Below are 57671 nucleotides of genomic sequence, written 5' to 3'. Positions count from 1 at the left end.
GGAACCTTAGCTGCTTTAATTTGAATCTCTTCACCGGTCTGAGGGTTACGACCAGTACGTGCAGCACGTTCTTTAACTGCAAATGTTCCAAACCCCACTAGAGTTACTTGATCACCTTTTGCTAAAGCTTCAGTAACCGCTTGTAACGTTGCGTCTAGAGCATTACCTGCTGCCGCTTTGGACAGATCAGCAGACGCTGCAATTGCATCAATCAATTCAGATTTATTCACGTTTTACCCCTTCAGTATTTTCGTGGTTCCTTAAAGTTTTATAGACTTCTTTTCAATAGAAGAACTAATGACCAGCAGTTATACAAGCCAATCCTACCCTCTGTCAACTCAGAGGTTTCACCTAATGATGACTCACAGCTTCTTGTTCATCAACAATTTTTTCTTTAGATGACGTAGTTTTTATCTTTTTTGGTGAAGGAATGTACTCTAAAGCAATATCCAGCACTTCATCGATCCATTTTACAGGGTGAATAGACAAGTCTGCTTTAATATTATCTGGAATTTCTTTCAGATCACGTTCGTTCTCATGAGGAATAATGACTGTTTTGATACCTCCTCTATGTGCCGCTAGAAGCTTTTCTTTAAGCCCACCAATTGCCAGTACCTCACCACGCAAAGTAATTTCCCCTGTCATCGCAACAGAGGCCTTCACAGGAACTTTAGCAAGTACCGATACCATAGCGGTACACATAGCAATACCTGCACTGGGGCCATCTTTAGGCGTTGCACCTTCAGGAACGTGCATATGCAGATCAATTTTTTCATGGAAGTCTTCATCAATACCTAATCCGATTGCTCGACTTCTCACTACTGTTAATGCCGCTTTAATCGATTCTTGCATTACATCGCCAAGAGAGCCGGTCTTAACATGACGACCTTTACCTGTTAATGCAGCAGATTCAATTGTCAATAACTCACCACCAACAGAAGTCCAAGCCAATCCAGTAACTTGACCAATTTGGTTCTTCTCTTCCGCTTTTCCATAAGAAAAACGTTTTACACCAGAGAAGTACTCCAAGTTACTTTCTGTTACAGATACCGCTTCTTTATTTTTAGCTAAAGACTGTTGTTTTACCACTCTACGACAGACTTTGCTCAACTCTCTCTCTAAACCGCGAACACCTGCTTCACGAGTGTAGTAACGAATCAAACCCATTAATGCATCATCAGTTACATCAATTTCGCTTTCTTTCATACCCGAAAGTTTAATTTGCTTTGGTAATAAATAACGACGGGCAATGTTCAGCTTTTCATCTTCGGTGTAGCCAGGAATTCGAATCACTTCCATACGATCCAACAGAGGCCCAGGGATATTCATACTATTCGAAGTACAAATAAACATAACATCAGATAAATCGTAATCGACTTCCAAGTAGTGGTCATTAAATGTATGGTTTTGCTCGGGATCAAGCACTTCTAGCAACGCTGATGCAGGGTCCCCACGCTGATCCATTCCCATTTTGTCAATTTCATCTAATAGAAAAAGAGGGTTTTTCACTTTAACTTTAGACATTTTTTGCAATAATTTACCTGGCATTGATCCGATGTACGTTCTACGATGGCCGCGAATTTCGGATTCATCACGGACGCCACCCAAAGCCATACGAATGTACTTACGATTGACCGCTTTGGCTATCGATTGCCCTAGAGAGGTTTTACCTACTCCCGGAGGTCCTACAAGACAAAGTACAGGTCCTTTCACTTTCTTGACCCTTTGTTGAACAGCCAAAAATTCCAAAATTCTTTCTTTCACATCACTTAGACCGTAGTGATCTTGATTTAAAACTTTCTCTGCATACGTCAAATCATTACGCACTTTACTGCGCTGTTTCCAAGGAAGAGACAACAACCAATCAATATAACCACGGACAACGGTTGCTTCTGCAGACATGGGCGACATCATTCGTAATTTTTTTAACTCACCTTCCGCTTTTTCGATAGCTTCAGTAGACATTCCACTTTCAGTTATTTTGTCTTGAAGAACATCTAATTCATTACCACTTTCATCCATATCACCCAGTTCTTTTTGAATAGCTTTCATTTGCTCATTCAAATAATACTCACGCTGGCTTTTTTCCATTTGCTTTTTAACACGGCTGCGAATGCTTTTTTCAAGATGAGCAATGTCTAACTCCCCCTCCATTAAAGCAATCAAGAACTCACCGCGCTCTATAAGAGATCTCATCTCTAATATGCTTTGTTTATCTTCAAGTTTCAACGTCATGTGACCGGCAATAGTATCGATCAATACACCTAGATCCTCGATAACTTTAACTGACGTTACAACTTCAGATGGAATCTTTTTACTTCCAGCAACGTATTCATCTAATTGCTTTAAGAGAGCAGAACGAATCGCTAAATAGGAGCCATCATCCGTATCGCTTAAATCAACTTCTGTTACTTTAGCCTGAACATAGTTATCAAGATCGACTAATTCATTTACACGAGCACGCACACCACCCTCAACCAACACTTTTACGGTGCCATCAGGTAGACGGAGAAGCTGCATCACCTTCGCTGTTGTTCCAATAGGGTATAAATCTTCTACTTGAGGGTTATCTTTAGACGCATCTTGTTGCGCCACTAAAAAGACATATTTATCATTATCCATAGCCGCTTCGAGAGCGGCTATGGATTTTGCACGTCCAACAAAAAGAGGCAAAACCATATTAGGATAAATCACCACATCTCTCAGTGGCAACATAGGAAGGGTTATTTGTTCAGACATAAATTTTTCCAATAAGAGCGTAAAACAAACGCTAACAATAAAAGTAATTCCATATAAGAAGACATAAGGGCTATAGATGGAAAAACAAGCGCAACTTATAGAGTATTATCAAAATGTTGCATTGATCCTAGTATAGACAAAATTAAAAATATAGATTTACCGACAATAAAAAAGGCCAACCTGATAACAGAGTATCAGATTGACCTTAATTAAGAACAAAAATTATTACTGATTCGCTACATCATCTTCTTTTTCAAGAACCATCAGTGGCGCACCATCACCACGAATAGACTGAGCGTCCATCACAACTTTCGTAATATCTGTTCTCGATGGTAAGTCATACATGCAATCTAACAAAGCTGATTCCAGAATACTTCTCAAACCACGAGCACCAGTTTTACGCTCCAAAGCCAATTTAGCGGCCTCTTTAAGCGACTCAATGGTAAACTCCAACTCAACACCTTCTAGCTCAAATAAATGCTGATATTGTTTAGTTAATGCATTTTTCGGTTCGCTTAAAATAGTAATTAAGGCATCTTCATCTAATTCAGACAAAGTCGCAACGACAGGAAGTCGGCCAACAAATTCAGGAATTAAACCAAACTTAACCAAATCCTCTGTTTCGACTTGATGCACCGACTGAGAAAAAGTCTTATCTTCTTCTTTACTTTTAACAACAGCAGAGAAACCAATACTGCCTTTTTCTGTTCGATCGCTAATAACACGATCCAATCCCGCAAAAGCACCACCACAAATAAACAAGATGTTAGATGTGTCTACTTGTAAAAACTCTTGTTGCGGATGTTTACGCCCCCCCTGTGGAGGAACAGAAGCAACCGTACCCTCAATCAGTTTCAATAACGCCTGCTGTACACCTTCACCAGAAACATCTCGGGTAATGGATGGATTATCAGACTTACGTGAAATCTTATCAATCTCATCAATATACACTATGCCACGCTGAGCCTTTTCAACATCATAATCACATTTCTGCAACAACTTCTGAATAATGTTTTCAACATCTTCACCGACATAGCCCGCTTCAGTTAACGTGGTGGCATCAGCAATAGTAAAAGGCACATCAAGCACTCTTGCAAGGGTTTGCGCAAGTAACGTTTTACCACTGCCTGTTGGACCTATTAGCAAAATATTACTTTTTCCTAATTCAATGGCGTCTTGTGTAGTCTGATGGCGAAGACGCTTATAGTGGTTATAAACCGCTACCGCCAATACTTTTTTCGCTCTTTCTTGACCAATAACATACTCATCTAGCGCAGATTTAAGCTTAGATGGTGTAGGCAATTCATCAGTATCACTCTCTTCGCCACTGGTAATCTCAGATAACTCTTGTGTAATGATGTTACTGCATAGATCAACACACTCATTACAGATATAAACCGACGGACCAGCGATTAATTTCTTAACTTCATCTTGGCTCTTGCCACAAAAAGAGCAATATAGGAGTCGATCCGAATGCTCTCCTTTACTAAATTTATCATCCGACATTAATTTTTCACCTGTCTTATATTTCTCGTTTTAACAATATATCGTCAATTAAGCCGTATTCTTTAGCCGCTTCAGGATCCATAAAGTTATCACGGTCTGTATCGTTCGCTACTTCATCAATTGGCTTACCCGTATGAAACGAAATAATTTCATTTAATTTATTTTTAATTTTAATAATTTCACGAGTATGTATTTCAATATCAGAGGCCTGCCCTTGATAGCCTCCCAATGGTTGGTGAATCATTACTCGTGAATTAGGCAAGCAGTAACGCTTACCTGCTGCTCCAGCCGTCAATAATAAAGCCCCCATACTTGCCGCCTGACCAATACACATAGTACTAACATCAGGTTTAATAAACTGCATCGTATCGTAAATTGACATTCCAGCCGTTACAGAACCACCCGGTGAGTTAATGTATAGGTGGATATCTTTGTCTGGATTTTCTGATTCTAAAAATAACAATTGAGCAACCACTAAATTCGCCATGTGATCTTCCACTTGGCCAACTAGAAAAATTACTCTCTCTTTTAGTAGGCGAGAATAAATATCAAAAGATCTTTCACCACGAGCCGTTTGCTCAATAACCATTGGAACAAGCCCAGCGCTAGTAATTGCAACTGGCCCAGTAGTTGGATTTGTTAAATTCATGTTAATTCCTTAAGACAAAAAAGCCGACACAGTATCTACTATGTCGGCCTTAAATAGAAATATAAGAGTAAACTTATGCTTCTGCGCTTTCTTCTACTTTAGTAGCAGCTTCGGCTTTTGGCTTGATAGCATCTTCATATCCTAAAGTTATTTCAGTAACTTTAGCTGACTCAAGCAGTTTATCAACAACTTGCTCTTCAAGTACAGCAGATTGAATTTGAGCTAGGCGTTCTTTGTCTTTTAAATAGAAGTCAACAACCTGTTGAGGCTCTTGATAAGCCTGCGCCATTTCTTCTAAGAACGATTGAACACGATCATTTTCAACTGTAATTTCGTTTTGCTTAATCACTTCAGATATCAAAAGACCAAGCTGAGCACGTTTAGTTGCCTCATCTTGAAACAACTCAGCAGGTAACTGAGAAGAGTCAAAGCCTTGACCACCGAATTGTTGAGCTGCTTGCTCACGCAATCCGTCAACTTCTTGTGAAACAAGAGCAGAAGGAACATCAATAGGATTGTTTGCTAATAAACCATCAAACAAAGCATTTTTCAACTTGGCCTTAACTGCCTGATTTAACTCACGCTCCATGTTTTTGGTTACTTCAGCGCGCAGGGCATCAACAGTGGATTCAGCAAGACCGAATTTTTCAACAAACGCATCGTCTAATTCAGGAATAGATTGCTCAGCGATCTCAGAAGTCGTAATTACAAATTTCGCTTCTTTGCCTTTAAGTGCTTCTGCTTGGTAATCATCAGGGAAAGTAACCATTACATCACGTGATTCGCCTGCTTTCATTCCAATAATTCCCGATTCAAAACCAGGAATCATTGTGTTGGAGCCAAGAACCAATTTATGGTCTTTCGCTTCACCACCGTCAAATGCTTCGTCATCAATGTAACCAACAAAATCTACAGTAGCCTGATCACCATCGGCTGCCTCACGCTCAACAGCAACCCAATCAGCATTTTGCTTACGCAATGTTTCAAGCATTGTGTCAACATCTGAAGGTGTCACCTCAGAGATAACTCGCTCAACTGAAATATTCGCTGCATCAGCAAGTTCAACAACTGGATAAACCTCAACTTTAGCAACAAACTCTAAATCTGAGCCTTCACTCATATCTTTAGGTTCAATTGATGGCATTCCTGCAGGTTGTAAATTTTCTTTCTGAACCGCCTCTACATAAGCATCACGCATAACCTGCTCTATTGCTTCAAGACGAATACCTTGACCGTAACGTTTTTTAACAACATTAAGAGGCACTTTACCTGGGCGAAAGCCATCAATACGAACCGTTTTAGCCGTTTTAGCGACTTCAGAACTTACTTTATCATCAATACGAGCAGCAGGAACTGTAATGGTAATTACGCGCTCAATTGCAGATGTTGCTTCTACAGAAACTTGCATAAAACTTCCTTTCAGGAATTTGCCTTAATAATGTTGATTTAAAAACATGCAGCAATGTTGTGCATTCACTCTTTAAAGAATCAACAAGACTTTGAATTAAATAATTAAAGTAATAAGAGAATGGCGCGCCTGAAGGGATTCGAACCCCTGACCGTCCGCTTAGAAGGCGGATGCTCTATCCAACTGAGCTACAGGCGCTTAACTCATTACTGATACGTGGTGCGCTATTATATGGAAGGAAAATCATTCGTCAACATAATGATTTAAAAAAGCCCAGAATTCTGGGCTAAAATGACTTTTTATTACAAAGGAACCGAAAAGGGGTCAAAAAACAATCAACCACCATTTGTCAGTCAAAAAAATCACAAAAGGAACAAGCGAATCCTAACAAAACCCCCTACCCCCATCAAGCAATTAGCACCAAAATAAAACATATTTTAACTTAGCGCCCAAAAATACAACATTTTACTTCTCAGCAAAGTTACAACTTACAAGGAGGCAAAGTTCGGGTATCATTTAATATATTCGTTCCAATCAGAATACAGGATCTATTTTGAGCATTAAATTTGCACTAAATTTTGCAAAAAATCACTTTGCCATTGTTTATCAATGCTATCAAGAAAGTAACTCCAACCTGAGAGCAGCTCAATTAACTTTAGCGAGCTTACTGGCAGCCGTCCCTATCATTACTATTATCCTAGGAATTTTAGGGTTCACGCCGGCATTACAAGAAATGCAGACAATCTTGTTACAACTTATAGAGACCCATCTAGCGCCTGGAACCAGCGATGACGTTCTTCCTTATCTAATAAGATTTTCTGAGCAAGCAAGAAGCCTTCCCCTAGCAGGGCTTGTGATGTTGATTTTAACCGCTTTATTACTACTAAATAGCTTTGAAGTAGCCGTTCAAGAGGTGTGGAAGATTTCCACTTTACGAAATATCCGAGAAAGACTACTAACCTATTGGGCCATTTTAACACTCGGGCCTATTTTACTTGCAGCTTCTCTTAGCCTTTACGGAGCACTGCTCACATTTAGATGGCAAGGTATTGCTATTGGTGAGTTTACAACACATCTAGTTGAATTCAGCAGTTTTATATTTTATTTTATCATGCTGTTCACCTTAAATTATTTATCTCCAAACGCTCCCGTTAAAGCAAAACTTGCAGCAGTTTCAGCCATCTTCGCCACCATTGCGCTATTTCTACTGAATACACTATTTTCATCTTTCGCTCAATTATTTGCCAACTATCAGATTGTTTATGGCGCTTTTGCCGCGTTACCGACATTAATTGTGTGGTTACAACTGAGTTGGCATATAATTCTTATTTCAACCTGTTTGTGCGCAAGCCTTCATCATAGCCCAAAAACAATTCAAGACAGTTAAATCTCAACACACTGGAAATATAAAATGAACACGAAAATTAATGAGTTAAATACTCTCCTTTCAGAAGCTGACTGTTTAGTCAATACGAAACAAATTCATGCCGTGTTAGACTCCATGGCTCAAAAAATCACAAAAGATCTTAGCAACAAAATCCCTTTAGTCATTTGTGTCATGAACGGCGGCTTAATTCCAGCCGCCGCCCTTATAGAGCGCCTCCATTTCCCTCTAGAGCTTGACTACATACACGCTACTCGCTACGGCATGGAAACAGAAGGCGACGCACTAAAATGGCTTAGCTACCCACAATCAAGCTTAAAAGACAGAGAAATACTTGTCATTGATGACATTTTTGACCAGGGCCACACTCTACTTGCCATCAAAGATTGGTTTAATGACCAAGGTGCCAAAAATGTATACACAGCAACCATAATCAATAAAGTTCATGATCGTAAAATTGAAAGCATGCTCCCTGACTATATTGGGATAGACGTTGAAGACAGATTTTTATTTGGTTATGGAATGGATTACCAAGGGTTCTTCCGCAATCTTCCAGGTATTTATGCCGTGAAAGGGAGCTAATTAGCTCTTTTAGAATCAAAAAAAGCGCCTATTCGACGCTTTTTTGATTCTAAAAGTATGACTAGAACACTCTATTATACCCGTTTAGCGCAGCAACTCGATAGGCCTCCGCCATTGTTGGATAATTGAAGGTTGTGTTGAGAAAATACTTAACTGTATTCAACTCTCCAGGCTGCTTCATAATTGCTTGACCGATATGGACAATTTCAGAGGCTTGGTCACCAAAACAATGAATCCCTAGCAATTCCAACGTCTCTCGATGAAATAACAACTTCAACATACCAACGGGCTCACCTGTAATTTGCGCCCGCGCTGTATGTTTAAAGAACGCTCTACCGACCTCATACGGCACTTTTTCAGCGGTTAATTCAGCCTCTGTTTTCCCTACCGAGCTAATTTCAGGGATAGTATAGATACCCGTCGGTACTTCATGAATAAAATGACCACCATCCAATCCATACATATTTGCTGCAACAGCCCTACCTTGATCATAAGCGGCACTGGCCAAACTTGGCCAACCAATAACATCCCCAGCAGCATAGACATTCTCAACTGAAGTTTGATAAGTCTCTTGCACCGCCAATTGACCACGACTGTTTGCTTCCAAACCAATTGCATCCAGATTTAAACTGTCTGTATTTCCTGAACGGCCATTGCAGAATAAGAACGCATCTGCTCTAAGTTTTTTACCTGAATTCATATGAACCACAACACCACGTTCCGTAGTCTCGACTTTCTCATACGATTCATTGTGCCTAATCAATACACCACTATCACGCAAGTGGTAACTCAATGCATCCGTGATTTCATCATCCAAGAAGCTTAAAAGCTTTTTACCTGGATTAATTAATTCAACTCGAACACCCAGACCACAAAAAATAGACGCATATTCGCTACCGATAACACCCGCACCATAAATGATCAAAGACCGAGGTGTATGACCTAAACTCAAAATGGTATCTGAGCAATAAACACGAGGATGGGTAAAATCAATATCAACCGGGCGATAAGGCCTAGAGCCAGTAGCGATAACAAATTTATCCGCCACTAATAATTCAGGGCCTTTTTCATATGTATTGACTTCAACAGTATTGGCATCTTTAAACTTACCCTTACCAAAGTAGATATCTATACGGTTGCGAGCATAATATTCAGTCCGCCCCATCACTTGCTTATCAATGACTTTATTCGCATGAGTTAACACTTTCGGGAAAGAAAACCAACGAGGCTCACCGATGTCTCGGAACATAGGGTTTGTATTGAAAGCAATAATCTCTTTTACCGCATGCCTCAACGCTTTAGATGGAATTGTTCCCAAATGAGTGCAACTTCCTCCAACGCGTTCATTAGCCTCAATCACTGCTACTTTTTTACCCGCTTTGGCTGCATTCATGGCAGCGCCTTCTCCAGCAGGTCCTGTACCTAATACTACGACATCATAATGTCTCGTCGTCATAATCCCCCCTCGAATGTGAGTTATAATTATTAATTATTTAGATGCGTCATAAAACTGATCATCCGCTTTTACGATCTCTGCGGTCACTTTATTTTCTTCGTCACACTTCCCTTTGTCACCACCGCAAATATCGCAAGCAACTTCCATTCCCAAAGCACTCATACCACCACATGACCCTGATATAGGCTTTCTCCCCATCAACACACCAACGGCCATAGCCGCTACTAACAACAACATCAGACCAAATGCTAAAACCATTGTTAACATAACAAACTCCTATCTTTTAAATTACAAAATCTATTGGATGCGATTTTTCAGATAAGGCTCAAAAGCGGTCGACACGCGCTCTTCATACCCAAAATCTTGCTTTACCAGCAAGTAAGCTGCAATACCATTTTTTTCAGCAAACGCCATACCTTTATCAGGCCCTAAAACAGTAATCGCCGTCGCTAAACCATCCGCCATAACGGCCGTTTTATCAATAATACTAACAGAAACCAACTTATGGGTTATAGGTCGACCCGTTGCAGGATCAATGATATGCGAATAACGCACCCCTCTTTTTTCAAAATAATTGCGGTAATCACCCGAAGTAGCAATGGCAACGTCTGTCACTTCTATTACAGCTTGAACAACATTATGGCCACCAGCAGGGCTTTCAATTGCAATCTTCCAAGCTTCTCCATTCTCTTTTTTGCCTTTAGAGCGAATTTCGCCACCCACTTCTATTAAATAGCTTTGAATTCCATTCTCTTCAAGTTTATTTGCAATAGCATCCACCCCAAATCCTTTTGCAATTGAGGACAGGTCAACATAAATATCATTTTCTTTAGATAGCTTATTACCATTTAAACTTAAATATTGATAACCCACCTTACCCTTTACTGCATCTATTTCAGCATCCGATGGTGGTTCATCTCTGCCTTTCTTAGGGCCAAAGCCCCAAAGATTAGCCAAAGGGCCGATCGTTACATCATAGGAACCATCCGTCATTGAGCTAATTAATAACGCTTTATCAACAACATGTGCAAAATCCCTCGAAATTTCTTTAGTTGAGCCACTTGGCATTTTATTAAACAAAGACAATTCTGACGAAGGGTCATAAGCAGACATAAGCTGGTTTATATAAAGCAATACATTATCCACATCACCTTTTAGTGATTGTGCATTACTATCACTGTCTACTGTATAGAATTTTACCGTATAGGTAGTCCCCATAGTTGGACCAGAAAAACTTACCAACTCAGGTGAAAAAGAAAGCCCTTTAACTAGAATTAAAACGACAATAAAAGGAGCTAATATAAAAAGTATTTTTTTCCGCATATCTTTTCTTACATAAAAATAAAACCCCACAAAAGTGGGGTTTTATTTAGATAAACGATCTAGCCACCAAAATCATCAAGTAGAATATTTTCATCTTCTACACCAAGATCTTGAAGCATTTTAACAACAGCTTGGTTCATCATTGGAGGCCCACACATATAGAACTCACAATCTTCTGGAGCTGGGTGATCTTTTAGGTAGTTTTCATACAGGACGTTATGAATAAATCCTGTATAGCCTTCCCAATTATCTTCAGGTTGTGGATCAGAAAGGGCAAGATGCCACTTAAAGTTTTCATTTTCTGACTGCAGTAAATCGTACTCATCATCATAAAATGACTCACGTAAACTACGGGCACCATACCAAAAACTCATTTTTCGAGTTGATTTCAAGCGCTTCAACTGATCGAAAATATGAGATCGCATGGGTGCCATACCAGCACCACCACCAATGAACACCATTTCAGCATCAGTATCTTTGGCAAAGAATTCACCAAATGGACCGTATACTTTAATTGTGTCACCAGGTTTTAAACTAAAAACATACGATGACATTTGACCCGGAGGCACATCATCTTTACCTGGAGGTGGTGAAGCAATACGAATATTAAACTTCACAAGTCCACGCTCTTCAGGATAGTTCGCCATAGAATAAGCTCGAATAATCGGCTCAGACACAACAGAAGTAAACTTCCAAAGATTGAATTTATCCCAATCACCACGATACTCTTCTTCGATATCAAAATCTTTATAGTGAACAGTATGAGCCGGCGCCTCAAGCTGAACATAACCACCAGCACGGAAGTTAACATTCTCACCTTCAGGAAGTTTTAAAGTAAGCTCTTTAATAAAAGTTGCTAAATTTGGATTAGACTCAACAATACAATCCCAAGCCTTAACACCAAATACTTCTTCAGGAACTTCTACATGCATATCTTGCTTAACAGCAACCTGACAAGATAGACGGTAGCCTTCTTTTTCTTCACGACGGTTAAAGTGCGACTCTTCAGTAGATAGCATAGAACCACCGCCACTACTAACAATACACTTACACTGGGCACATGTACCACCGCCACCACAAGCAGAAGAAAGGAATACACCACTTTCTGCCAATGTTTGCAACAACTTACCACCCGCTGCAACTTTTATTTCTTTTTCGCCATTGATATGTATAGTGACATCACCTGTGCTCACTAGTTTTGCTCTCGCTGCCAATATAACAGCCACTAAAGCAAGTACGATCACAGTGAACATCACTACACCTAGAATAATTTCTAAGTCAAGCATGTTTAATAAATCCTATTCATGGTTATTCTTGATATGTTGCTTACAACTGAACGCCAGAGAAAGACATAAAACCTAAACTCATTAAACCTACAGTAATAAAGGTAATACCTAAACCACGAAGGCCAGCAGGCACATCAGAATACTTTAGTTTTTCACGAATACCTGCAAGCGCAGCAATAGCAAGCGCCCAACCGATACCAGCACCAACACCATAAACCACACTTTCACCAAAGTTATAATCACGCTCTACCATGAACAAAGACGCACCCATAATGGCACAATTCACGGTAATCAATGGTAGAAATACGCCTAAAGCGTTATAAAGCGCCGGCATGTATTTATCCAAAGTCATCTCGAGGATTTGGACCACCGCTGCAATGACCCCTATATAACTTAATAGACCAAGGAAACTTAAATCAACACCAGGCATTCCCGCCCAATCTAATGATCCATCAGCCAATAAATTTTTATATATTAGGTTATTTAATGGTACTGTAATGGCCAAAACAACCACTACTGCGATACCTAAACCAATTGCAGTCTCAACTTTCTTAGACAAAGCTAAGAAAGTACACATACCTAAGAAGAACGCCAACGCCATGTTTTCAACAAACACAGCCTTGATGAACAAACTAATTAAATGTTCCATTAATGAGCCTCCTGCACACGAGAATTCGCTGCAATTTTAAATTCAGGCGCTTCAACTTGATCTGTTTTCCATGCTCTAAGAGCCCAAATAACAAGACCAATAACAAAGAAAGCACTCGGTGGAAGCAGCATTAAGCCGTTTGGCTGATACCAACCACCATTCTGAACAGTCTGGAAAATTTCCACACCAAACAACTTACCAGCCCCGAAAAGCTCACGGAAGAAACCAACGATCAACAACATTACACTGTAACCAAGACCGTTACCGATACCATCAATGAAACTCATTCCCGGAGGATTCTTCATTGCATACGCTTCAGCACGACCCATTACGATACAGTTTGTAATGATCAAACCAACAAATACAGACAGTTGCTTACTAATTTCAAAAGCAAAAGCTTTCAAGACCTGATCAACAACAATAACAAGAGAAGCAATAACAATCATCTGAACAATGATTCGAATGCTGCTTGGAATATGATTACGGATAATCGCAATGAAAAAATTAGAGAATGCTGTTACCAAGGTTAAAGCAATGGCCATAACCAAACTCACACTCATACTACTCGTTACGGCTAATGCAGAACAAATACCCAAAATTTGTAACGCAATTGGGTTGTTATTCATTATAGGTGCAAAGAGCACCTTTCTTACTTCAGACATAATTACTATCCCTCGCCTTTAAGATTTGACAAGAAAGGACCAAAGCCTTGTTCACCCAACCAATAATGAACAAGATTGGTTACACCATTACTCGTTAGAGTAGCACCAGATAAGCCGTCAATCTTATGCGTTGCTAAAGGATCAGCAGAGTCTACAGAACCCTTAACCAAGCCTAATACTGCTTCGCCAGACTCATTGTAGACAGTTTTACCTTTCCACAGTGCTTTCCAATTTGGGTTATCAACTTCACCACCTAATCCAGGCGTTTCACCTTGGTCATAAAAGCCAAAACCAATGACCGTATTAAAGTCATTTTTCAATGCCATAAAGCCATACATAGTTGACCATAAGCCATACCCCTTAACTGGTAAGATAATACGTTCAATATCATCGCCAGATTTCACTATATATACGGCACTGTATTTAGCTCGTCGCTTAATACTGGCAATATCATCTTCCGCGGCCAAAGCAATGGACAAAGTTGGATCTTTAGCTGCAACATTTTGCTCATAAGTCGCAAGATCAATTCCAGAGGTTGAAAGCTCTTCTTCAGTAGCAAATTTACCTGTAGAGATATTGACCAAACGCATTTCAATAGATTTGAAGATCTCATCTACCGTTTTGTTTGGATCCAACATATCAGCTGCTGATAAAATATTTTGCTTTCGATCTAGGTCTTTGTTGGCTTTTTGAATAGGCTTCAAACCAACTGCGGCTGCCGCAACAAATACGGAACAAACCAGACACAAAGAGAGAGCAACGACTATCGTCTTTTTAATACTATCGTTACTAGACATTGCGAGCCTTCCTCCGCTTGATATTTGCTTGCACAACAAAGTGGTCAATGAAAGGTGAGAACAGGTTAGCAAACAGAATAGCCAACATCATGCCTTCTGGATACGCTGGATTCACAACACGAATCAAGACAACCATAACCCCAATCAAAACGCCATAGAACCACTTGCCTTTATTTGTCATGGATGCAGACACAGGATCTGTCGCCATGTACATCATACCAAAAGCAAAACCACCTAAAACAAGATGCCAATACCAAGGTGTCGAGAACATTGGGTTCGTGTCGGAGCCTATTAGATTGAATAGAGCCGATACTGCAAACATCCCCAAAAACACACCTGCAACAATTCGCCAAGCAGCGATTCGCATTATGAGCAATGCACCACCACCAATTAATATGGCAAACGTAGATGTTTCACCCATTGATCCTTGCACAAAGCCAAAAAATGCATCAGACCAAGCAACCGCCAAACCATCAACACCACTTGCCGCTAATTGGCTAAGCGCTGTCGCTCCAGAGAAGCCATCTACCGCAGTCCAAACCGCATCACCTGACATAGAAGCAGGATATGCAAAGAATAGGAAAGCACGACCGGCTAGAGCTGGGTTCAAGAAGTTTTTCCCAGTTCCGCCAAAGACCTCTTTAGCAAGAACAACGCCAAATGTAATACCTAAAGCCACTTGCCATAAAGGCACAGTTGCAGGTAAAGACAAAGCAAACAAAATGGAGGTCACAAAGAAACCTTCGTTTACTTCATGCTTACGAACTGCGGCAAAAAGAACTTCCCAGAATCCACCAACAATAAAAGTAACAAGATATACAGGTAGGAAATGCAATGCCCCATATATCATATTGTCCCAGAGACTTGCTGCATCATAACCGCTTAACGCACCAATGATGGAGTGCCTCCATGTATCTGGGCTTGCAATACCCATTGCATCCATAGCTGTATTTGCTTGGAAACCAATGTTATACATACCAAAAAACATAGCAGGGAACGTACACATCCACACCAAAATCATGATTCGCTTCATATCAACGGCATCACGAACATGTGAACTGGATTTTGTAACAGAACTTGGGCGATAAAAAATAGTATCTACTGCTTCGTATAAAGCATACCAATTTTCATATTTGCCGCCTGTATGGAAATGAGGTTCCATATCGTCGAGAACTTTTCTAAGCCCCATATCTTACCCCTCTCTTTCAATCAGAGTTAAACAATCCCGAAGGATCGGGCCATATTCAAACTTACCGGAACAACTGTAAGTACACAAAGACAAATCTTCTTCATCCAATTCTAAAATGCCTAACAATTGAGCTTGCTCGGTATCGTTTACCACTAATGAACGCAACAATTGAGTTGGTAGAATATCCATAGGAATTAAACGCTCGAAGTGACCTAATGGTAACATCGTACGGTCAGATCCATTTGTCGTTGTGCTCATCGCAAAACTTGTTTTACCTAATAGTTTGGACATAAAAACATTCAGTACAGAATGTTTTTCATGACCCGCACGCAGATAATGCATGACCTGGCGGTCACGGTCTTCTAGCAAGACAGTTACTTGCTGATGAAAACGACCTAAGTAGGCATAAGGTCCCATTGCTTTACGACCAGATAACACAGAACCAGAAACAATACGATTTTCACCAGACTTCAATTGACCAGCAGTCAATTCGTCAAGATTGGCACCTACTTGAGTACGCAATAATCGAGGTGATTCAACTTGTGGACCAGCTAATGCAACAACACGTTCCGAATTCAATTCACCCGTTGTAAACAATTGACCTATTGCAACAACATCCTGATAATTGACTGTCCATACTGTCTTCTTGTCACTAACAGGATCAAGGAAGTGGATATGCGTACCAGCTAAACCTGAAGGGTGAGGTCCGTCAAACTCTTGAACACTTACATCAGAGGTTGTCGGTATTTTCGCACCAGGCGCTTTACAAACGTAAACCTTACCTTTTGTTAATTTTGTTAATACAGCAAGACCATCTGCAAAATGCTCTGTTTTCCCATCTAAAACAACTTCAACAGAGGCGGACAAAGGGTTGGAGTCCATTGCTGTAACAAAAATTGAGTTTGGTTCACTATCAAGAGCTGGTACTTTAGAAAAAGGACGAGTTCTAAATGCAGTCCATAAACCTGAATTATTTAAGTTATCAACAACTTGCTGACGTTTAAGTGTTTTTAACTCAGAGCCAGAACAAGAAAAGAACTGTTCAGCTTCTTGTCCTTCAACATCAATTACTACAGATTGAAGTACACGCTTTTCACCACGATTAATGGACGAAATAATACCTGAAGAGGGTGCTGTATATTTTACACCTTCTGTTTTTTTATCTGTAAAAAGTAACTGACCTTTTTTAACCCTGTCACCAACCTGAACCATCATAGTTGGTTTCATACCATGATAATCCGGCCCGATCACAGCCACTGAGCGTGCGACTGCAGATTCGTCGATAACCTGATTGGGGGCGCCACTGATTGGCAAATCAAGGCCTTTCGTAATTTTAAACATATGTTCTGCCCAACGAATATTGAACACAAAAGCACTTTCTGTTGCATTTTCAGTATTTCAAAAAAACTTTACAACACAAATTACAATTTTCTGTAATTTTCAAACACAAAGCCGCTTCACCAAAAAACTCTAGCATTATAAAGATCATTACCTTGATTGACCACAACCTTAGAGCGTTTTTATCCATAGGATGGCTATTTCATGACAAAGTAACGTGAAAGAAACTTTCAAACGGCTTACATTAGCGGAAAAATACATTTTGGAAGCAAAACAAAAAGTTATCATGATTTTTCGCTATAAGAAGCAAATAAGTCCGATCAAATGGGTCTATTAGAAGGATTTAATAAAAACCACCGAATTATCATTTCTAATGATTGATAACCCTTTTGATTATCGACACAATACCCTTGCACTAAAACTACGGCAGCTTAATATTTGTTTAATGCAATAACAAAGATCACCAATCGATTTGTTATTCAGAAACGAAAACTAGAATTTCTAGCATAAGTATTTGCATGAACGACAATCACGTTAGGAAAACACGACAACCAATGACTTTACTTTCAACTGTTACGCTTAATAAAAAACCCGGTTTCCGAAACACTATAAACGGCGTTTCAGGTAGCACTCTAACCTTACAGTTGTTAGACATTGCGAAGCAGCAAAACGGCCCAATTGTTTTCCTTGCCCATTCGATAGCGGAACTAAACGAAGTCGAAGATGAACTGTCCTTCCTAAACGGCGACCAGATTCCGGTTTTGCGTTTCTCCGATTGGGAAACGCTTGCATATGATGCCTTTTCACCACATCAAGACATCATCTCCAAAAGGCTTGAAACACTTGCTCAATTAAGAGATTTAAAAAGCGCCATTATTTTAACCACGGTATCGGCCTCTGTCGTCCGCTTATGCCCACAATCACACATTGACTCTCAACGTTTCAAACTAAAGCAAGGCCAAGTGCTGCCTCTTAAAACCCTATCCGATCAACTGATTAGCGGTGGCTACACAAATGTGCAAAGCGTTCGGGAGCATGGGGAATTTTCTGTTCGTGGAGCATTAATGGATGTCTACCCTATGGGAGCCGATCAACCCATACGAATTGATTGGTTTGATAACGAAATCGATACACTTCGCTGGTTTGACCCTGAAACACAGTTAAGTTCAGGAACACTCAACTCGATTCAACTATTACCAGCGAGAGAGTTCCCTATCACCAAAGAAGGCATTCAACTGTTTAGACAGAACTGGAGAGAGCGTTTTCCAAGCACCCCCCTTAATTCGCCTTTTTATCAAGACATAAGCAATGGCATTGTACCAACAGGCATTGAATATTATTTACCTTTGTTTTTTAAACATACCCAAAGTTTTTTTGACTATTTACCAGAACAGACCTTATTTGCTCAAACAGGATCATTAAACGATCACTTTAATGCAGTAAAAGCCGAATACATCAGTCGACATGAATCTCTTGGCTATGACATAGAAAGACCCATTCTCCCACCAAATGAAATCAACTTACGAGAAGAAGAATTTTTCGCAGAGCTAAACCGATTCTCTCATATTATATTGACCAACGAAGGAGAAAACCCCTCCTTTGAAACACAGCCAACGGTCATCATAGATTCCAAAGCCGAGCATCCACTGAAGAATCTACATTCTTTCATTCAAACCTGTAAACATCGAATATTAATTGTGGCTGAGTCTGCTGGCCGCAGAGAAGCACTTATTGAGCTTTTTAAAAAATATAAAATCCAACCAAAAATCATTGATTCTTGGCACCATTTTTTAGAGACAGACACACTGTTCGGCATTACAACAGGCCGAATAAGCCGAGGGTTTCAAATAAGTAACACCCTTACATTGATCGCTGAAAATGAAATTATGGGAGAACGAGTCTCTCAGTATAGAAGGCGCAAACACAGCGACATCAATGAAGATGCGATCATTCGTAATTTAACTGAACTTCGAATTGACGCCCCTGTTGTTCATATTGATCACGGTGTTGGTCGCTACTTAGGCCTCACCAATCTTGAAATTGACGGACAAGAAACTGAATTACTTACTTTAGGCTACGCCAATAACGCCAAGCTTTACGTTCCTGTCGCTTCATTACAGTTAATTTCTCGCTATACAGGCAGCGATGAAGACAGTGCACCTCTTCACAAACTGGGCACAGAAAAATGGAGCATAGCCAAACAAAAAGCCGCTGAAAAAGCGCGCGATACTGCCGCTGAATTATTAGAAATCTACGCAAAAAGAGAAGCTCGAGTGGGCCATTCGTTCGGCAAACCAGATGATCAATACGAACTGTTTGCCGCAGGCTTTCCTTTTGAAGAAACGCCTGATCAGCAATTGGCAATTGACGCTGTTATTAATGACATGAAAAGCATCAAGCCCATGGACAGGCTGGTTTGTGGTGACGTCGGCTTTGGGAAAACAGAAGTTGCCATGAGAGCGGCATTTCTCGCCGTCCAAGGTGGAAAACAAGTCAGCGTATTGGTTCCCACAACCTTACTCGCCCAACAGCATTATGAAAACTTTTGTGATCGATTTGCAGATTGGCCGATTGAAATCGCCCTTCTATCTCGATTTCGTAGTGGAAAACAAACAACGGAAGCACTAAAACTTTTAGAGGAAGGAAAAGCGGACATTGTCATCGGCACACACAAGCTACTACAGAATGACATAAAATACTCTGACCTTGGATTGGTTATCATTGATGAAGAACATCGCTTTGGTGTCAAACAAAAAGATCTATTTAAAGCACTAAGAGCAGAAGTAGACATTCTTACTTTGACTGCGACACCGATTCCACGAACATTAAATATGTCACTCTCTGGCATTAGAGATTTATCCATCATCGCAACACCGCCAGCAAAACGACTGTCTGTAAAAACCTTTGTTAATGAGAGAGACAATCACAAAATAAAAGAAGCCATTATTCGAGAATTGCACCGTGGTGGACAAGTTTATTTTCTTCACAATGACGTTCAAACCATTCAAAAAACCGCAGAAGAGCTGAACGAACTCATCCCAGAAGCAAGAATCATTGTTGGCCATGGTCAAATGCGAGAACGCGAACTGGAACAAGTCATGTCCGACTTTTATCACAAAAGAGCCAATATTCTCGTTTGCACCACTATCATAGAAACAGGCATTGATATTCCTAATGCAAATACCATCATCATTGAACGGGCCGATAAGTTTGGCTTGGCTCAGCTGCATCAACTTAGAGGTCGAGTTGGCCGTTCCCATCAGCAAGCTTACGCTTACCTTTTAACGCCACACGATCGAAAGATCACTTCAGATGCTGAAAAACGCTTGGAAGCCATACAAATAGCCGACACACTTGGCGCAGGCTTTACACTGGCCACTCACGATCTAGAAATTCGAGGGACGGGTGAACTATTAGGCGATGGGCAAAGTGGACACATTGAACATGTAGGCTTCTCATTATTCATGGAAATGCTGGATCGTGCGGTTAAGTCCCTTAAAAAAGGCGAAGCGCCTGATATAGACATCACCTCACCACAGAAAATCGACATCAATCTAAGAGTTCCTGCATTGATACCAAGCGACTTCCTAGATGACGTTCATAGTCGTTTAATACTTTATAAGCGCATTGCCAATGCAAAAACAGAAACCGAATTGAGAGAGCTTCAAGTTGAGATGATTGATCGATTTGGATTATTGCCTGATGCAACTAAAAACCTATTTAGACAAACCAGCCTTAAACTAAAAGCAGAGCAACTTGGCATTACCAAAATTGAAGCCAATGGTACAGAAGGCAAAATGCATTTCAGTCCGTCAACGCCAGTAAACCCAATGACATTAATTAAACTCATTCAAACTCGGCCAGATTCTTATAAACTGATTGGCTCAGATACATTAAAATACATTGCAGATATGACAACAACCGATTCTAGATTTCAAGAAACACTTAAAACATTGGAGCTATTACATTGAAAGCGCATTTGATTTTTATACTGGGGATCATTTTATCGCCATGTACCGTATTAGCCGATACTGTAACAGACAGCGAAAAAAGCACCGCAAGGGCCTATCGAGCTCGTGTAATGACCTTTATCTGGCCAGCAGAAAAAACTGTAGAACAAGTCAAATACGAGCCCCTTTTAAGCCTAAAGGCCACCCCAAAATTCTCTTTAGATGAAAGCTCAATTTCAGACAGCACTCAATCACAGGGCGCCAACATTGAGAAAATAAACAACCCGTTTGATACATTTCAAAAAAAACTTAAACGAGGCGTAAATGTCTTAACAAATGATTCATGGACACTGATATTTGCCAATCAGGGAAGCAAGTTGCATCACGACTTTCACAGCAAACCCAATAATTTGGGGTATGCCGAACTCACAGGCTCCATTCAAGTAAAGCTTGGCCGCTATCTAGAATCAAATATCACGCTAAACCATTATTTATTTAATGCAGAGCCTCAATCAAAAGCAACGCACAACGTATTACCAGACACAATAATCAGCATTGAAAACAGCTCAAAACTATCGCCAGAGACCTCAATAGAGAAATCAGACACAAATAATGCTCAAGATGATACAAGCAGTCATCAATATCTGCCAAGCGCCCAATTGATACTCAATCAGAGTAACAAAACAGCCAGTAAAAAACTCAACTATCTAGATCACCCAATCGTTGGCACATTAATTTACTTTGAACCAATGGATTTAGAAGAAGCCATTCAGCAACAAGCACTCGAAAACCTAATGTCCAATATTGAACAAATTAGCAATACCAACACGCAATAGATAAAACATTCACCGCAACAAATAAAACACATACAATAAAAAAGAACCAATACAAAAACTTTGTATTGGTTCTTTTTTAAACACATTAATCTCGTATTTCTAACCTTTATTAAAAGACGCTAGACTCCTCGATACTGAGAAAGCGAAGAGAACCATTTAGTTACCTTCATCTCTACCGCACTCAAAACAGACAAACCTAAACGCTCTGCCATTTTCTTCGGCACACTGTATTTCACTGAGAACACATCAGCATCGGAATACTGATTGACTAAATAGCTATCACTCGTTGAAATCTGATCAATCAATTGATTATCTAGCGCTTTAATTCCATACCAAACATCGCCCGTTGCAATTTTCTCAATGTCTACAACCGCTCTTTGTGACGAAACAAACTCTTTAAATAATACATGAGTCTCTTCAAGGCCTTGTTTGAATTTTTCACGACCCTCATCGGTATTCTGCCCCAACATAGTCAAGGTTCTTTTGTATTTACCCGCTGTATGCAACTCCACATCCACCAAACTTTTATCAAGCAAGCGATGGATATTAGGAACCTGAGCTACCACACCAATAGAGCCTAATACAGCAAATGGTGCAGCAACAATTTTATCGGCAACACACGCCATCATATAGCCACCGCTTGCCGCCACTTTATCAACACACACCGTTAACTGCACATTGGCCTCTTTTATACGCTGCAATTGTGACGATGCCAAACCATAGGCGTGCACCATGCCCCCAGCACTTTCTAAACGAACAACCACCTCATCTTTATCTGTAGCCACACTCAAAATAGCCGTAATTTCTTCGCGCATCGTATCCAGCGCAGAAGCTTTAATATCGCCATCAAAATCTAAAACAAACACTTTCTTACGAACACTCTCTTCCGATTTGTTCGATTTTTCTGCCTCTTTCACCGATTTCTTTTTCGCTTTAGACAGTTGCTTTAATGCCTTTTTATCCAATAGCTCAGCATTAAGAGCATCCTTCATTTTATCGTATTGATCATTTAGCTTATTAATAGAAAGGCCACCCTCTTTAGGCTTACTTTTGCTGCTGGCTACACCAACTATAAACAACCCAAAAATGATCGCCACTGTAACCAGCTTTAATAAAAAACCTGCGTATTCTGTAAAAAATTCCAATTTACTTTCCTTTCCAATACTGTGGGGTAACTGTGTTAATGAGGCAAAATTTACAAAAAACAATCCTCGATACAAATATAAAATTATGGTGTAACACGCTGTATTATCTTATGATTCCTCCATTTTTACTTTAGGTCTAATACTTTTTAATTTAAACATCGGAGAAAAGAATGCAAGATACACTCGCTAAGGCATTTAGCAAGAATTTTTTAGGTTCCTCCCCATTATGGTATAAGCAAGTCATTATTGCCTTTTTGGTATTGAATCCTTTATTACTGGTTGTTGTTGGCCCGTTTGTGACCGGTTGGCTACTCATCATCGAATTTATTTTCACCCTGGCTATGGCGCTAAAATGCTATCCTCTACAGCCAGGTGGGTTATTGGCCATTGAAGCCGTTATTTTAGGGCTAACTAATACCCAAGGTGTTTACAACGAAGTCGTTCATAATATAGAAGTTATTTTGCTGCTCATGTTTATGGTAGCAGGCATCTACTTTATGAAAAACATGCTGTTGTTCATATTCAACAAACTGCTGGTGAAAGTACGATCAAAAACAGCCATATCTTTGATATTTAGCTTCTCTGCTGCTTTTTTATCCGCCTTTCTAGATGCATTGACAGTGACGGCGGTTTTAATCAGTGTGGCCGTTGGTTTTTATTCGGTTTACCATAAAGTGGCCTCGGACCAATCCTCAAATAAAAGCCATGATCCAGGCAGTGATGCAAAGATACTCCCTATCAATGCCAATGATTTACATGAATTCAGATCATTTTTACGCAGTTTATTAATGCATGGAGCTGTCGGCACTGCACTCGGCGGTGTATCAACATTGGTAGGTGAACCTCAAAACCTATTAATTGCAAAAGTAGCTGGATGGGATTTCATTGAGTTCTTCTTAAAAGTAGCACCTGTTTCTATGCCTGTGCTGGTTTGTGGTTTGCTAACCGTCGTTGTTCTAGAAAAAACCAAATGGTTTGACTATGGCGCGCACTTACCAGAAAATGTTCGTCAGATTCTGAAGAACTTTGAACAAGAAGAAAGCAAACGAAGCACAAGCACCCATAAGGCCCAGCTTATTATCCAAGGCATTGTTGCTGCCATCCTTGTTTTTTCTTTAGCATTTCACATTGCAGAAGTCGGCTTAGTAGGCTTGATGATCATCGTTCTCTTGACCGCATTCAACGGGATAACCGAAGAACACCGAATTGGTCATGCCTTTGAAGAAGCACTGCCATTTACCGCTTTGCTGGTTGTCTTCTTCACTGTTGTTTCTGTTATTCATGAACAACATCTATTCCAGCCATTTATTGATATTGTGCTGAACATGCCAACAAACATACAACCAATCATGTTCTTTATCGCGAATGGCTTATTATCTGCTATCAGTGATAATGTCTTTGTTGCCACCGTGTACATCGGTGAAGTGAAGAGTGCATTAGATGAAGGTACCATCACTCGCGAGCAGTTTGATCTATTAGCCGTTGCCATTAACACCGGAACAAACCTACCAAGCGTGGCAACGCCCAACGGTCAAGCGGCTTTCTTGTTCTTGCTTACATCAGCAATTGCACCGCTATTGCGTTTATCTTACGGAAAAATGGTTTGGATGGCGCTTCCTTACACAATCGTATTAAGCCTTGTCGGTGGGTTATGCGTGGTATTCTTACTTTAATAGAAAAATAAATAGACAATAAAAAAGCTCCTCTGTAGCACTATCAAGGAATGGTAATTCATTCTAAGGGCTACAGAGAGGCTTTTTATTAACTGGATAGAAGAACATCTTTTAATGCAGTAGTACGTTGCTGCATTAAGTTACACTATTGTACTTTATTCACTAAGACTTCACTGACTTGCACCTTATTGACGCCACAACACTCGACCAGACCCTCTTTCTATCAAGTCTAAACGCTCATCATGTAATTCAAGCTCACTGTCATTAGCGCGAATCACCTTCAGCATAGAGCGATCTGAATCAAGGCGACGAATCGTCCACGCGGAAGAATCGGCTCCGTCTTTGTTATTAAAATCATCGTTAGAAAGCCCTAGTGATGTTTGCCCACCCGTCATTAGCAAGTAGACGTCCGCCAGAATCTCGGAATCTAGCAACGCGCCATGCAATTCTCGATGAGAGTTATCTATACCATAACGACGACATAATGCATCCAGATTGTTTTTTTGTCCCGGATGTTTTTTACGAGCAAATTGCAAGGTATCAAAAACCGTACAAACATCATTTGTTTTAGGCATACCTCCTAACAAGGAGAATTCATGATCCATAAAACCAACATCAAACGGAGCATTATGAATGATTAATTCTGCACCTTTAATAAATTCTAAAAAATCCTGAGCGACGTCTCTAAAAACAGGCTTGTCAGATAAGAATTCGTTACTAATACCATGAACATTAAATGCTTCGATCTCAACTTCTCGCTCAGGGTTAACATAAACATGAAAGTGACGATTCGTTAATTTACGGTCAATCATCTCGACGCAACCGATTTCAATAATACGATGCCCTTGCTTAGGGTCAATCCCGGTTGTTTCGGTATCCAAAATAACCAACCTGTCAGCCATGTCTTATAAACCTCTTTTTGTACAAAAACATTTTAATTTAAATTCTATCACGGCACTTATAAGCATGAAGTCAAGCAATAGAATCGCTTGACTTCATTTTTTACAGGGCTATTACAGGCCGTAGTTAGCATCAACCAGCTCACCCATAGTCACATTTGATACTACGCTTTCAGAATTCAGCCACGCTTCCATCGCAGCCAAATCGTCATCTGTTGCCGATCCATAACGTAATTCAGAACAAATAAAGCCTGTAAGAGATGTTAAATCGCCACCACTGCCCATGCACAATTTTCTTTCTTCAAGCACATCTAAGAAACGCTCAAAAAATGCATCGAACTCAGCATCAGTATTTATATTTAATTCGCACGAATACTCAAAACCCTTTATCGCAAATTCACCTAAATAAAGCTTCTTTCTAAGTCTTCTACTTCTTTTATCTTTCATTTTTATTCCTTTGGCGGATTACGCCGATATTTACAGAGTAATGGATTGGGCAATTGAAACACACGCAAGAGAAATCCTATACAGTTACTGATTATAATCATCAACTCAGTAGTATAATTGAGCGAAAAAGCCAATAGCTGATATAAAAAACGATTGACTGCATACCTGTAATGACGACGTCATATTTGCATGATTAAGTGAGCTTACTAAATGATCTTATTTCTTCACCGCTGTTATTTTATCGATACCAGCATTGGCAAGTTGGTCAGCTATTTCATTGCCTTCAATACCAGCATGGCCCTTTACCCATTTCCACGTCACATCATGACGCAGACTTTGTTCATCAAGTTTTTGCCACAAATCTTGATTTTTCACTGGTTTTTTTGATGCCGTTTTCCAGCCTCTTTTTTTCCAGCCTTCAAGCCATTCCGAAATGCCTTTTTGAACATAAGATGAGTCGGTATAAAGTGTTACGTCACACCTTTCCTTTAAAGCTGCTAACCCCTCGATGGCCCCCATTAACTCCATCCGGTTATTGGTTGTTTCTGGCTCTCCACCACATAGCTTCTTTTCATGCTCACCAAAGGTTAACCATGCTCCCCACCCACCGGGACCCGGGTTGCCTTTACAAGCACCATCTGTATATATGACAACTTTTTTCAATCTTGCATCTCTTTTACAATAGGTTTAGTAATAGAAGGCACTCGAACGCGTGCTCGCTTCCAACGAGGTTTAATCGCAATGTGGCGACGAACTTGTTTAGTCGCCGTAATAATATACACACCACCAACAGGCAACCGTGTAAGCTCTAACGCTTTACCAATACGGCCCATTTTTTGATGCCAGGATGCTTTCCTGAACGGAGGCCTAAAACAGATATACTCAATCGACGTTAGCGTTAAACCCGCTACTTTTAGCCAATCTTCCAAACGTTTTGGCGCAATGAATCGACTACACCAAGGTGCATTTAACCGCTTGGACGCTAATTTTCTTACCCCCCATGTGCTCCATGGATTAAAACCAACAATCACAACCTTCCCACTTGGCAACAGGGTTCTTGCGACTTCACGAACGTCATCATGAGGAGCATCAGAAAGATCAAGAGAATGGTGCATAATATGCACATCAACACTGTCTGAATCGATTGGTAATTCATTTGAAAGACTAATCAATGTATTTTCTGACGCACCCAGCTCAACCGCAGGCGCAAGTAAAATGTGATTCCTGACATGAGATTTAGTTACTTTGAGTGCCAACAACGGGCTTTGAATTAAAGAAAAATAACCAACACAACCATCAATATGTCGTTCGATCACGGTCAACTCATCTTCCAAGACACGCTGACCTAGATCGGATTCATACCAATCTTGGAATAATTGCCTTACTTGCTTATCCGCCATACAATCAACTCAATTTTTCTATTTTAATGGAAATGTCTGTAAACATTCCAATCGTTTATTCCAACTCTTTTTATTACTGTGAGCATTTATGACCATTCTACCCCTACCCGCGTTTAATGATAATTATATCTGGGCAATTTTACATAAAAGTAATAATGAAATGTGGGTTGTTGACCCTGGTGATGCAAAAGTAGTAATGGACTTTTTGCAGCAAAATAACAAGAAGCTGATCGGCATTTTAATTACCCATCATCATTTTGATCATACTGGTGGCGTTAAAGAATTAAAAGAATACGCTAAATGCCCTGTTTATGGACCGCACCATTTAACTGAATTGGTAACACACCCAGTATCCAATACTGATCCTATTTCAATTTTCGATCGTTCATTTGAAACAATTGAGACACCTGCTCACACGCTCGATCACCTTTGTTACTTCTCTAATACCCACTCAGATCCCATGCTATTTTCTGGTGATACGTTATTTCGTGGTGGTTGTGGGCGATTAATGGAAGGCAGTGCAGCCCAAATGCTGACAGCAATGAACCGTTTAAAAGCCTTACCTGATGATACAAAAGTGTACTGCACCCATGAATACACACTCAGCAACTATCGTTTTGCACTCAGTTTAGAGCCTGATAATCAAGTACTTATCGAAGCCGACACTCACTGCCAGAATTTAAGAAAACAAAACACCCCAACATTACCAAGCACTCTCAGGCTAGAAAAAGCCTGTAATCCTTTTATGAGAACAGATAACCGTTCGCTTTTAGCCCGCGCAGCTCAACAAATAAACGAACCAATTAGCACAGATAATAGCCAACAATTTGCCCAGGTTAGAAGAGCAAAAGATGCTTTTAGTTGACCTATGGACTCAGCTCTATAAAATGTCTCTACTTTTTTATCAGAATAAAGGTTCCAATGCGTAAATACACTCTTCTACTCATCACTGCCAGTTTGATCCTCACAGGTTGTCAGTCCTTAACTCAAAATCAAACCAGCTCTCAAGAAGAGCCAGATAGCACAACGACTCTAAAAGTAGCACAAGCGGAGCCTGTTCAAAAAACGGTGGTCGAAGCGGTTAAAACACCTTCTCTCAAAATCGAGAAAGCAGAAGAAAACGCTATTATTGTTGAAGAAAATCTCTGGAATCGAGTGCGTTCTGGTTACGCGTTAAACCTTGAATACGATAAACCTCGTTTGTTCAGCCAAGTGAAGTGGTACAGCTCTCACAAGTCCTATCTAGACAGAGTGTCTAAAAGAGGCGAACGCTATCTTTACCATATTGTTGAAAAACTAGAGCAAGCCAACATTCCATTAGAGATCACCTTTTTACCCATTGTGGAAAGCGGCTTTGATCCATTTGGCTACAGCCATGGCAGAGCATCAGGGCCTTGGCAGTTTATCCCTTCAACAGGATTGGCTTATGGTTTAACTCAAGATTGGTGGTATGATGGCCGTCGTGACATTGTCAGCTCTACGGATGCAGCAATCGCCTATCTTACTAAACTAAACCGTATGTTTGATGGCAATTGGCTACATGCATTAGCAGCGTACAACTCTGGTGAAGGCACGGTTATGAGAGCCATCAGAAAGAATAAAAAGGCAGGAAAACCGACTGATTTTTGGTCTTTAGACTTACCAAAAGAAACCCGCGCTTATGTTCCAAAATTAATTGCACTGGCAAAGATTTTCAAAAACCCTGAAGAATATAAATACACACCTTACTTCATTGAAAACAAACCGTATTTTGACATTGTGAATATCGGTAGCCAAATTGACCTTGCTGAAGCAGCAAAAATGGCCAATACCAGCATTGATGAAATTTACCTATTAAACCCGGGGTTCAACCAATGGGCAACATCCCCTAATGGCCCACATAGGCTGTTAATTCCAGTTGAAAAATCGCAAGAATTTAAAACGGCACTCGCGACCATTCCAGAAAACCAAAGAGTCACGTGGGTTCGGTACACCATTAATGCAGGTGATAACCTTTTATTAATTGCTAAGAAGCACAACACCACGGTCAATGTGCTAAAAGATGTCAATAAAATGTCATCCACTCTTATTCGAGTGGGCCAACAATTAATGATACCTGTTGCAGGTAGTAAAATTGAGAAATACACACTCAGCTCTCATCAACGCCTAGCTCAAAAACAAACCACGTCACCAAAACGTAATCAGTTAAAAACCAATCACACAATAAAATCTGGTGACACTTTATGGGACATTGCAAAAAAGTACAAAACCAATACAAAAACACTGGCCCGCTGGAATAACATGGGATTGGCTGACCCTCTAAGACCTGGAAAGAAATTGGTTATTTGGCAACAAACTACCGTAAAAAACAATTACAGCAGCAGCCCATCTCGCCCAAGCATTGTGAAACGCGTTGTTTATACCCTGCGTGGCGGAGATTCATTGGGGGAAGTCGCCCAGAAATTTAATGTCAGCGTAGCCAACATAAAAAAATGGAATCCAAAAGTTGGCAGTAAAAAATACGTGCAACCGGGTGACAAAGTTACTTTACTGGTTAACGTAGTTAGCGGTTAGTTCTTTACAATCTGATCAAAAAAAGGGCCATTGCTTCTGCACTGACCCTTTTTTATTTGTAATTTTACTTGTAATAGCAATTACCTAAAACGCAATTCGCCAAAACACAACACATTAAAACGTAACATCTGCCTTCTAAAGCAATTTAATGACTCTTTACTCGTATCGACATAGGTACGCAGTTTGTTCGCTCACAATAACATTAAAGCGTAAGTTCGCTTCTACAATAAAGGTTTCACCCTTTAAGAAAACCTGCCAATCGGTTGCATTCGGTAGACAAACTTTCAAAGCACCTGTAACCACTGTCATATATTCGCGCTGTGATGTGCTAAAAGTATACTCTCCTACAGCCATTACACCTACAGTGGACGTCCCTTCACTATTATCTAATGCAATGGACTTAACTTGGTCATCAAAATAACTGTTTACCGAGAGTGTAGACATACTAACCTCTTGATTGATCTTAAAAGAAACGAATATACGACTTTTTAAGAAAGGGACGCAATAGTCTTTGTTATGTTTCTGCCTGAGAAGACTTAATTTCTTTCGTCAACCAAGCTTTAAAGGCTAACATTGCCGGAGTCATTGAGCGGCGCTTCTGATGCACCAAATAGAAAGATCGGTCAGTAATCAATTGCTGATCAAAAAGAATCTCTAAGTTCCCTGATTCAACATCACTTTGCACTAACTCAGGGTCTACAAGCGCAATGCCTAAGCCCTGTATCGCTGCGCCAGCTGTCAGCGACCCGGTAGAAAACATCAAACCTCGACGGAATAACTTTGGATCCAAGCCGTGTTGCTTTATCCAACCACGCCACTCTTCTTTTCGTTTGATCACATGCAATAAAGGATAAAAACGCATGTCTTCAGGACAATTAATCGGCATGTCTTTTTTGATGAGAGTGGGATTGCAAACAGGCACAAGGGCAACAGACTTTAAGAAATGCGATTCCACATCGTCCCATTCTCCAAGGCCAAAATACACCGCTATATCAATGTCCGCCACATCGAAATTAATTAAGCCAGACGTAGTACTTATTTCTAATTCAATTTCAGGGTGCTGAGAATAAAAATCGCCTAACCTCGGCATTAACCAACGGTTCAGGAAAATAGGTGTCACTGCTAAGTGCAAAGAGCCTTCATTTTGTTTACTCAACATATCGTTGGTAGCCACTTCAATGAGCTCAAAGACACGCTTAATCGGCTGGATATATTCTTCGCCTGCTTCGGTTAAAATGACCTTTCTTTTAGTGCGATGAAACAGTTCGATCCCAAGGAACGATTCTAAGCTTTTTATCTGATGGCTAATTGCAGAAGGCGTAACAAACAACTCTTGAGCCGCTTTGTTAAAGCTGCCGTGCCGTGCTGCCGATTCAAATGATTTGAGTGCATTTAGTGGTGGTAAACGATTAATATCCTTATCTCCATATAGATAAGTAAAACTATAAATTGCCTAGAATATACAACCCTGTCAAGGGTAATGTCTTCGGTCACCTAATATCGTTTATACTAAAAAACCAAACGGCTGATTTGATTTAGCCTAGTTTACGCTTCAGGATCATCATCTACAGGCAATCTACGTTTACTTTTTGGTATGCGAAAAGGTTCAAAGCCCGCTTGCTCAGATAGATTAAAACGTCTTTTAGACCCAGAGGATTTTTGCATCTTTTTTGTCGCTTTGTGAGCCTCTTTTGGCGCTTGTTTTTTCGAAGCTGTCCCCACCTTCTTCGGAGCTAATCCTCTAAAGGAAGATTCTAACGATGGAACAACAGCAAAGACAAATTGACGCTGCAAAAACAATTCAAGATCTTTAAAATTGTACCAGTCTTTTGGCCCAACCAAAGAGATCGCATCGCCTTTAAAACCCGCACGCCCAGTCCGTCCTGTACGGTGAACGTATTCCTCTGCTTGCTTTGGTATATCGAAGTTAATCACGTGAGAAATATTGGCAATGTCCAGCCCACGAGAACCCACATCAGTACTGACCAACACTTTAAAATGACCACGGGAAAAGCTGTCCATCACTTTGTTGCGAGCCGCTTGAGATAAATCACCGTTTAACGCTTGAGTAGTGTGACCCAGCTCATGAATTATGGCAGATAAGCGAGCAGTGTCCGCTTTTGTCGCAGTAAACACAATGGCTTGTTTAATATTTTCTTGCGTTAAAAAGTACGTCAACAACGCCTCTTTATGATCAAGATGATCACATAGGTAAAAGGTTTGAGTGATGTCTTTATGCTCATCAATCCCCGAACCAATCGCCACACGTGATGGCTCACGAAGAAGAGTCTGAGCAATTTCATTGACTTCTGTATTATCCAATGTAGCGGAGAAGAACACGGTTTGTCTCAATCTATGATTCGCCGTCTCATCAATGAATTTTAACTGCTCGGCAAAACCCAGATCTAACATACGATCAGCTTCATCGAGGATAAGTAACTCTAACCCTTCTAAAAAGACATTACGTTGCTTAAGGTGATCCACTAATCGACCGGGCGTCGCGACAATAAAATGAGGATCTTTTTGCAAGGCCTTAATTTGATCATTAAAGTTTTCACCGCCCAAAATCAGGTTAGAACTGAAACGAGTCCCTGCAAGCAAAAGGCGTAATTGAGAAAACACTTGCTTGGCCAATTCGCGAGTTGGCACTAACACTACAACTCGAGGATCACGCTTAGACAAGGGCTTAACTTTAAAAACCCGATGCAAAGCCGGTAACAAATACGCAAGAGTTTTACCAGAACCCGTTTTGGATGATGCTAATAAATCACGCCCAGCCATCACTTCAGGAATGGCTCTGGTCTGTATTTCAGTTGCTTCATCAAAACCTAAATGTCGTAAGGATTGGAGAATGCGATTATCGAAACCAAAATCAGTAAATTGCAAAAAAAGAACCTCATAAATAAAGAATGTAGCGTATACCGCTAAAAGAGACGGAATTATACCTGATGCTATCGTCGTGGTAATGCGCTATTACTGCTTAACAGCCTATTTCGTCAGAATCATTTACGCATCTAACGCACCTAAAGAGTACTCTTTACCTGCACTTCGAATACAAATATGGTATTTACCATCGATCTTTTTTTCAAAACCTTGATTGACCAAATCATAATACACATTGCGATGCAGCATCGCCTTCATACCATAACGCATCGTGATATAAGGTCTTTCACCTTGAGGACCTTGCTCCGTCCAGAGGTCACAATCCTTCCCTAACGTTAAAACATCGTCTACTGAGGTAACAAACTGAATAAGAGTCTCGTCATTAGATTTATTTGAGCTGTTATTTTCTAACGGTATACATTGAGACCGATTTACTAGAAACGGAGCGTCTTCTACTTGGATTTGAACTTTTTCATGAGGTGTCACCAAGTAATACTCTCCCTCTTCTAGCCACAAAATTCGGCTAAACATCTTTTTCATTGAGGCTCGAACCATAGGAACACCTTCGTGAACCCATTCACCATTTGCTTGAATCACCAAATCCATATCGCCACATAATTCAGGATGCCACAGATGAACAGGAGGCAATTTTTCATCGGACTTTATACTGGATAAATTTAAACCTTTCATACATTTCCCTCCATAAATTAGCAGACCTCACTTTAACATTAATAATTTTCAGCACCAATAAAGAGATCTTGAATTCATTTCACTGTTAAAATAGCGTCATCCAATACGGTTCGAAACATTTTCGACCACTGGTTTGATATCTGTTTTTAAATATGAGTGTGAGATTATGAAATCTGAGTTAGCAACAAAATTCCAAGACCCTTCGCGAGGCGTTTATTTTATCGGTACAACTCCACCAAAATCCTCAACAGAAGACACCATGCTAACTGAAATCTCTCAAAAACTCATGGACAGATTGAATCATATTGAAGTCGATGGCTTAATTGTCTACGACATTCAAGATGAAAGTAGCCGTACGGATAAGCCACGCCCTTTTCCTTTTATGGAAACCCATGATCCAAGAAAATGGTCTAATCGCTTAAACACATTATCTGGAAAACCCGTTATCACCTATAAAAGTGTGTCCGCGCGCTCAGAAGGCGAATTTATAGGCTGGTTGGATGAGTCATGGAGCACATACGGCATTCGTGATCTTGTTTTAGTGGGATCACCTTCTTCTGAAAGCGACATCAAATTACCTTTAGCCAAAGCGTATCACTGTCTCAAAAATCAACCTCAAGCATTTAACTTGGGTGGGGTTACTATTGCAGAGAGACACGCAATAAAAGGCGATGAACACACTCGCCTAATGAATAAGTCAGAGTCCGGTTGTGACTTTTTCATATCCCAAGCGGTCTACAACCCTCAAGCAACGATAGATTTGATTAGTCGTTACGCTCGCGGCTGCCGTGATCAAGGCATTCAACCGAAAAGAATCATTTTAACTTTTACACCTTGTGGCAGCGCAAAAACATTGGAGTTTATGGAGTGGCTGGGCATTTCGGTTCCTGAAGCAACTCGTCATCGTATTCTTGATGCAAAAGAACCACTAGCAGAATCCATTAGAGTATGCCGCAACGCATTAGAACAAATTATCGAAGCGACATTGGATCTAGAGATTCCACTTGGTTTAAACATTGAAAGTTTAACCAATAGAAAAAGTGAAATTGATGCCTCTATTCGATTGTTTAAACTATTAAAAGCGACGTTAGATCTAAAACTGGCGGAGCGGTCGCTATAATAGTAACCAGTAAAAAACTGCATAGAAGAAGCAACAAATACCTATATTAAGGCGTTTGTTGCTCTTTTTATTTCTGGATACTGGTAAGTTCTCATTTTTTAAAATACAAATGCGTAATATGAAGATAATAACTTACCGTGGATTCAGAGCTTAAACCGCCTATGCCCCCTGTTTTTTTGTATGCTATGAGATCGTCTCCCTGTTATCTTTATTTGCTCCTGAATTTAGGCTTCTGCTGTACAGTGTATCCTGACTATTAAACAATAGAACAGGGTAAGGTAAACCTTATACCCGCCTCTATTGCTACAGAAAATCCTTCTTAATTAAAAGCAATACATAATCTAAACTGAAAATGAAAAGCACAATAAAAAGGGACGCATCAAGCGTCCCTAAAAGAGTATCTAACAAGCCGAGGTTTAAGACAAATCGGCCACTTCTTTTTCAATCATTTTTCTAACAATCTCTTCATCAGCAACGATATGTTCACTGTCTTTGCGTAACGATTTGACCAATCCCCACATCATCGCGATTAGGATAAAGGTGAAAGGCAATGCCCCTGCAATAGATGCAGCCTGTAATGCTCTAAGCGCTTCATTACCACCCATCAACAAGACAACCAGAGTAACCAATCCTAAGACAGCACCCCAAATGATACGTTGCTGCACAGGAGGACGACGGCCAAAAGACAACAGTCGACCCAATACAAGGGTGCCAGAATCTGCTGAAGTTACAAAGAAGATAACCACCACCACAAGCGCACATGCTTTTGCGATCAATGCAGGAATACCCGGTGTTAATACATCAAAAGAAGCATAAATCGTTCCAGCATAATCCCAATTCTGTACAGATGTATTGTAAATAGTCATATCAGCGCCATATAGAGACTCATAAATACCTGCAGAGCCAATGACACCAAACCACAACAAAGATACAACAGATGGAATAAACATCACACCTAAAACAAACTCACGAATGGTACGACCACGAGAGATACGCGCGATAAACAAACCAACAAACGCAGACCAAGCAATCCACCACCCCCAATAAAAGATAGTCCAGCCACCCTGCCAAGTACGCTCTTCAGGGCTACGAGCCGTCCATAGTGTCATAGAGATAACATTGGATACATAGTCACCCAAAGAGGTCAGTGAACTCGCAATGATGTAATTGGTTCCCTCACTAGAAATTAAAAAATACGCCAAAATAGCAATACAGATATACGAATTTGTCGTCGATAAAATTTTGATTCCTTTTGCGACACCACTCGTAGCAGACAGTGTTGCCATGACGGTCACCAAAATAATTGATACAACAGTGATAGTTTGATTTGTTTCTTCAATGATACCCAAAGAGACGAGACCCGCACCTATTTGCTGTACACCCAACCCTAACGTTGTTGAAATGCCAAAAATGGTTCCCAGTACCGCAAGAACATCGGCAGTATGACCAATCGGCCCATAAATACGATCACCAATCAGTGGATAAAGGGCCGAGCGAATCGAAAGAGGAAGCCCTTTTCGAAACGCAAAATAAGCCAAAGAAAGACCAACAATGCCATAAATTCCCCAAGCAACAGTCCCCCAATGCAAAATGGTTAATGTCATACCACTCGAAGCCGCTTCTGCAACAAGATAACTAGGCAAAGGAAAACCGGCATCCCCCGGAAGCAGACCAGCAGCTAATGCTTCTTGTTTAGCCGTAAAAAACTGACTTACCGCCAACTTAGCTTCGCTACTCATAAATGGGTTGCCACCACTCCAATCACTAGCAAAATGGATCATAGGCTCTGACATAGAGAAGAACAGCATTCCTGCACCAGTACCACAACCAAACAGCATGGAGAACCAAGCAAAATTGGAAAACTCTGGACGCTCATCATCTCGACCAAGTCGGATAGAACCCGCTTTGGAGAACATGACATACACACAGATAATAAAAGCAGACAACATCACGACAATGTAGTACCAACCCAGAGTTTGCTCAATCCAGCTTTTAATCCCTAGAAACTGCTCGCTCGCTGTTTGTCCTAATAAAATGGTGTAAAGCACAAAGACAATAACAAGTGATATGGCGCTTATCCCTAAGGTTGAATTCAACCCCTTCAACACACCGCGCTTTTCGATCAGCGCCTCTATCTTTTCATTACTTAACATAGATGTTCCTTTTTGGTTTTTTTAATTAGGCTTTAACGTCAAGCCGTTAACGTAAAAATTCTTTCTGTTTTTTTATAGCTCCTTTTTTTGTTATTCAAAGAAAACACTCAAGGTGCAAAAAACGATGAGTGCTTGTTGTTTCAACTTTTTTAGAAGTTAAGAGAGATAATTTCAGAGGTACAGTTTCGTTATTCATACATAAAATGAGCGCGGTATTATCCTTGCTCCACTGCAAGCACTCTTAAACGGCTTTTAAACTCAGACCGATCAACATAACAACCATGCAGGTGACGGAGGCCACTGGTGTCTTCAAATTTATTACGGCCATGTAATACACGGCGGTTATCAAAAACCACCATTTGCCCCGCTTGCAGCCTGATCTCAATTTTGAATCGTTCGTCACGTAAACGCGCCATCAAATTACGATAAGCAAGGTAATACTCATGCATAATATTGGCGGGTAAATCAAAAATATCAGCTAAATGAGCGTTGTATTTAATCTCAACAATGTTGCCAAAACTGTCGACATTAATTACAGGATGATGTTGGCGAATGTCGTGTTCTTTATCATAAAAACGAAATGGAACAGCGTATTCAGCCAATATTTTAAAATGATCAGGGCATTGTTCACGCAATTCTTCCGCAACACGTAGGCCATCAACAAAAGTAGACTCACCGCCAACACAGTCATTCGCCAAACAATGTAAAAACTGGTAACCCGGTGGCGTTTCTTGATTCGATAAATCGGTATGCAAAGGCAAAGAAATAGAAGTATATGCCAAATTGATCGGAGACTCTACAGACACCACATCGAACGTCGTCCCGAAATTTGTTTGACGCAAATAATCAACACGTGTCGCAAAATCTGTTGTGGATGCAGCCGTATCAGGCATACCTTCAACAAGGGTTAATCCAAATTTATCCAACTCAACCATCCATTGGTATAAATCTGCATCATTGTTCATCACATCCTGATATTGAGCACGAGGAATACGATTCACAAAAGACGTGTCCCAACTTTGATACGTACTTAAATGACGATCACTGTTCATTCGAGAATAACAACGTTTATACAACCATGTTTGTAAAAAACTGCTTTTATGGCCCGCTTCTGACCATTCAATGTTCAACTTGTCGTTATTCCACTCAACATTAAGCGGGTGAATGTCTTCACTCACACTCAGCAAGTCAAAATCTCTTTCCCCTGTTTTTTCATGAAAAGCCGTTGAGCAATTATCTCTTAACCAAAGATAATGAAATTCAGATTCCGTACCATTACTCCATTGAACGCAAAGGCTATTCTTATTTTGCTGAATGGATACGATGCAAGCATCCTCTGTCGTTATGTTTAAATTGGTTACTTCTGAATGGGTTAATGCCATGATATCTAACTCCTTCGTACAAAAACTGCTTAAATAGCAGATCCTTACTATGCTAGATACATTGTATTTTTTATGCTAACAACATATTCTCTACAAGATAATAAGCTAGGCTAATGCAAAATATGAAATCAGATCTTCCCTCAATGAATTGGGTCAAAACATTTGAAGCCGCAGCACGATTGCTTAATTTTAGTGCAGCCGCTCGTGAGCTACACATGACTCAATCGGCTGTTAGCCAACAAATTAAATTATTAGAACATCATTTAGGTGATGATCTGTTTACCCGCAAACATAGAAAAATCGTCCTAACAAACAGTGGGCTGGCCTATTTACCCGTCGTGCAAAGCGCCTTAAACAACTTACAACGTAAAACCGCTGACATTTTTTCCCCAGTAGGAAAAGGCCGCCTCGTTCTCCATGTAAACTATGCGTTTTCGTCTTTATGGCTTTCAAATAATTTATACAAATTTTGCACGCGCTATCCTGGTATCAGATTACAACTCGTTCACTCAAATTGGGACAAAGCTTTTTCCGAAAGCGGTCACGACCTTGCCATTATGAATGGAAACGGCAATTGGCCGGACTTGAGTTTAGACGCATTAATAGAAGCAGAGGTTCAACCTTATTGCTCACCTCATATTGCCAAATTAATTTCGGATCCCTCAGATTTACTGTCATTGCCTTTGATTGAAGTATTAGGAACCAGTCACTCTTGGACTCAATGGTTTGAAAAGATAGGTATAGACATTGATTCAAATACCGTTATTTACCACAAGGTAGATACCTTGCTTGCCGCCACACTTATGGTGGAATCAGGGCTTGGTGTGATGCTAGCCTATCCAGATTTATTTGCTAAGCAGTACCTCAAACACAAATTAATCGCCCCCATTGATGTACGAATTAAAACAGAAGACAACTACTTTTTGGCCTTTCCTAAAGGCAAGCCCTTATCAAAATCCGCGACAGTCTTCCGTGACTGGCTATTAGAAGAAATGACAGACATACAACCAGAATTAGTCGCTACAGAACATGCTCGCTAAGACTGGCCGTCACTTTTTCTAATACCTGCTCCAACTGAATGTAAGACATAGCATGAGCATCATGGACACGTGCGGCCCACGGAAGCTCTGCGACAGATTTACTGTATTCTTTCTCGGCTAAATCATCGTACACACTGACTACTTTAGACAAATCTTTATAAGGCCCCGTTCTTTTAGGATTAGAATGCGCATACAATCCAATCACAGGAGTACCCACTAAAGTAGCAATATGGGCTGGGCCAGTATCGGGAGCAATCACCAATTTACTTGCGTGTATTATACTGAGCATTTTTGAAATAGACGTTTTTCCAACTAAATTAGTCACTGCATGACTTTCTATTGAAGGGTCTTCTAATAATGTATTGGCAAACTCTACCTCTGTTGACGCAGGGCTGCCTGTCAACACGACTGGAATATTACGTTCTGCAAAAAAATGAATAAGTGAGCGATACCCCTCTAACGTCCAGTTCCTTTCTTGTTTTGATGCGCTTGGGTTAATCACAACAAACTGATCAGGCAAAGCAACAGTCAATGGCTCCAAAATAATATCGCAAGACTCAGGTAATTCCGTCACATCAATCGCCTCAGCTAACGAGAATAACGCATCCAATACATGAGGGCCTCTTGGTTCAGGGGCAAGTTCATTGACAAACCAGCTCTGCTTTTCTCGTGAATGACTAAGAGCAAAACCAATCCTTTTCTTCGCTTTTATCATGCGACTTAACGCACTGGCACGTAGAGACCATTGCATATGAAGCAATACATCAAACGTCACATGAGACAACGCCCTTCTTAAAGCGATCATGCCTTTAATACCTGCCTTTTTGTCGTATACGCACACAGTCACAGCAGGCAGATGTCGCACAATATGAGCTTCTAAAGGACTGGTTATCCATGTAATGCTCGCATTTGGATACCGCTTTTTGATTGCTGAGACAACAAACATAGCATGACAGACGTCCCCCAAGGCCGAGAGCCGAAGAATGGCGATGTGATTAATCTTATCCAAATTCATTTTGCCTCAAGTACTGCGTTCAAACCGCGTCTATTATAGAATACCTAATAATATAAAGTGAGTCAGATACAAATTTAACTCACCAAGCCTTTACTCATATTAAATGTAAAACTGATCAAAAGATGCCGCAAAGACAAGTAGTTAGTAAAAATATTGAATTATTACTCAGTGAGACCACACTGCCTATCATTTCTGATTGGTTTTCTGCAAACTACTGGCAATCACGTGATGAACTATCAGGCATCGCATCTGGTAGAGGGACGGTTTGGTTTATTAAAAACACACAAGGTGAGTTTGTTTTAAAGCAATATCGACGAGGAGGCGTCATTTCGAAGTTTATAAAATATCGTTTTTTATTTGAAGGTTTTCAAAAAAGCCGCCCTTTTCAAGAGTTGAGCTTACTTGAAAGCATGTTCAACCAAGGCCTCCCTGTTCCTAAACCCATTGCGGGAAAAGTCATCAAAAAAAATGGCTTTTACGAAGCGTTTCTACTGACCGAAACATTGAGCAATACAAATGAATTATTTGAATTAGCCAGAAATGCAATACCCATTAATTGGTATAGTGTCGGGCAAACAATCAAACGATTTCATCAAGCAGGTGTTTTCCATTCCGACTTAAATTGCCATAACATTCTGATCGATAATACAAAAAAGGTTTGGTTGATTGATTTTGATAAATGCGACCAACGCCCCCCATCATCAGACTGGCAGGAAAGCAATTTACAGCGTCTTTTACGATCATTAAATAAAGAGCAACAAAAACACAATGACTTTCATTTTTCCGAAACGCATTGGGCTCAATTATTAGAAGGGTATCATGGCTAAATCGAAAAAAATAAGCACTTTAAATCAAAGTATTTGGCCCTATTTAGCACCTCGATATTGGGCAACTTGGTTTGGTGTTGGTATTGCGTGGCTATTAGCGCACCTCCCATGGAAACTACAACACTTCTTAGGCAAAAACATAGGTCGTTTATTATACAGGCTAAGCCCAAGAAGGCGTAATATTTGCCTAAAAAACCTCAACATTTGCTATCCAGACATGCAGAAAAATAAACGAGAAGTATTGGCAAAGCGCCACTTTGAAAGCATGGGGATGGGCTTATTTGAAATGTTAGTAAGCTGGTTTTTTCCAGTTGAGCATACTGCATCTCGCGTTACTTTCTCTGGGGAATCACTCTTAGAAGAGACGTTTAAACAAGGCAAAGGCTGCATCATTATTGGTGGACACTTTTCTTCTATCGACCTTTGTGGAGGTCAAATGACACGCTTTGTTAACGTCCACCCCATTTATAAATTACAAAGCAACCCCGTATTAAATTGGATTATGGAGCGACAAAGAGAACGTACATTCGAGAAAACCATTGAACGTAGCAATATGCGAGAAGTGGTACGATCTTTAAAAAACAACAGAGCCGTTTGGTATGCAGTAGATCAAGATTATGGCAGAAAAGTGTCCGTATTTGCGCCTTTTTTTGGGGTTGAATGCGCGACCATCGCCCATATAGGCAAGGTATCAAGAATCACAAACGCCCCCGTTTTACTATACGATTATTACCGCACAAAAACAGGCTATCATATTTCCTTACAACCCACACCTGAAGGCTTTCCGTTTATGGATGATGTAGAGAACGCGACAGCCATGAATAAGATGATGGAACAGCTCATTAATAGCAAAAAAGAACAGTACTTTTGGACACATCGACGTTTTAAAACACAAAAAAACGAAAACGATAAAGGGCCATATTAATAATATGAGCCTTGACGTCTTTTACTTTCCTACTCGTTATCAAATGACTGAACTCGACCCACTTCCCCTGTATCAAGCCTAACCTTAATGCCATGGGGATGGCTTGGTGATTTTGTCAGTAACCGTTCGACTTTACCTTGAGTTAAACAACCAGAACCTTGATCTTCTTTTTGAATGATATTTACCTTTGAACCGATCTTAATGTTGGCTCTTGATGGTATAGACATAATATTTCCTAATAATAGATCATCCATTAATGACTAAAAAAAACGCCTCACAAGAGGCGCATTCTTTTTATCTCAAACAAAAGAACCGTATATTTTGCGGATTAACGCATTTCTACTTCTTCAAAATCATCATCTTCGTACTCATCAGACAATTCAAAGGCATCATCGCCTAAATCATCGTTCACAAGCAATAACGCCTCTTCGTATGCGCCACCGAATTCAATTCGAGTAATGTCATACAAGTCATATTCATATGTGTCATCAAACCAACGAGCATCCGACCCAATTTCTTCTAGCTCATAGGTCACTTCATCGGATTTCAAAACTCGACCGATTTCACAGCTGTCACTTTCAGATTCTTCACGATGTAAAGTAACCAGACCATACTCTTCACTAATATCAATTAATAGCTGACCAAGATCACCTAATTCAAACTTAGGCACATCAACTTCTTCTCCACGAAGCTCCAACACGCGTTTTTGAAAATCATTAAACGGGGCAGGATGAACAAAATCACTAATGTCTTCCAAAAATAATATTTGATAGCCATTCAGCCGAATACTTTCATCCAACAATTGTATAACAACCATTTCTTCATTGGCTGCTACTACAAAACCATCACTCCAACTATCCGGACCTTCTAGGTCTTCGCGAAATATACGAACTAAATTATTTCGAGTACGAGCTTTTTCCAATTCGATGAGCATGTTGGCTCCCTAAAGCAAAAGTAAATAATTACAGAGTCCTAGTGTAAACCCAGCCAGCGCTACTAACAATCTTATTGAACCACTTCATGCCAATTTTCTATGATTCCACTCAAATCATCCAATCCGCATTCAGCTTGAATGCCTTCTTCAGATGTTTGGTAAAAATCACTTTGAGTATCAAACATAGCGACAATTTCGTCTCTGGCATCAGACATGTCCACTTTGCGGCTAACACTCACGCCACTTTTTTGAATAACGACGTCAAAGTTCCCTTGAATAAAGTGACTCATCTCCTCTTCATTTTCAGCAAAACGAATGTATTGAAGTACTTTTTGAATATCCGTTCGTGTTACTAAATGCTCACTGATCCAATCCCCTATTACAGAGAATTCATAATCCATTTGAACTCGATAACCCAATTCATCTTCGCTGTATGCTATTTCATAGTTCATAACTTTTACTCACCTATCTTCTGACGCGTTGTTCGTAGAATCACCATTAAATTTCCCTGATACTTCTAGTTTAGCTCTATATTCTTTATTTTTCTGCTGCTGTCTTTGTGGAATAGCCGCTTCCAATCGAGCTTGTTTTGCCGCTTCTTTCGCTGCTTTAACCTCTTCGACCTGACGCTCTTCTTCTGCTATCATTGCAGGGGTTTCCATAACAAACGGGCAAACAATACCAGCACGCGCATCCGTTAAGAAAACTTCTGCGGCTTTATGCATATTTACTTTACCGCCAGCCCTAAGACCACCACGTTTTTGACCTATGATTGTTAGAACCTCATCTGACGTAGCAGGCATCTCTTTGATCTTATAACGCGTCATCAGTGCTTCTGAGTAATGCTCCATGAAAAAGTCAATACCATCCAAAGCAACTAACTCATAATCCATGGCCGTATTTCTTACTGCCCCAGTCACCGCCAGACGATAACTCGCTCTTGGACTTTCAATTTTTGGCCATAAAATCCCAGGCGTATCTAATATTTGAAATTCAGGGGTAACTTTCAGTTTTTGCTGACCTTTGGTCACCGCAGGTTCATCCCCTACTTTGGCCACACGCTTGCCGATTAAGGCATTCATCAAACTGGATTTTCCTACATTTGGAATACCCGCAATCATGGCACGAATGGGCTTTTCAGCCGTTCCACGATGAGGAACAAGACGTTTTACCCACTGATTTAAATTATGCAGATCCGTCTTATCCATCGTTGAAAAAGGTTGTGCAGTAATAGAGTCATTATCTCGCCAATGGCTTAACCACAAAGCAATGCGTTCTGGATCCGCTAGGTCTTTTTTATTCAACAAACGTAAAACAGGGACATCACCACGTAACGTCGAAAGCATGGGGTTTTGGCTAGAATCTGGAATCCGTGCATCTAGTACTTCGATTACAAGATCAACTTGAGGCATAACGTCTTCTATTTCACGTCGTGCCTTGTTCATGTGTCCTGGAAACCACTGAACGCTCACTTACCCACCTCTTTTTTCTTCATGCTAATAATGAAACGCATAATACCACAAACACATCGAATTCTTTTTATGAAATGGATTTTTCATACAGTTGATAAAAGGGCTAGCCTTCCCCCTATATAATAAAATCACTCCTTCCCCCCTAAATGAAGTAAGCAAAATATAGAAAGTCAGAGACGCACCTCACAAAATGATACACATGTACCACAAAATTACGTTCTACAAGGAGAGCTTCATTGACGACATTACTCGAATAAACAGAAGCAATGACCGATAAAACTCGATTAACGAAGACAGAAGTCATATTGGCTCATATGAAGAATGATCGAAAGTTGGATCTAGAAAAAAGAAACAATTTTACTGATGTTATCCGACACAATACTCTGCTCTTCTGCGGCATCCACAATACGTTGAGCTTGTTCCATTATTTGATCAATTTGTTTCATAATAACATGGTAAGTTCATTCGCTCGTTCAACTTGCTCCTACGAAGACCCTACTATACCGATACTGACCCTCATTCTTTCAACTGCTTGAGTACTCTCATCACTCAAATGAGACAGTAGGGTTTCAATTTCGTTAACACGGCCTTATGAACGCGGCTCTAACCTTCGGACCTCATCTGTAATCACAGCAAAACTACGATCTTGCTCACCCGCTCTAGCCGCTTCATTGGCCGCATTAACAGAATGTAATGTACTGTCTGAAATACCTTTATTCATTGACAAGTTACTCATAAAAAGTCCTCATTTTATTTATAGGAGATTGTAACCTTAAAAGCCAATTCACTATAGGTGAAGTCAATGACTGCTTATATTAGGTTGTTTACATAGGCGTGCAAGAATTAGTCATCCGATGCAATAACACTAAAATATAAATCAATTAATACACGTATTTAAGATCGGCTAAACGTAAAAGACCCAGCCAACATACGTAAGTTCTCAGCCAAAATAGATTGTTGCTCAGCAGCGTCCATTATCTGAGAGCCTGCTTCAAAGTTCACTGTTGAAAGCGAATCAATACTGCCCACTTTTTTAGCAATCTCACCTGTGGCAACGACTTGATCCTGAGTTATAGAGGTAACCTGAACACACTGTGAATTAATGTGAGCAACCGACTTTTGAATTTCATTTAATTGACTTGACAGCAATTCTGTTTGCTGAACCGATCCATCAACTTTTACCGTAGATGCCTCAATGCTTGTCGCAACATTATCGGAGTCCAATTGAAAACGGGTGACCATTGATTCAATTTGATTCGTCGATTCTTGCGTTCTTTGAGCCAAGGTTCTGACTTCGTCAGCAACTACAGCAAAACCCCTCCCTTTTTCACCAGCCCTCGCTGCTTCAATTGCAGCATTCAATGCCAGTAAATTTGTTTGCTCAGCAACGGCTTTAATTACATCAACAATAGAGTGTATTTCACCACTACTGGCACGTAACTGTTTGACTTGTTCATTCGCTTTAGACATGTCATCTTTCAGTTTCCTCATGTTTTGCACTGTCAGAGAAACACCTTTGACACCACTTTCGGTATTTTTTTCAACTAGGTTTGCGGATTGCAAAATGTTCTCCGCATTAGAAGACACGTCCTTAATAGAAACAGACATTTCTTCTGTTGCTGTAGCAACTTGAGTGGTTTCACTTTTTTGTTGATCTAAATTACCGGCTGTAGAAGAAGTGATGTTTGTTGTTTCTTCTGACGCTGCTGCAAGCTGAATGCTGTTTGATTCTATTTGACTCAATGTCTTTTCAAAGGTGTCCATCATGTTGTTAAAATAGCTAGCACAGTTACCTAACTCATCTGATGATAAAACACGACTTCTTACAGAAACGTCTTTTTTTTCAGACGCTTGAGACATAGATTGAATCAACGATTGAATTTGACTGCTGACTTGACGCACAAACAAAGTCACAATGACAACAACTAATCCAATAACACCTATAGAAATAGCATCAGTAATCCATATATCCATAGTAATCGAGTCTAACTCTTTTCCAGCATCGGATAGAATATCACTGGAAAGCTTATCTTCCATTTCTTTCAAAGCATTAATACGATCAGTCGCAACAGAAAACCATTCTTGTGAAGGTACATCAAAGCCACCTTCAATGTATTTCATTACTGCCACAGCCCTCATAGACTCAACGGTAGAAAACGCATCTTTTTTTGTTATTCCATCATAGAAGTTAATTTGATCCCCAGAAGCCAGTGTTATGAAATTATTCAAATAAGCCTCTTGTTCAGTTACGAGCTGTACCATTCGTTGGAATTGGTTCCCTTGGAAGGATTGATTATTGAACACAGCACTCATTACCGCTCTCTCAACTCCGGCCCTTTCTTTCGCTTGAAGGAAGTTAAAATAGGCTCTCAACTGCATCACTAAATACGCATTGTCATTAAGTAAGGCAGAGGTTGCGCTGACTGACAGCAAATTAGCGTTTAATCCGGTGTAATAGGGAATCGCTTCGCCAACTTTGATTGAACGTTGATCAACTTTTTGACGGATGTTATTTAATTGGTTGATTTTTGATGAAATTGAACTGTTTATGTTCACTATGGTAGAGGTTAAAGCAGACGAAGAAAGGCGCTCCATTTCTCTTTGTTGATTTGTTAACGCATCATCTGTCGTTTTACGTTGATCATCCAGTCTGTTTTTAAACGAGTTATCCCTTTTTCCAGAGCTCAGAAATCCTGCTGTTAATCCTCTTTCTTTTTGCAGTTCATGCACTAAATGGCTACTAACAATAGAATAATTAAGCAACTCGGTTAGCTGCAATATCGAATTACGTGTCTGAAAATTTTCATAGGTTTTTTGTCCCGCAAAAAACAATAACCCAGCTAATAACGGAAATAATAAAACAAACAATTTCTTTTTAAATGACAAATGCTTAAACACGCTTTCCACCTTCTGCTTCAAAAATATGCATTAATGCATAATAAAATTGGATTAACATGATAAGTTTATTTCCACTAAAAATAAAATAACTAATACATTATTCAATAAATTATTCTAATAACTGTAAAGCACTAAACGGAAAAGAGATCCTCTGCAAAGAAGCATAATCACTTACTATGACATTGCTCATGAAGAACAAAGAGAAATTGTAAATAGACGATTACAAACCGCCTATTTATTAGAAGGGAAGTTCATATAATATTTCGTATGTTTACAGGTTAATCAAACGTCAAACTCTGAACACTCCCTGTTTCGAACGATTTAAATGCGGCATCGGCTATCAATAACGCTTTTCTTCCATCTTCACCAACAGGGTAATTTTCAATACCCGATTTTAAGCCTGTAACAAACGCATCCAACTCATGCTGATAGGCCGCGGCATAGCGCTCCAAGAAAAACGCCATGGGTTTTTGCGACGTCATACCTTTATCTGATGCAATGGATAATGTACTTTCTGGCATATTATTGACGGTTAACATACCACCACTTGCATGCACTTCCACTCGTTGATCATACCCATAAGAAGCACGACGACTGTTAGTAATCACCGCCATTTTTCCACTTTTGCAGGTTAGTGTAACTATCGCCGTATCAACATCACCCGCTTCTTTAACATGATCCGAGGTCATGGATGATGCTGTCGCGTAGATAGAAACAGGGTCTTCTCCTAATAACCAACGGGCCACATCAAAATCGTGGATGGTCATGTCTCTAAATAGCCCACCAGAGCTATTAATGTAGCTACTTGGTGGCGCTTCTGGGTCACGTGAGGAAATGGTAACCATCTCTACAGAACCCATGTCACCCGAATCTAAAACGGCTTTCAGATGAGCAAAGTTAGGATCAAAGCGGCGATTAAACCCCATCATTAAAGGCACGCCCTCTTCTTTTACAATAGTTAAGCAGGCATTAACTCGTTCAATAGACAGATCCACTGGTTTTTCGCAAAAGATGGCTTTCCCCGCTTTAGCTGAGCGCTCGATTAAATCCGCATGGGTTTCCGTAATCGTACAAATCAATACGGCGTGCACGTCCGAGTCATTTAGAGCGTATTCGACTGAAACAGCTTTCGTTCCATATTTTTCAGCGGTTTTTTGTGCGACATCATCATTCATATCAACGACGTATTTCAGTGTGCAATCTGCATTTAATGCAACGTTTTGTGCATGAATCTGACCGATGCGACCTGCACCAAATAAGGCAATATTAAACATTGAAGGCTCCTTTTATTATTCAAATTGGAGAAAGGTATTGGAAGGTTTTAAAAGATTGATAAGGAACAAGCCCAATACTGGGCCTGTTCCGTCAACAAAGACAATATTAATTGAGCAAACGAATAATACGTTCGGCTTCGGCCTGAACAAACGGCATGGCCTTTTGCATAAAATACATTTTGTCGAATTTATGAGGCTCTTCATTCATAAGACGTCTTAAGTTTTCACCCATAGCCATGCGTAACGAAGTCCCTATATTAAACTTGGCCACTCTCGTTTGCTTCAGCTTAAGGATGTCTGCTTCTTTAATACCAGTCGTTCCATGAATAACCAATGGAATATCGTTGACTTTATCGGCAATTGATTCAAGTAACTCATAATCAATAATAGAATCTGGAGTGGTTAAGCGATGAACATTACCAATCGCTACCGCCATCGCATCCAAGCCGCTTTCTTCTGCATATCGACGGGCATCTTCAGGCGTTGTTTTAATGGATTTAATGTGGTCGCGACCTTCTTTATAAGCCACAGAACCAATTTCACCCTCAACGCTCACCCCTAATGCATGAGCAACTTGTACAACATTATTTGTACGGCGAATATTCTCTTCTAAGGGCAGTTGAGAACCATCAAACATAACCGAAGAGAAGCCGTGGTGCATGGCGTTAAAAACAATGTTTTCTTCATAAGTATGATCTAAATGCACACACACTTTTGCCGAACTCGATGTCGCTAGAGAGACCAGCATTTTGCCCAATGCTTCCACCCCCATAAAATCGACCATGTCTTTATTCGCAGCCAAAATAATGGGCTTTTTTAATGTTTCTGCCGCGTCAACAATTGCACGCCCTTCTTCATAGCCAAATACATTACAACAAGGAATCGCGTAATTAGAATTCGCCGCATCGGGCAAGATCTCGTTCAATGTTACTAACATTACCACCCCCTCATTATTTGAATTTGTTGATCATGTCCTTAATGCCTGGAATGGTATGCACTTGATATTCATGATGAGGATCAAAGTACTGAATTAAGGACTTAGAGTGCTCACCTACAATCACGGTAAAGTAATACATTTCATAGCCTGGGGCCGCAACACATGGGTGGTAGCCCTTATCAATCGCAATAACACTGCGGTTTTTAATATGGTAAACAGGGCCTATATCATCTTCGTGTTCGTATAAAAACTGTGCCCCAAACCCTTGATCTGGGTTAAAACGGAACTGATACACCTCTTCATAGCGCGTTTCGTTTGGCGCTCGCTCAGTGTCGTGTTTATGTGCAGGGAAACCAGACCAGCCACCCGCACCAACGGTAAAGAGTTCACTCACCAATAAACGGCCCCGTTTATCGGCATTCTTTTGCCCTAAAATGTGCTTAATTTTACGATGCGTTTTTGTATCATCGCTACCATATTGCACTTGGTCGCTGTCTTCGGGCTTAATTTCAAACGCTTCCAATGTTTCTTCAAAACGTCCACCCGCAATCATGATATCGGCACTTTCTGACGTGCAAGTCACTTCAACTACTGCATTTACTGGAGCGTAAACTGCTGCTGGATTGCCGTCCCATACGTTTTTTCGTGAGCCAATATTATCAAACGCTTTGCCGTTTACGGTTATCGTACAAGTACCACCTGCCATCACAACCGCTGTTTCATATTCTACAAGCTGATATTGGTGCGTTTCTCCTTTCTCTAGAAACACTTGGTTAAAATAAATCAGCGGTGTTGTGTCATCGTTTACATTAATGATTGGTTCATTCTTATTGTCAAAAGCAGGTATATGCTTACCCATAGTAGGTTTCCTCAAAATTGATTGTGATGTCGTTAAATTGAATGAATGTTATTAAGCTGTTTCATAAGAATGGATAAAATCGGCCAACTCCTGACGAGTCGGCATGGCATCCGTACAGCTTTTTCTCGATACATTAATGGCAGCAGATGCGGCCCCCATTTTGACGCTTTCTTCTAGAGCTGCCCCTTGCAAAAGGAAAAACATCAGTGCACCAGCAAAAGAATCTCCAGCACCAAACGGTTTTTTCACATCAACAGGAAAAATTCCCTGTTCAAATTTTTTACCGTCTTGGGTGTACACCTTAGAACCATATTCACCTGCTTTCATGATGACAACCTGGGTCGCACCTTGAAGGTAATGTGCGGCCGTTTTATCATCATCACGCGCGGTCTCTTCATTGATGTTTTTATAGAGTAATTCCATCACATCAAATTCCTCTCGGTTACCAATAACCACATCCGATAAACTGGCGGCTAATTGATAATAAAGTGAAGAATCTTCAGGAGAACGCCATGAATACGCCCGATAATCCACATCTAAAACCACCACAGTATCCGTTTCTCTTGCGTACCGAATAGCGGACAAGGCCGCCTCTCTGGAAGGACTGGTTGATAACGCGGTTCCTGAAACTAACAGCATCTTTGCTTGCGCAATGTACGATTTATCAATCTGCTCTATAGACAGTGAAAGGTCGGCGGCGTTATTTCGGTAGATCACCACTTCACAGTCATCCGCTTTCATTTCTGTAATCGCAAGACTTGTCCTAGACCCAGTATCATCGATTTTCATTCCTGTTAAATCGACATCTAAGCTTTTCAAGTAAGAGCAAACATAACGACCTAAACTGTCATCGGATACACAACTAATCAGCCCCACTTTCGCACCCAGTTTGCTAAGTGCCACTGCAATATTAGCTGGCGACCCTCCAACATGCTTATCAAAGCCTGATACGTCTTCCATATCCACGTTTTCTTCATGTGCATACAAATCAACACCAGCCCTTCCTAGGCAAATAACATCCAATGCTCTGTTTACTGGGATAGATAAACTACTCATGATACTTAACCCACTTAGACGCATTGTCCGCAGACTCCACACAGCGCTCTAGCAAACGCACCCCTTCGATCCCCGCATCGATTCCTGGATACCAAATCGAATCAACAGTTGCTTGATCGTCTCTGTCTGCGGCTTTCATTACAATGCCAAAACGGCAGTACAAGTTTGACCAAGATTCAAAAAAACCTTCTGCATGGCCGCCGCCAATACGATCACTGTTTACCGCCAAATCATCGTTGTTTAAGTAGCCCATCCCACGCTCTAAGATACGAGCAGGCTCTCCTTGTACTTCGTAACTAAGCTGATTTGGACGTTCATCCCACCACTCAATACTGGCCTTTTCTCCAACAACACGAATTTTTTGCTGATGCATTGAGCCGGCATTCACACCACTGGCCCATAACGTACCAACAGCACCATTGCTAAAGTGCATTAAGACGTGTGCATTGTCTTCCAGCGGCGTTCGAGATTTCACAAAACTTTGACGGGTACAACATAACGTATCAACCTCTAAATCTGTCATAAGCTGAGCTAAATAGAAGGCATGAGTACCCACATCTCCCAGAACATAAGTAGGGCCTGACACCTCTGGATTCATTCTCCATTGTGCGCCCGGATTGTTTTTTTCAACTTCCTCAGAATGGAAACCGTGAGCAAATTGCATATTAATCACACGCACTTCACCAAGGTCTCCACGCTGAATCATCTCCCGTGCTTGATGAACCATCTGGAACCCCGTATAACCATACATCACACCAAAAATACGGTTGTTTGCTTTAGCAGTGCTCTTTAGATCCTCAGCCTCTGCAACGGTAAAGGTAACGGGTTTTTCACACACAACATGTAAACCAGACTCTAGAGCCGCTTTTGAAATCGCATAATGCGTGCCGTTTGGTGTGGCTATTGATACGGCTTGAATACCATCGTCACGCTTCGCTTCTTCTGCAAACATCGTCAGATAATCCGCATAACAGCGATCAGCGTCTAACCCCAAATTGGTACCAAAATCGCGACAACGTTGCGCATCGATGTCGAAGGCACCAGCAACTAACTGAAAATGCCCATCACGTGTTGCTCCAGAACGGTGTGCGTAACCTATTTGGCTACCACGACCACCACCCACCATTGCCCAGCGTATAGGCGTTTCTGAACGCATTTCTTCATTAAACATATTGTTATTCCTTATACACCACGGCGTTGATGTGTACGCCCTTCACTAAAATTCGCTATTGCTTGCGCAACGCTCTCTGTACGCGCAATTTCGGGCAAACCCACTTCCCACCAGCAATCGCAGCTGGACCACTTTGTAGGATCAATATCGACAACGATGACAGACGTCTTATCGGCTGCTTTTGCTCTTGCAAAGGCCGCATCAAATTCCGTCATATTGCTGATTTTTTCACTAATAGCACCCTGTGCCTCTGCGTGTTTCGCAAAATCCACACGCGCCAATTCACCATCAGGGCGACGGCAATCTTCAAGTAAGTTATTAAACGAGTCATTACCTGTATTGTTTTGCAACTTGTTAATCACTGCGAAACCGGCGTTATCACATACGATAACGATCATTTTGTGACCCGCCAACACAGAGCTGTAAATGTCGGAATTTAGAATCATGTAAGAGCCATCACCAACCAACACGACAACATCATTATCTGGGTTGGCTATTTTTGCCCCCCAACCACCCGCAATTTCATAACCCATACAAGAAAAGCCAAATTCAATATCAAATTTGCCCACTTGCTTACTTTGCCAATTCATATTCAATTCGGCGGGTAAACCACCCGCAGCGGTTAATACCGTATCACCTGACTCAGCCAATCGATTTACCGCACCAATTACCTGTGCATAGGAGGCCATTTCCTCACCTTCAACATCCGCTCTTGATTGGCACAATTGCTGCCATTGGGCTGCTTTTGATTGAACAAGGTCGGCCCATTCTTGATCCGCTCTCCAATCGCTCAACAGAACATGTAACTTTTCCAACGTTGATTTTGCATCCGCCACAATAGGCATCGCCAAATGCTTAATGGCATCGGTTCTGCCAACATTAATGCTGATGATTTTCAAATCAGGATTGCGGAAAATAGACCATGATCCCGTAGTGAAATCCTGTAGACGAGTGCCGATAGCAATCACCACATCCGCTTGAGCCGCTAAGTAATTCGCAGAATCCGATCCCGTTGCACCAACTGGGCCGCCATTCAGTGGGTTTTCTTGTAGCAGAGTTGCTCGTCCAGCAATCGTTTCAATAACAGGAACATTATGAGCCTCGATAAAGCTCGCAAGTTCGTCCGTCGCTTTAGAATAATGCACACCACCGCCGCTGATAATTAACGGACGTTTAGCGGTACGTAATAACGTCACGGCTCGCTCTAAATCACAAGCTTCAGGTTGAGGGCGGCGAATGCGGTGCACTTTGTCTGCAAAAAAGCGCTCTGGATAATCGTACGCCATACCTTGCACATCTTGTGGTAGACCTAGAAACACCGGGCCACAATCCGCTGGATCAAGCATCGTATCAATGGCCAACGGAAGCGTTTGTAGTAATTGAGCAGGATGTACCACTCGATCCCAATAGCGTGTTACGGCTTTAAACGCATCATTTGCCGTAATTGAAGGCGAGTGAAAATGCTCTGTTTGCTGCAAGACAGGATCAGGCAAACGGCTGGCATAAGTATCTCCAGCCATCATTAATAATGGCAAACGGTTGGTGTGAGCAATGCCCGCAGCCGTCACCATATTCGTAGCACCAGGGCCAATAGAGGTCGCGGCAATTCCTATGCGTTGGCGGTTATTGGCTTTTGCATACGCGACTGCCGCCATTGCCATAGATTGCTCATTTTGACCACGCCATGTCGGCAATTGATCTTCAACATTTTTTAGCTGCTGACCTAAACAAGTCACATTACCATGACCAAAGATGGCAAATGAACAACCGAACAGAGGCTCTACTTGCCCATCGATTTCAATTTTTTGTGCAACTAAATATTTTACAAGGGCTTCCGCTACAGTAAGGCGAATGGTCTTCATAACACGTCTCTTCTTTATTCTTTTATGCTAATAATGTAATGATTACGTTAGCAACGACATTGTTTGATTAGGCTTTTTTACGTTTCTGGGCATCTAATAAAACCGCCCCAATAATGATCATTCCTTTGATAATTTGCTGCCAATACGGATCCACACCCAACATATTCAGACCTTTATTCATCACACCGATGATCAAAGCCCCGACAATGCACATTGGAACCGAACCCACACCACCCGCAAGCGATGTTCCTCCAATAACCGCTGCAGCAATCGCATCTAACTCCCACATATTTCCGAAGGTAGGGTTACCCGCATACGCTCTTGACGTAAGCATTGCACCTGCCAATCCAGCTAATCCACCCGCTAAGATGTACACTTTCAAGAGGGTTATTTCGACATTTACACCACAAATTTTAGCGGTGTTCACATTGCCACCAATAGCGAAAACATGACGACCAAAGCTCATACGGCTCATCATAATGTGACATGTGATCGCTACTAGTACATAGATAATTACCAAGCCGGGAATACCGAATACAGAGCCATCACCAATGGACGTAAACGCATCAGAACTGGCATCAACCGGACGGCCATTACTAACTAATTGCGCAACACCGCGTGCCATCGTCATCATTCCTAATGTTGCAATAAAAGGAGGAATGCGCCCATAAGCGGTAATGGTTCCATTAATTGCGCCGCAAATACTGCCAACAAACATCGCAGCACCAAAGGCAAAAATGGTCATTCCGTAGCCTTCTGTTCCGGTTACGATGGAGGCACCCACCACTGACGCCAGTGCCACAACGGCCCCAGAGGACAAATCAATTCCTCCAGTAACAATCGCAAAAGTTACCCCAATTGCAATGATGCCAAACATGGATACCTGCTCTAAAATACTAAAAACATTTCGAAATGAAGCGAACCCATCAATTTTCAAAGACAAAGCAGAAAACAATAAAATCAGAATCAATAGCATTCCATATTTATTCAATATTTCTGTGTAATTGGTGTTGCGCATTGCGCTGTTTGCGGCCTTCATCATGACGCTACTCCTTCTGCCTGACATTCAGACGTTGTTTCTTCTTGTTTTGTTGAATCATGTGACGGTACATCGCCACCTGCAGCCATATCTAAAATCACTTCTTGTGTCGCATCTTCACGACCAATAATGCCGACTTCACGGCCTTCCGACATCACCATAATTCGATCACTAAGTGACAATAATTCCAGCATTTCTGAAGACACAATAATGATGGCCTTCCCCAATCGCGCAAGCTCGACGATGAGTTTGTAAATTTCCGCTTTCGCACCAATGTCGATGCCTTTTGTCGGTTCATCCAAAATAAGGATTTCAGGCTCCAGTAATAGCCAGCGGGCAATCAAGACTTTTTGCTGGTTACCACCTGATAAATTGCCAATAATGGTGTCAACGGTGGGGGTTTTTATGCGTAATTGATCTTTCATTGAATTTGCCACATCGCTGGCCAATTCGTCTGAAATCAGATGGTTTTTCTCATAGGGGAGCAACTCTGGCATGATCATGTTGTCAGTAACGCTCATGTTAAGCATCAGCCCCGTCAATTTTCTGTCTTCTGTTACAAAGCCAATTCGATGATTAATCGCATCAGACGGTTTACGAATGTCGATTTTTTCACCATGTAAATGGATCTCACCGCTTTCAGCCGCTTTATAGCCAAAGATCGCTTCAACCACTTCACTTCTTCCGGCACCAACTAAACCTGCAATGCCGAAAATTTCACCTTTTTTAACGGTGAAATTAATGTCATGGAATTTACCCGACAGGCTCAAGTTTTTAACTTCGAGAAGGGTTTCTCCAATAACCACATCTTCACGTTGAAACATCTCATCCATTTCACGGCCAACCATCATATTGATCAACTCTTCTTTGGTGATGTCCGTGGTTTTCTTTGTGCCTATATATTGCCCGTCGCGAATAACGGATACTTCATCAGATAACTCAAATACTTCTCCCAACTTGTGAGAAATGTAGATAATGGCAATACCACGCTCTTGGACTTTTTTTACAATTTGATAAAGCTGATGAACTTCCGTTTCTGTCAAGGCCGTTGTTGGCTCATCCATAATAATCAGTTTGGCATCATAAGAAACGGCGGTCGCAATCGCTAATAACTGAGCTTTGGCAACAGAAACATTTTGCATCAATGTTTCCACTTTCATTGGAATGCCCAATTCTTCCAATACTTTATTGGTTTGTTCATCCATCGCTTTTTGGTCGATTAAAATGCCTTTTTTAATCTCTCTTCCTAAAAAGAAATTGGCTGAAACAGATAAGTTTGCAGAAGGGCTAATTTCTTGCGGCACCATAGCTAACCCGGTGCGGATAGCGTCTATTGGTGCTTTCGGTGTAAATGGCTGTCCATTGAAAAAAACCTCACCACCCTCATCTGGCGTATACAGCCCATACAATATTTTCATTAATGTCGACTTACCTGCGCCGTTCTCTCCCATTAGCGCATGTATGCTGCCTTTTCGGATAGATAAGTTCACCTGATCCAATGCTTTGACACCTGGAAAGGTCTTACTTACATTTACCATTTCTAAAATGAAATCTGAATTTGTCATAAGCGTTATTATTTTTATGAGTTGCGTAATATTAGATAAAAGAAACGCTATTAAATTCATTTCATATAATGCCCTATAACATCTTAGTGATCGCTAAGACGTTATAGGTCAACAAATTCAATAACTTTCTTTACACCTGATAAAAGAAGGAAAAATTAAGTCTCTTATTTGTACTTGTATAGGTACTCTATCTTTTGTTCTTCCAATACAAGCTCAAAGTTGATCCAGTTCATTTTTTGAACCTGCTCACCTTTCGCTAACTTGTACGCAATTTCAGCACCACCGTAACCTTGGCCTTTTGCGCTTTGGAAAACCGTTGAATCCAAACCATCACCAAGGTATTCCAATGCATCAGGTGTTGCATCTACACCAGAGATAATCAGATCTGCATCGGCTAAACCGGCTTTTCTCGCAGCAAGCAAGGCACCAATGGCCATTTCATCGTTGTTAGCGACAATCACGTTGATTTCAGGGTGAGCCTGTAATAGATCTTCTACAATTTGCAATGCTTTTGCTCTGTCCCAACGGCCTTCTTGCTCGGCAACAATGTTAATATTTGAATATTCTGAAAAGACTTGCTTATTACCTTCAGTCCTCTTAATTTGCGCTTCATGGCCTAAAACACCCATCAAGATTGCAACATTTCCTTGCTTTCCATCCAACATACCAACAACACTTTCAGCTTGAATAATTCCCGC

The 57671-nt window shown here is 40.7% G+C and carries 52 protein-coding genes and 1 tRNA gene (2 of these 53 cut by a window edge); 11 read left to right on the top strand and 42 right to left on the bottom strand.

Features of this window, described 5'->3' with window-relative positions:
• The 6 genes from hbs to ACMUMJ_RS00525 all read right to left on the bottom strand — a co-directional run.
• A protein-coding gene (gene hbs, locus ACMUMJ_RS00550; RefSeq protein WP_414676846.1) for a non-specific DNA-binding protein Hbs crosses the window boundary here: on the bottom strand, nt 1-230 show its 5' portion. 43 nt of this gene lie to the left of the window's left edge; only the first 230 of its 273 coding nucleotides appear in the window; its start codon is at nt 228-230; the stop codon falls past the left edge of the window.
• Between the two features lie 121 nt (nt 231-351).
• Nucleotides 352-2739 carry an endopeptidase La gene (gene lon, locus ACMUMJ_RS00545; RefSeq protein WP_414676845.1) on the bottom strand — a complete coding sequence of 796 codons (2388 nt, stop codon included), beginning with the start codon at nt 2737-2739 and terminating at the stop codon, nt 352-354.
• 225 nt (nt 2740-2964) lie between these two features.
• Complete coding sequence (gene clpX, locus ACMUMJ_RS00540; RefSeq protein ID WP_414676844.1) at nt 2965-4245, bottom strand: ATP-dependent protease ATP-binding subunit ClpX; 1281 nt, start codon at nt 4243-4245, stop codon at nt 2965-2967.
• A gap of 16 nt (nt 4246-4261) precedes the next feature.
• On the bottom strand, nt 4262-4894 hold the full coding sequence (gene clpP, locus ACMUMJ_RS00535) for an ATP-dependent Clp endopeptidase proteolytic subunit ClpP (RefSeq protein ID WP_414676843.1): 633 nt from the start codon (nt 4892-4894) through the stop codon (nt 4262-4264).
• 73 nt (nt 4895-4967) lie between these two features.
• Nucleotides 4968-6302 (bottom strand): trigger factor, encoded by a 1335-nt coding sequence (gene tig / locus ACMUMJ_RS00530; protein WP_414676842.1) that lies wholly within the window; start codon nt 6300-6302, stop codon nt 4968-4970.
• Between the two features lie 121 nt (nt 6303-6423).
• Nucleotides 6424-6500: transfer RNA gene (locus ACMUMJ_RS00525), tRNA-Arg, on the bottom strand.
• A 355-nt stretch (nt 6501-6855) separates the two neighbouring features.
• Between ACMUMJ_RS00525 and ACMUMJ_RS00520 the strand changes: the two genes are divergently transcribed.
• On the top strand, nt 6856-7689 hold the full coding sequence (locus ACMUMJ_RS00520) for a YihY family inner membrane protein (RefSeq protein ID WP_414676841.1): 834 nt from the start codon (nt 6856-6858) through the stop codon (nt 7687-7689).
• Nucleotides 7690-7713: 24 nt separating this feature from the next.
• On the top strand, nt 7714-8268 hold the full coding sequence (locus ACMUMJ_RS00515; protein WP_414676840.1) for a hypoxanthine-guanine phosphoribosyltransferase: 555 nt from the start codon (nt 7714-7716) through the stop codon (nt 8266-8268).
• A gap of 61 nt (nt 8269-8329) precedes the next feature.
• Here the strand turns inward: ACMUMJ_RS00515 and sthA are convergent, their stop codons facing one another.
• The 9 genes from sthA to ACMUMJ_RS00470 are packed head-to-tail and all read right to left on the bottom strand — an operon-like array spanning nt 8330 to nt 16971.
• Nucleotides 8330-9724: a Si-specific NAD(P)(+) transhydrogenase gene (gene sthA, locus ACMUMJ_RS00510; RefSeq protein WP_414676839.1), complete on the bottom strand. Its 1395-nt coding sequence runs from the start codon at nt 9722-9724 to the stop codon at nt 8330-8332.
• 33 nt (nt 9725-9757) lie between these two features.
• On the bottom strand, nt 9758-9991 hold the full coding sequence (gene nqrM / locus ACMUMJ_RS00505) for a (Na+)-NQR maturation NqrM (protein ID WP_414676838.1): 234 nt from the start codon (nt 9989-9991) through the stop codon (nt 9758-9760).
• Nucleotides 9992-10021: 30 nt separating this feature from the next.
• Nucleotides 10022-11047 (bottom strand): FAD:protein FMN transferase, encoded by a 1026-nt coding sequence (locus ACMUMJ_RS00500; RefSeq protein WP_414676837.1) that lies wholly within the window; start codon nt 11045-11047, stop codon nt 10022-10024.
• 59 nt (nt 11048-11106) lie between these two features.
• Nucleotides 11107-12333 carry an NADH:ubiquinone reductase (Na(+)-transporting) subunit F gene (gene nqrF, locus ACMUMJ_RS00495; RefSeq protein WP_414676836.1) on the bottom strand — a complete coding sequence of 409 codons (1227 nt, stop codon included), beginning with the start codon at nt 12331-12333 and terminating at the stop codon, nt 11107-11109.
• A gap of 40 nt (nt 12334-12373) precedes the next feature.
• The gene (nqrE, locus tag ACMUMJ_RS00490) at nt 12374-12982 is read right to left on the bottom strand and encodes an NADH:ubiquinone reductase (Na(+)-transporting) subunit E (RefSeq protein ID WP_414676835.1); all 609 of its coding nucleotides are present in this window, start codon (nt 12980-12982) and stop codon (nt 12374-12376) included.
• Nucleotides 12982-13644 carry an NADH:ubiquinone reductase (Na(+)-transporting) subunit D gene (locus ACMUMJ_RS00485; protein WP_414676834.1) on the bottom strand — a complete coding sequence of 221 codons (663 nt, stop codon included), beginning with the start codon at nt 13642-13644 and terminating at the stop codon, nt 12982-12984. The genes nqrE and ACMUMJ_RS00485 overlap by 1 nt, the downstream gene beginning before the upstream one ends.
• Before the next feature lie 5 nt (nt 13645-13649).
• Nucleotides 13650-14441, bottom strand: a complete 792-nt coding sequence (locus tag ACMUMJ_RS00480) for a Na(+)-translocating NADH-quinone reductase subunit C (protein WP_414676833.1) — start codon at nt 14439-14441, stop codon at nt 13650-13652.
• On the bottom strand, nt 14434-15630 hold the full coding sequence (locus ACMUMJ_RS00475) for an NADH:ubiquinone reductase (Na(+)-transporting) subunit B (RefSeq protein ID WP_414676832.1): 1197 nt from the start codon (nt 15628-15630) through the stop codon (nt 14434-14436). Before ACMUMJ_RS00475 ends, ACMUMJ_RS00480 begins: the two co-directional genes overlap by 8 nt.
• Before the next feature lie 3 nt (nt 15631-15633).
• On the bottom strand, nt 15634-16971 hold the full coding sequence (locus ACMUMJ_RS00470) for a Na(+)-translocating NADH-quinone reductase subunit A (protein ID WP_414676831.1): 1338 nt from the start codon (nt 16969-16971) through the stop codon (nt 15634-15636).
• A gap of 551 nt (nt 16972-17522) precedes the next feature.
• On the opposite strand from ACMUMJ_RS00470, the gene mfd reads away from it, so the two are divergent.
• The gene (gene mfd, locus ACMUMJ_RS00465; protein WP_414676830.1) at nt 17523-20939 is read left to right on the top strand and encodes a transcription-repair coupling factor; all 3417 of its coding nucleotides are present in this window, start codon (nt 17523-17525) and stop codon (nt 20937-20939) included.
• On the top strand, nt 20936-21754 hold the full coding sequence (locus ACMUMJ_RS00460) for a CsiV family protein (RefSeq protein ID WP_414676829.1): 819 nt from the start codon (nt 20936-20938) through the stop codon (nt 21752-21754). Before mfd ends, ACMUMJ_RS00460 begins: the two co-directional genes overlap by 4 nt.
• Nucleotides 21755-21873: 119 nt before the next feature.
• On the opposite strand, the gene sohB is transcribed toward ACMUMJ_RS00460, so the two are convergent.
• Complete coding sequence (sohB, locus tag ACMUMJ_RS00455; protein WP_414676828.1) at nt 21874-22899, bottom strand: protease SohB; 1026 nt, start codon at nt 22897-22899, stop codon at nt 21874-21876.
• Between the two features lie 170 nt (nt 22900-23069).
• Between sohB and nhaB the strand changes: the two genes are divergently transcribed.
• Complete coding sequence (nhaB, locus tag ACMUMJ_RS00450) at nt 23070-24572, top strand: sodium/proton antiporter NhaB (protein ID WP_414676827.1); 1503 nt, start codon at nt 23070-23072, stop codon at nt 24570-24572.
• Between the two features lie 185 nt (nt 24573-24757).
• Here the strand turns inward: nhaB and dnaQ are convergent, their stop codons facing one another.
• The 4 genes from dnaQ to ACMUMJ_RS00430 all read right to left on the bottom strand — a co-directional run bounded on the left by dnaQ (nt 24758) and on the right by ACMUMJ_RS00430 (nt 27318).
• Nucleotides 24758-25474 (bottom strand): DNA polymerase III subunit epsilon, encoded by a 717-nt coding sequence (dnaQ, locus tag ACMUMJ_RS00445; RefSeq protein WP_414676826.1) that lies wholly within the window; start codon nt 25472-25474, stop codon nt 24758-24760.
• Between the two features lie 111 nt (nt 25475-25585).
• Complete coding sequence (locus tag ACMUMJ_RS00440; protein ID WP_414676825.1) at nt 25586-25918, bottom strand: YggL 50S ribosome-binding family protein; 333 nt, start codon at nt 25916-25918, stop codon at nt 25586-25588.
• A gap of 216 nt (nt 25919-26134) precedes the next feature.
• Nucleotides 26135-26581 carry a ribonuclease HI gene (gene rnhA, locus ACMUMJ_RS00435; RefSeq protein WP_414676824.1) on the bottom strand — a complete coding sequence of 149 codons (447 nt, stop codon included), beginning with the start codon at nt 26579-26581 and terminating at the stop codon, nt 26135-26137.
• Entirely contained in the window at nt 26578-27318 is a 741-nt protein-coding gene (locus tag ACMUMJ_RS00430) for a class I SAM-dependent methyltransferase (RefSeq protein ID WP_414676823.1), read from the bottom strand. The genes rnhA and ACMUMJ_RS00430 overlap by 4 nt, the downstream gene beginning before the upstream one ends.
• An 88-nt stretch (nt 27319-27406) precedes the next feature.
• Here ACMUMJ_RS00430 and gloB point away from each other — a divergent pair, with 88 nt between their 5' ends.
• Complete coding sequence (gene gloB, locus ACMUMJ_RS00425) at nt 27407-28183, top strand: hydroxyacylglutathione hydrolase (RefSeq protein ID WP_414676822.1); 777 nt, start codon at nt 27407-27409, stop codon at nt 28181-28183.
• 56 nt (nt 28184-28239) lie between these two features.
• Nucleotides 28240-29871: a lytic transglycosylase gene (locus ACMUMJ_RS00420; RefSeq protein WP_414676821.1), complete on the top strand. Its 1632-nt coding sequence runs from the start codon at nt 28240-28242 to the stop codon at nt 29869-29871.
• Between the two features lie 156 nt (nt 29872-30027).
• Here the strand turns inward: ACMUMJ_RS00420 and ppnP are convergent, their stop codons facing one another.
• The 4 genes from ppnP to ACMUMJ_RS00400 form a co-directional block, all read right to left on the bottom strand.
• A complete protein-coding gene (gene ppnP, locus ACMUMJ_RS00415) occupies nt 30028-30315 on the bottom strand; it encodes a pyrimidine/purine nucleoside phosphorylase (protein WP_414676820.1) in 288 nt (95 codons plus the stop codon).
• A 70-nt stretch (nt 30316-30385) separates the two neighbouring features.
• Nucleotides 30386-31285, bottom strand: coding sequence for a transcriptional regulator GcvA (gene gcvA, locus ACMUMJ_RS00410; protein WP_414677091.1), 900 nt, complete (start codon nt 31283-31285; stop codon nt 30386-30388).
• A gap of 131 nt (nt 31286-31416) precedes the next feature.
• Nucleotides 31417-32757, bottom strand: coding sequence for a DEAD/DEAH box helicase (locus tag ACMUMJ_RS00405; protein ID WP_414676819.1), 1341 nt, complete (start codon nt 32755-32757; stop codon nt 31417-31419).
• A 120-nt stretch (nt 32758-32877) separates the two neighbouring features.
• Nucleotides 32878-33444, bottom strand: coding sequence for a DUF1285 domain-containing protein (locus ACMUMJ_RS00400; RefSeq protein ID WP_414676818.1), 567 nt, complete (start codon nt 33442-33444; stop codon nt 32878-32880).
• Between the two features lie 166 nt (nt 33445-33610).
• Here ACMUMJ_RS00400 and ACMUMJ_RS00395 point away from each other — a divergent pair, with 166 nt between their 5' ends.
• Entirely contained in the window at nt 33611-34564 is a 954-nt protein-coding gene (locus tag ACMUMJ_RS00395) for a methylenetetrahydrofolate reductase (RefSeq protein WP_414676817.1), read from the top strand.
• Between the two features lie 416 nt (nt 34565-34980).
• Here the strand turns inward: ACMUMJ_RS00395 and ACMUMJ_RS00390 are convergent, their stop codons facing one another.
• Together ACMUMJ_RS00390 and ACMUMJ_RS00385 are read right to left on the bottom strand one after the other, a co-directional pair.
• The gene (locus ACMUMJ_RS00390; RefSeq protein WP_414676816.1) at nt 34981-36717 is read right to left on the bottom strand and encodes a BCCT family transporter; all 1737 of its coding nucleotides are present in this window, start codon (nt 36715-36717) and stop codon (nt 34981-34983) included.
• 215 nt (nt 36718-36932) lie between these two features.
• Entirely contained in the window at nt 36933-38099 is a 1167-nt protein-coding gene (locus ACMUMJ_RS00385; protein ID WP_414676815.1) for a TauD/TfdA family dioxygenase, read from the bottom strand.
• A 122-nt stretch (nt 38100-38221) separates the two neighbouring features.
• On the opposite strand from ACMUMJ_RS00385, the gene ACMUMJ_RS00380 reads away from it, so the two are divergent.
• A complete protein-coding gene (locus tag ACMUMJ_RS00380; protein ID WP_414676814.1) occupies nt 38222-39139 on the top strand; it encodes a LysR substrate-binding domain-containing protein in 918 nt (305 codons plus the stop codon).
• Here ACMUMJ_RS00380 and ACMUMJ_RS00375 read toward each other — a convergent pair.
• Nucleotides 39120-40154 (bottom strand): glycosyltransferase family 9 protein, encoded by a 1035-nt coding sequence (locus ACMUMJ_RS00375; protein ID WP_414676813.1) that lies wholly within the window; start codon nt 40152-40154, stop codon nt 39120-39122. The genes ACMUMJ_RS00380 and ACMUMJ_RS00375 overlap by 20 nt on opposite strands.
• 122 nt (nt 40155-40276) lie before the next feature.
• On the opposite strand from ACMUMJ_RS00375, the gene ACMUMJ_RS00370 reads away from it, so the two are divergent.
• Both ACMUMJ_RS00370 and ACMUMJ_RS00365 read left to right on the top strand, forming a co-directional pair.
• Nucleotides 40277-40981 (top strand): 3-deoxy-D-manno-octulosonic acid kinase, encoded by a 705-nt coding sequence (locus tag ACMUMJ_RS00370; protein WP_414676812.1) that lies wholly within the window; start codon nt 40277-40279, stop codon nt 40979-40981.
• Nucleotides 40974-41906 carry an LpxL/LpxP family acyltransferase gene (locus ACMUMJ_RS00365; RefSeq protein WP_414676811.1) on the top strand — a complete coding sequence of 311 codons (933 nt, stop codon included), beginning with the start codon at nt 40974-40976 and terminating at the stop codon, nt 41904-41906. The genes ACMUMJ_RS00370 and ACMUMJ_RS00365 overlap by 8 nt, the downstream gene beginning before the upstream one ends.
• Before the next feature lie 29 nt (nt 41907-41935).
• Here the strand turns inward: ACMUMJ_RS00365 and ACMUMJ_RS00360 are convergent, their stop codons facing one another.
• From ACMUMJ_RS00360 to ACMUMJ_RS00290, 15 genes are all read right to left on the bottom strand, one after another.
• The gene (locus ACMUMJ_RS00360; protein ID WP_414676810.1) at nt 41936-42133 is read right to left on the bottom strand and encodes a YwbE family protein; all 198 of its coding nucleotides are present in this window, start codon (nt 42131-42133) and stop codon (nt 41936-41938) included.
• A 101-nt stretch (nt 42134-42234) separates the two neighbouring features.
• Nucleotides 42235-42840, bottom strand: coding sequence for a hypothetical protein (locus ACMUMJ_RS00355; protein WP_414676809.1), 606 nt, complete (start codon nt 42838-42840; stop codon nt 42235-42237).
• A 71-nt stretch (nt 42841-42911) separates the two neighbouring features.
• Nucleotides 42912-43292, bottom strand: a complete 381-nt coding sequence (locus ACMUMJ_RS00350; RefSeq protein ID WP_414676808.1) for a YacL family protein — start codon at nt 43290-43292, stop codon at nt 42912-42914.
• 9 nt (nt 43293-43301) lie between these two features.
• The gene (gene ylqF / locus ACMUMJ_RS00345; protein ID WP_414676806.1) at nt 43302-44312 is read right to left on the bottom strand and encodes a ribosome biogenesis GTPase YlqF; all 1011 of its coding nucleotides are present in this window, start codon (nt 44310-44312) and stop codon (nt 43302-43304) included.
• Between the two features lie 589 nt (nt 44313-44901).
• Nucleotides 44902-45048, bottom strand: a complete 147-nt coding sequence (locus ACMUMJ_RS00340; RefSeq protein ID WP_414676805.1) for a methyl-accepting chemotaxis protein — start codon at nt 45046-45048, stop codon at nt 44902-44904.
• Nucleotides 45049-45206: 158 nt separating this feature from the next.
• On the bottom strand, nt 45207-47210 hold the full coding sequence (locus ACMUMJ_RS00335; protein WP_527195811.1) for a methyl-accepting chemotaxis protein: 2004 nt from the start codon (nt 47208-47210) through the stop codon (nt 45207-45209).
• Nucleotides 47211-47488: 278 nt separating this feature from the next.
• Nucleotides 47489-48484: an inositol 2-dehydrogenase gene (iolG, locus tag ACMUMJ_RS00330; protein ID WP_414676804.1), complete on the bottom strand. Its 996-nt coding sequence runs from the start codon at nt 48482-48484 to the stop codon at nt 47489-47491.
• A gap of 106 nt (nt 48485-48590) precedes the next feature.
• Nucleotides 48591-49421: a class II fructose-bisphosphate aldolase gene (locus tag ACMUMJ_RS00325; protein WP_414676803.1), complete on the bottom strand. Its 831-nt coding sequence runs from the start codon at nt 49419-49421 to the stop codon at nt 48591-48593.
• Between the two features lie 13 nt (nt 49422-49434).
• Nucleotides 49435-50280 carry a 5-deoxy-glucuronate isomerase gene (locus ACMUMJ_RS00320; protein ID WP_414676802.1) on the bottom strand — a complete coding sequence of 282 codons (846 nt, stop codon included), beginning with the start codon at nt 50278-50280 and terminating at the stop codon, nt 49435-49437.
• 51 nt (nt 50281-50331) lie between these two features.
• Nucleotides 50332-51336, bottom strand: coding sequence for a 5-dehydro-2-deoxygluconokinase (iolC, locus tag ACMUMJ_RS00315; protein ID WP_414676801.1), 1005 nt, complete (start codon nt 51334-51336; stop codon nt 50332-50334).
• A complete protein-coding gene (locus ACMUMJ_RS00310) occupies nt 51329-52507 on the bottom strand; it encodes a Gfo/Idh/MocA family protein (protein ID WP_414676800.1) in 1179 nt (392 codons plus the stop codon). Before ACMUMJ_RS00310 ends, iolC begins: the two co-directional genes overlap by 8 nt.
• 11 nt (nt 52508-52518) lie before the next feature.
• Nucleotides 52519-54369, bottom strand: coding sequence for a 3D-(3,5/4)-trihydroxycyclohexane-1,2-dione acylhydrolase (decyclizing) (gene iolD / locus ACMUMJ_RS00305; protein WP_414676799.1), 1851 nt, complete (start codon nt 54367-54369; stop codon nt 52519-52521).
• Nucleotides 54370-54436: 67 nt separating this feature from the next.
• Nucleotides 54437-55411, bottom strand: a complete 975-nt coding sequence (locus ACMUMJ_RS00300; RefSeq protein ID WP_414676798.1) for an ABC transporter permease — start codon at nt 55409-55411, stop codon at nt 54437-54439.
• Nucleotides 55408-56973, bottom strand: a complete 1566-nt coding sequence (locus ACMUMJ_RS00295) for a sugar ABC transporter ATP-binding protein (RefSeq protein ID WP_414676797.1) — start codon at nt 56971-56973, stop codon at nt 55408-55410. Before ACMUMJ_RS00295 ends, ACMUMJ_RS00300 begins: the two co-directional genes overlap by 4 nt.
• Before the next feature lie 164 nt (nt 56974-57137).
• A protein-coding gene (locus tag ACMUMJ_RS00290) for a substrate-binding domain-containing protein (protein ID WP_414676796.1) crosses the window boundary here: on the bottom strand, nt 57138-57671 show its 3' portion. Its footprint extends 399 nt past the window's final position; 534 of the gene's 933 nt are visible here — the last part of the coding sequence; its start codon lies beyond the right edge, outside the window; its stop codon occupies nt 57138-57140.

The organism is Marinomonas phycocola (assembly GCF_047525455.1).
Lineage (GTDB): Bacteria > Pseudomonadota > Gammaproteobacteria > Pseudomonadales > Marinomonadaceae > Marinomonas.
This window is presented reverse-complemented; position numbering and strand designations above follow the sequence as displayed.

Bases quoted from the DNA above. Each gene is read 5' to 3' on its own strand.
- ACMUMJ_RS00515 (WP_414676840.1), top strand. From the start codon at position 7,714: ATGAACACGAAAATTAATGAGTTAAATACTCTCCTTTCAGAAGCTGAC.
- ACMUMJ_RS00400 (WP_414676818.1), bottom strand. From the start codon at position 33,444: ATGAAAGGTTTAAATTTATCCAGTATAAAGTCCGATGAAAAATTGCCT.
- lon (WP_414676845.1), bottom strand. From the start codon at position 2,739: ATGTCTGAACAAATAACCCTTCCTATGTTGCCACTGAGAGATGTGGTG.
- ACMUMJ_RS00295 (WP_414676797.1), bottom strand. From the start codon at position 56,973: ATGACAAATTCAGATTTCATTTTAGAAATGGTAAATGTAAGTAAGACC.
- ACMUMJ_RS00375 (WP_414676813.1), bottom strand. From the start codon at position 40,154: ATGAATTTGGATAAGATTAATCACATCGCCATTCTTCGGCTCTCGGCC.
- ACMUMJ_RS00430 (WP_414676823.1), bottom strand. From the start codon at position 27,318: ATGGCGGATAAGCAAGTAAGGCAATTATTCCAAGATTGGTATGAATCC.
- clpP (WP_414676843.1), bottom strand. From the start codon at position 4,894: ATGAATTTAACAAATCCAACTACTGGGCCAGTTGCAATTACTAGCGCT.
- iolG (WP_414676804.1), bottom strand. From the start codon at position 48,484: ATGTTTAATATTGCCTTATTTGGTGCAGGTCGCATCGGTCAGATTCAT.
- clpX (WP_414676844.1), bottom strand. From the start codon at position 4,245: ATGTCGGATGATAAATTTAGTAAAGGAGAGCATTCGGATCGACTCCTA.
- ACMUMJ_RS00310 (WP_414676800.1), bottom strand. From the start codon at position 52,507: ATGTTTAATGAAGAAATGCGTTCAGAAACGCCTATACGCTGGGCAATG.
- dnaQ (WP_414676826.1), bottom strand. From the start codon at position 25,474: ATGGCTGACAGGTTGGTTATTTTGGATACCGAAACAACCGGGATTGAC.
- ACMUMJ_RS00350 (WP_414676808.1), bottom strand. From the start codon at position 43,292: ATGAACTATGAAATAGCATACAGCGAAGATGAATTGGGTTATCGAGTT.
- mfd (WP_414676830.1), top strand. From the start codon at position 17,523: ATGACTTTACTTTCAACTGTTACGCTTAATAAAAAACCCGGTTTCCGA.
- ACMUMJ_RS00365 (WP_414676811.1), top strand. From the start codon at position 40,974: ATGGCTAAATCGAAAAAAATAAGCACTTTAAATCAAAGTATTTGGCCC.
- ACMUMJ_RS00370 (WP_414676812.1), top strand. From the start codon at position 40,277: ATGCCGCAAAGACAAGTAGTTAGTAAAAATATTGAATTATTACTCAGT.
- nqrM (WP_414676838.1), bottom strand. From the start codon at position 9,991: ATGTTAACAATGGTTTTAGCATTTGGTCTGATGTTGTTGTTAGTAGCG.
- ACMUMJ_RS00355 (WP_414676809.1), bottom strand. From the start codon at position 42,840: ATGCTCATCGAATTGGAAAAAGCTCGTACTCGAAATAATTTAGTTCGT.
- ACMUMJ_RS00340 (WP_414676805.1), bottom strand. From the start codon at position 45,048: ATGAGTAACTTGTCAATGAATAAAGGTATTTCAGACAGTACATTACAT.
- ACMUMJ_RS00320 (WP_414676802.1), bottom strand. From the start codon at position 50,280: ATGGGTAAGCATATACCTGCTTTTGACAATAAGAATGAACCAATCATT.
- ACMUMJ_RS00485 (WP_414676834.1), bottom strand. From the start codon at position 13,644: ATGTCTGAAGTAAGAAAGGTGCTCTTTGCACCTATAATGAATAACAAC.
- tig (WP_414676842.1), bottom strand. From the start codon at position 6,302: ATGCAAGTTTCTGTAGAAGCAACATCTGCAATTGAGCGCGTAATTACC.
- ACMUMJ_RS00420 (WP_414676821.1), top strand. From the start codon at position 28,240: ATGCGTAAATACACTCTTCTACTCATCACTGCCAGTTTGATCCTCACA.
- nqrE (WP_414676835.1), bottom strand. From the start codon at position 12,982: ATGGAACATTTAATTAGTTTGTTCATCAAGGCTGTGTTTGTTGAAAAC.
- iolD (WP_414676799.1), bottom strand. From the start codon at position 54,369: ATGAAGACCATTCGCCTTACTGTAGCGGAAGCCCTTGTAAAATATTTA.
- ACMUMJ_RS00385 (WP_414676815.1), bottom strand. From the start codon at position 38,099: ATGGCATTAACCCATTCAGAAGTAACCAATTTAAACATAACGACAGAG.
- ACMUMJ_RS00380 (WP_414676814.1), top strand. From the start codon at position 38,222: ATGAAATCAGATCTTCCCTCAATGAATTGGGTCAAAACATTTGAAGCC.
- ACMUMJ_RS00480 (WP_414676833.1), bottom strand. From the start codon at position 14,441: ATGTCTAGTAACGATAGTATTAAAAAGACGATAGTCGTTGCTCTCTCT.
- ACMUMJ_RS00500 (WP_414676837.1), bottom strand. From the start codon at position 11,047: ATGCGGAAAAAAATACTTTTTATATTAGCTCCTTTTATTGTCGTTTTA.
- ACMUMJ_RS00470 (WP_414676831.1), bottom strand. From the start codon at position 16,971: ATGTTTAAAATTACGAAAGGCCTTGATTTGCCAATCAGTGGCGCCCCC.
- ACMUMJ_RS00440 (WP_414676825.1), bottom strand. From the start codon at position 25,918: ATGAAAGATAAAAGAAGTAGAAGACTTAGAAAGAAGCTTTATTTAGGT.
- ACMUMJ_RS00395 (WP_414676817.1), top strand. From the start codon at position 33,611: ATGAAATCTGAGTTAGCAACAAAATTCCAAGACCCTTCGCGAGGCGTT.
- ppnP (WP_414676820.1), bottom strand. From the start codon at position 30,315: ATGTCTACACTCTCGGTAAACAGTTATTTTGATGACCAAGTTAAGTCC.
- ACMUMJ_RS00360 (WP_414676810.1), bottom strand. From the start codon at position 42,133: ATGTCTATACCATCAAGAGCCAACATTAAGATCGGTTCAAAGGTAAAT.
- ACMUMJ_RS00390 (WP_414676816.1), bottom strand. From the start codon at position 36,717: ATGTTAAGTAATGAAAAGATAGAGGCGCTGATCGAAAAGCGCGGTGTG.
- nhaB (WP_414676827.1), top strand. From the start codon at position 23,070: ATGCAAGATACACTCGCTAAGGCATTTAGCAAGAATTTTTTAGGTTCC.
- ACMUMJ_RS00475 (WP_414676832.1), bottom strand. From the start codon at position 15,630: ATGGGGCTTAGAAAAGTTCTCGACGATATGGAACCTCATTTCCATACA.
- iolC (WP_414676801.1), bottom strand. From the start codon at position 51,336: ATGAGTAGTTTATCTATCCCAGTAAACAGAGCATTGGATGTTATTTGC.
- ACMUMJ_RS00300 (WP_414676798.1), bottom strand. From the start codon at position 55,411: ATGATGAAGGCCGCAAACAGCGCAATGCGCAACACCAATTACACAGAA.
- nqrF (WP_414676836.1), bottom strand. From the start codon at position 12,333: ATGCTTGACTTAGAAATTATTCTAGGTGTAGTGATGTTCACTGTGATC.
- ACMUMJ_RS00325 (WP_414676803.1), bottom strand. From the start codon at position 49,421: ATGTTAGTAACATTGAACGAGATCTTGCCCGATGCGGCGAATTCTAAT.
- gloB (WP_414676822.1), top strand. From the start codon at position 27,407: ATGACCATTCTACCCCTACCCGCGTTTAATGATAATTATATCTGGGCA.
- sthA (WP_414676839.1), bottom strand. From the start codon at position 9,724: ATGACGACGAGACATTATGATGTCGTAGTATTAGGTACAGGACCTGCT.